Raw genomic sequence first — 45,061 nt, 5'->3', positions numbered from 1 at the left:
GGCGCAAACCTACGGAGAAGGTGCGGCGGCGTGCGCGGTCGTGCTCGGCGAGCTGGCCCGGCTTGCCACGCGCGGGGAGCTGGAGGTGCCGATCGCCCGCACCTACCCGCTGGAGCGGGTGCGAGACGCGTTCCGCGAGCTGGAACGGGGGCACACCCACGGCAAGATCGTGCTCCGTCCGTAGCCCCGGCCGGCCGAGGCGACCATCGAGCTGACACCCCGGAACATCAACGCAGCGTCACCGTTGGCGGCCAGATGACTCCCCGTCAAGTGGCCGCCAGCGGGGAAACACAACGGTTCTGATCCACTTCTTGTGGGGTGATGACGTAGCGTCACAAGCTGCTGGAAGAATGCCTGTTCGTGTGATTGCAGCGTGCTCTCGGTGGCCTTCCCTCATCTGGCGTCGGTGGTGGTGGAACAGGTACTGGTCGACGATGGCGGGGTGGCGCTCACGGCGCGTACGGTGACCCGGGAGGCTGCCTGCCCCGGGTGCGGCGCGCTGTCTGGCCGTGTGCATGGTGGGTATCGGCGACGGCTGGCCGACCTGGCGGTAGCTGGACGGAAAGTCGTGATCGACCTGGCGGTGCGGCGCTTCCTGTGCCAGGTGGCGGCATGCACACGCCGTACGTTCGTCGAGCAGATAGACGGGCTCACCGAGCGGTTCGCGCGCCGCACTCCCGCACTCCGTCGGACGCTGGAGCGGATAGCACTGGCCCTCGCGGGACGTCCCGCGGCCCGGCTGGCCGCGCACCTGTCGGTCCCCGTCAGTGCGAACTCGCTGATCAGGATGCTGCGCAAGCTCCCGGACCAACAGCCGTCAACCGCACCTCGGGTGATGGGTGTGGATGATTTCGCATTCAAGAAGGGCCACGTGTACGGCACGATCATCTTGGACGTGGAGACCGGCGAGCGTGTGGACGTGCTGCCCGACCGCACCTCGGAGACGCTCTCTGCCTGGCTCCGCGACCACCCCGGGGCCGAGATCGTGTGCAGAGACCGAGCCAGCGCCTACGCCGAAGCCGTCCGCACCGTCTGCCCGGACGCCACGCAGGTCGCGGACAGGTACCACCTCTGGAAGAACCTGTGCGAAGCCATCGAGAAGTGCGTCGCCCAGCACCGCACGTGCCTCACCGAGCCCGCCGAGGGCACGAGCACCGACAACCCCACCGCCGTGAAGGCTGGCCCGGCCGCCGCCGACGCACCAGACGAGCCCGTGGAAGGGCCGCGCGCGATCAAGCGTCGCGAGCGTCATGCCGCAGTGCATGCCCTGTACGACAAGGGCGTGCAGATCGAGGTGATCGCCAAGACCCTCGGGCTCGACCGCAAGACCGTGCGCCGCTACGCGCACGCCGCCACTCCCGAAGAGGCATCCCTCGGCACGGGCGCCGGCCGCTACGGCCAGATCCACGCCTATTCGCCGTATCTGTACCGGCGATGGAACGAGGGCTGCACGGACGCGGCACGGCTTCACGCGGAGATCACCGAGCTCGGCTATCACGGCAGTAAGCGAACTGTCCGCCGCCACCTGGAACAAGTGCGGTCCAGCGGGAAGCCCGCACCCGAGAAGCCCACGGAGCTGACCGTCCGGAAAGCTACCTGGCTGATCACCGCGCATCCCGACAAGATCGACGAGAACAACGCGCTCAAGCGCAAGCAACTTCTGCTCCGCTGCCCGGAGTTGGATGCTGCCGCCGACTGCGTGCGCGACTTCGCCCGGATGATGACCGAGCGTCGCGGTAGTGAACTCGACGACTGGCTCACCCGCGCCGAGAACACCGGGTTGAAGCCGCTACGAAGTCTGGCCCGTGGCCTGCGGCAGGACTTCGACGCCGTCACCGCCGGACTCACCCTGGAGTGGAGCTCGGGCAAGGTCGAGGGCAACGTCAACAGGGTCAAGCGGATCAAAAGGGACGGATATGGCCGGGCCGGATTCGACCTCCTCCGACGCCAGATCCTCCTCGCAGACTGAGCACCGTCACCCTCCGCCACCGCCACACAAGAAGTGGATCAGAACCGTTCGGAATCCCCACGTACGGCCAGTTGTGATGTCACTCTTGGTTACGGCCCGGGCTCGACGTCTGACCCGATCGGTCACATGCGGATGAACGCGACCGGTTGTCGGCCCACGTCAGTGCCAGGCACAGGCGATCAGCTGTCCGCGGAGTGGGCGTCGGCAAGGGCCTCGCCGAAGAGCCGTCCGGCGAGTTCCACGCAGCGCATCCGGGCAGGAGAGAAGTCGTAAGGCATCTTGGTGATCGCTGTGGCGGCACTCATCTCTGTGACCTCCTCCCTTTTCAGGTCGGCGTCGTAGATCTCGAAGATCTTCTCCTCGGCCGCGTCGAGACCAGTTGCCTCGATGGCCTGATTCAGGGCCATTTGGTGAGCGCATCGCTGTACGGCGAGCTCTTCGACGCGCGGGTCGTCGGGTTCGACGCCGTCGTCGAGGGCGGCCTCGGCCGCCTCAAGACGGTCCTCCTCGGCCCGCAGGTCGGGGTGGGTGGCCAGCACGATGAACGTGCCGGCCTGGATGGCGGCGCCCAGCGGCCCGAAGATCCGTTCTGTGACTAGCAGGGCGTCCACATCGGAGGGGCGCAACGCGCCCGGGGGCAGGTGGCTGAGCCGGTCCGTGACCAGTTCGGAGAGCAGCCCCAGCGGGCTGCCCACCGCCTGCAGGCGCTGGACAGCCGTGCGCCGACGTTTGATGGCGGCCTCCTGCGCCGCCAAGGTTTCCTCAAGCCTGCTCAGGACCGACTCGATATCCGGGGCTTGGTCCAGGGCTTCGTCTCCAGCTTCGTCCCGGGCTTCGCCGAAGGCGGCCCGCATGTCGTCCAGGCTGATACCGGCATCAGCCATCTTGCGGATCCACAGCAGGCGGGTCATGTCGTCATAGCCGTAGCGGCGGCGGCCGTCCCCGCCGCGCTCGGGCTCCGGCAGCAGACCGATCTCGTGGTAGTGGCGGATGGTGCGTGGGGTGATCCCGGCGAACGCAGCGGCATCACCGATCTTGACCTGCCGGGGAGGCGTGAGGGAGGGGTACATTGCAGACAGAGCCTTTCGTGCTGTGGTGCCCCGACCCCACCACATGCCGCTACGGCATGTGCAACAACCCCATCCAGGTGCTACCGGAGCCAGGCCCTAGCTGCCGCCGGGACCGGTCAAGAACGACGAACCATCCGGGAACGCAGAGTGACCGCCGGCGGCCAGATAGCTCCCCGCCAAGTGGCCGCCGCTGGGGAATTCCCAGGCTCTTCGGCACTTTCCGTGAAGCCGGTGGTCTTTGGGTAGCCCTCCGCAGTGGGGGATCATGCTGTTGAGCTGCTGAAAGTTCTATTCCCGTGTCTGTCGCAGGTGGTGGTCGACAGCGTGGTCCGCATCGGTAAGTCCGTGCGGATCAGGGCCAGATGCCTTGTGCCGGCGGCCCGCTGTTCTGGGTGCGGAACGGTCTCGGCTCGAGTGCACAGCCGTTACGGGCGAAGACTCTCCGACGGGGCGGCTGGTGGGCAGGAGACAGCGATCGATCTCGAAGTCGGGCGCTTCTTCTGCGACAACACCGCGTGCGTGAAGAGGACGTTCGTCGAGCAGGTCGAGCGGCTGACCTTCCGGTACGGACGGCGGACCATCGGCCTGCAACGCCTGCTGGAGCAGGTCGCCTTGGCGCTCGGCGGCCGGGCGGGCGAACGCCTCGCAGCCCACATGGCCGTCCCGGTCAGCGGGTCCACGCTGCTACGGCTGATCCACCGCCTGGACCTCCCGCCGATTCCGGAGGTGGAGGTGCTGGGGGTGGATGAGTTCGCGTTTCGCCGCGGCCGGAGATTTGGCGCCATCTTGCTGGACATGGCCTCCCGCCGGCCCGTGGATGTGCTGCCCGACCGCACTGCAGACACCTTCGCCGCCTGGCTCCGAGACCACCAGCACGTGAAGATGATCTGCCGGGACCGCGGCGGCGCGTTCGCCGACGGCGCCAACCGCGCGCTGAAGCGGCCCGCGTACCAGTGGATGTAGATCTCCGTGATGTCGACCACGCTGAAGGTTCTCCTTGCCATCGTGCGCTTCCCATGGCTGAGCGCCCCCGTTGACCATGGAGTGCACTGCGTGCGCGCTGTGGCGTTTGGTCTCGGTGTCCCGGCCATCTGCTGCGGCTCGTGGGAGCTCAGGGGGCTGCGCCGCGTGCGCTGGACGGAAAGCGATTGTGATCAGGGCCGGTCCCGCGGCCCACGGCTTTGGTCCCTCACTGCCCCGCGGGGGGCCCTGCGTCGGCGCCCGCGGGCGGTGAGGGGACAGATGGGCAGTGTCAGTTGTTGCGGCCGGCGAGGATCAGCCCCTTGCCGTCGATCTTGCGGCCTGTTTCCAGGCCGGTGATCAGTTCGGTGGCGCCTTCCAGGGGGACGGTTTCGCCGACGGACATACGGATGTCCCCGGCGGCGGCCCGGTCGGCGGCGGTGGTGAGGGTCTGGCTGTCGGGCTTGCAGAAGAAGATCTTGTGGCGGCGGATGACGGCGGCGTGCCCGAACTTGGCGGGGGTGGCGTTGATGTCGAGGAAGACGCCCGTCTTGTTCAGCAGACGCATCGCGTTCTTGACCGGCAGAAAGCCTCCAGTGTCAAAGACGACGTCGAACGCGCCGTGCAGGTCTGCACGGTCGGCGGGGTCGACGGTGGTGTAGTCGAGGACCTGGTCAATGCCCAGGGCACGGGCGCGCGGCGTGGAGGCGGGGCCGCTGGTGCCAGTGACGGTGGCGCCGAGGGCGTGGGCGAGCTGGACGACGGCCTCACCGACGCCGCCAGTCGCCCCGTTGACGAAGACCCGCTGCCCCGGCTGCAGGTGGGCGCGGTCGACAAGTCCGGCGAAGGCCATGACCGCGGGGGTGGCGAGCGCCGCGGCCTGCTCGAAGGAGAGACTGGCGGGCTTGAGGGCCAGGTGGGAGGCGGGAACGACGACGGCTTCGCCGAACGCACCGCTCGACTTGAGAGGCGCGATCCCGTACACCTGGTCGCCGGGCTTGAGACCGGTGACGCCGGGGCCGATCGCGGTGACGGTGCCGGAGAAGTCCGAGCCCATCGCGCGGGGGAAGGACCGGCCGGTCATCATCTTCAGCTCGCCCGCGCGGACCTTCCAGTCGATCGGGTTGACCGCGGCCGCGACGACCAAGACCGCGACCTCGCCCTGCTGCGGGGCGGGCAGGGCGAAGTCCTCCAGTCGCATCGTGTCGGGGCCGCCGTAGCGGTGGTACTGGATCCTGCGCATGAGACGTGTTCCTTGGGGTGAGCTGTGCGGTTGAACTGGTGTCGGGGGATGCGGGCGCCGGGCACGTCGGCGGTGGGAAGGGGCGCCCGCCGTCAGGCGAGGAACTGGCTGGTGAGATCGCAGTAGCGCGCGACGCGGACGCCGGACGCGTTCAGGCGGAAGTTGACCTGCCAGATCTCCACGCCGTCGCGAACGGCCTGGGCGACCGTGGAGTGGACCTCGTCGTGGTGGCTGCTGGCCTGGACCCTAAAGCCGGGGTTGTCGTACAGGAAGCAGACCAGCAGCACAGCGCGCTGATGGGACTTCAGGCTGTGGCCCAGCTCGCCGATGTGCTTGACCAGCCGGTCAGTCGAGGCCAGCGGCGGGCGGGGCCGGGTGCGGACGTGCTCGCCCAGGGTGACCTGGAGGTGGTCCAGCGGGGTCTTCACCTCGACGTAGGTGTCGTCGACGAGGAAGTCGAGGCGGGAGGCGCCCAGGGTCTGTTCGCGCAGCACGCTGTGCGCGGCGACGATGTCGGGCAGCAGGTGGTGGACGAGGGCCTGTTCGACGTAGCGGTTGGCGGCGTTCTGGTTGATGCCGATCCAGGCCGGGCGGGCGGTGCCGGGGGCATCGACGCTGACGGCTTCCACGGTGTAAGGGGTCTTGCGGGCCGGGTTGTGGCTGGGTGAGAGCAGGCAGTCCAGTCCGTCCAGAACCAGATTGCCGATGCGCCCGGTGGTCGGGCAGTGACAGGCGACCTCGGCCCCGTCGAGGTCGGCGTCGATGATGAACCGGTTCGGGCGGCGGACGATCCTGGCCCGGATCAGCGGTTTCGGGAAGACGATTGTGTCGCCCCGGGTGGTGAGGGCTGCGGGGGGGTTCATGCTGCCTTCGATCACGTGCGGCGGTGGGCTGCGGGGTGCCGCGCTCGGGGCCGACAACACTGGCTGCCGGCCCCGAGCGCGCCGGTGTTCAGTGCTGGGGGTTGCCGCCGGCCTGGATGAGCGGGGACAGGTCGAAGTGGCTGAGCACCTCGGTGATCTGGCCGTCGGTGACGGTGACGTAGTCCATGCCGGGGAAGTCGCTCTTGAACGGGGCGTCCAGGGTGTAGACGACGGCAGCGTGGGTGTCGTCGCCCAGGACGTCGATGAGGGTGGCGCCGTTGAGCGAGCCGGCGAAGGGACCGATGAACGTCCTAAAGCCGTCCTTGCCCTCGAACATGCCGTTCGGGGCCTTGCAGACCGCGTCGGCTGCGACGTAGGACAGCGCCTTGTCGACGTCGCCCTTCATCCACGCCTCGGTGTACGCCCGGGCGATCTCCTGCGCGGATCCGGTGGCGGCAGTCATGGGGATGCACCTTTCCTTCTCGTTCGCTCCAGTACATCCGGCAGGCCGTCAGCCCGCCTGTCCGGAGCGTCCGGGCCGCCCCGTCGGCGGCCCGATGACTGCATCCTCCCCGCCATATATGACACCCTTAGTCATATACGTGAGGGATTTTTGGAGCCATGAAATCCGACCGACTGCTCTCGATCATGCTGCTGCTGCAGACCCACCAGCAGCTGCCCGCCTCCGACCTGGCCGACCGCCTGGAGGTCTCGGTCCGCACGATCATGCGGGACGTCGAGGCCCTGTCCGCCGCCGGAGTCCCCGTCTACACCGTCCGCGGCCCCCAGGGCGGCATCGCCCTGCTCCCCGGCTTTCGCACCGACGTCACCGGACTGACCGCCGACGAGTCCCGCGCCCTGTTCGTCCTGCTCTCCGGCCCCGCCCACACCGACCTCGGCCTGGGGCCGGCCCTCGGCTCCGCCCTGCGTAAGGTCATGGCCGCCCTGCCCGCGCCCCACCGCCTCGACGCCGATCTCGTCAGCCGCCGCATCCTCATCGACCCCGTCCGCTGGCGCGGCACCCCCGGCCCCGACCAGCCCGCCACCGACCTGGCCGCCTTCCAGCAAGCCGTCATCACCGACCGCCGCCTGCGGCTGCGCTACCGCCACGGCCGCGACAACCAGACGCGCACCTACACCCTCGACCCCTACGGCCTGGTCAGCAAAGCCGGAGTCTGGTACCTCGTCGCCGACCACGACGGCGAACCCCGCCTCTTCCGCACCGACCGCGCCCAGTCCGCCACCGTCCTCGACCAGCCCGCCCTCCGCCGCGATGGCATAGAGCTCGCCGACGTGTGGGACACCCTCCGCCGCCGCATCGACGACATCCCCGCCCTCATCGCTGTCACCGTCAAGGTCCGCGACGAGATCCTCGCCAAGTTCCTGCGCATCCACGAACCCGACCTCGACCCCGCCCGCCCGTCGCAGGCGGAGTACGAGCCGGGCTGGACCAGAGTCGAGCTGCGCTTCCGCGCACTCGTGGCCGCCGAGATGCTCCTCGCTTTCGGGCCCGACGCCGAAGTCCTCACCCCCGACGACCTCCGCCAGGCCCTGGCCCACAAGGCCGCAGAGACGGCCGCGCTCTACACCCCCCGCCCAGCAGCCTGACCACGAACCCTCGGGCCAATCCGCTTGTACGACGACGGACAGTCCGTCATCCCCATGGGCAATTACGTGACCGCGGGGGTGGGGAATTGCGTGACGCAGAGCCCGCTCAACCTGGGAATTTCATGATCGCCCACAGGGCCCACGCGAATCCGACGGGTTCCCCGATTCCCACACGCCCTCCGGCGGGAACCCGCCGCCCTTGCGAATTCGTCCACCCCCAGCACACGCGGGGCGCGGTCCGGCACCGCTGGTGCCGTCAGCAGTCTGAGCAACCGGGTCCGGCCCGCGGCCAGACGCAGCCGACGGCATAACCGCGCGGCCGGCCGACCGCCCAACTCGACGGCGATCGACCTCAGCCAGCCCGTCAGCCCGGTGCTGGAGCGGCGGTGCCGCTCCGACAGGCCCGGCACCTGCTCAGCGAACGTCCGGCGCGAACAGTTCTTCCGGTCGCAGAAGTACCGGCGTACCCGCAGCCGTACCACGACCCGACGGGATCCCAACGGCCGCTCATCCAGGGCTCGTTGGTAAGCGCTGTGCACGCGTCTTGCCCGCTTCCGGCAGTCCGGGCACCGGCCCGGCCGGCCGATGGCCACCGCCGCCACCACAAGGACGTCGGAGGAGGCGCTGACGCGCTCCACTCGCACATCGATCCCGGGAAACAACACAGCCTCGACCGCCTTGCTTGCCATGCCGGGACATAGTCTGCCGAAACGATCCCTCGCTCACCTCCCCGACCTGGGGATTCACGGAACTGCGGACAGCGCCAAATTCAACGAGCCTCATCAAAGGGAACCCCGGATCATCCGCCTCCAGGCCCAGGATGTGCGTGCAGCCATCGAGGTGACAACGTCCCGGGCAGGCGCCGCGAGACGCTGGACTACCGGGCCGTCACGGCGAGGAGGGCCTTGCGTGCTTCCTCCGCACGTGGTGAGCCGAGCTCGGTGTACAAGGACAACGCCTGCCGATAGTGACCGATCGCGTCGTCCCGATTCCCCGTGTGCTGCCAGACGTGGGCCGAACCGATGTGGGCGCGGGCCTGTTCTTCCTTTTCCTCGATTCCGCAGGCCACTTCGAGGGCGGCTGCGTGGGCGTCCAGGGCCTCGGTGTGCCGGCCGGTGCCATGCAGGGCCTCGCCCAGGCCGTTCAGGGCGCCCGCCTCTCCGTAGGCTTCGCCGGTGCGCCGGAAGTGGGCAAGGGCCTGGTGCTGGTGTTCGGCGGCCTCTTCGTATCTGCCCTGGCGGCACATCGCGTCGCCCAGGTTGGAGAGTGCGTGGGCCTCTCCGCCGGTGTGTCCCAGGCGCCGGAAGAGGGCGAGCGCCTGCTCGAAGCGTCCGGCCGCGGCCTGATGGTCGCCCAGTCGTGTCAGGACGATGCCGAGGTTACCGAGGGCGCTGGCCTCGCCGAACGTGTGGCCCGTCTGCCGGTACAGGGCCAATGCCTGTTGGTAGCGCTGGATCGAGGCCTGGTAGTCCTCCAGCAGTTCCTGCACGATGCCGAGGTTGTTCAGCACGTCGGCCTCGCCAGGGGCGTCGCCGACGGCGCGGAACAGTTCGACCGCCTTCTCGTGCTGTTCGGCGGCTTCCCGGTATCGGCCCTGGAGTTCGTGCAGTACGCCCACGTTGGTGAGGTGGCGGGCCTCGCCGGCCTCGTATCCGATCCGGCGGCTCAGCGACAGCGCGTCCATGTGGTGGCGGCGGGCGCTCTCGTAGTCGCCGAGCCGCCGGTGGACAGCGCCGATGCAGGCGAGGACGTCGACCTCGCCGCGGGTGTCCGCCACCGCGCGGGCCGCGCGTAAGGCGTTGGTGTGCACGGTCAGTGCGTCGGCGAAGTGGCCCGAGCGCTCGTAGTGGCGGTGGAGCGTGGTGGCGATCCGTACGATGTGGCGGGCCGGGCCGGGGTCATCGGTCCGGGAACACAGGGCGACGAGGGTGGGCTGTGTGGCGCGCAGCCACGCGCGGCACTCATCGGCCGTACGCAGCGGCGGCAGGCCGGTGGGTGGTGACACGACCGCCGGACGCAGATGTCGTTCGGCGGGGTACAGCACGTCCATGGCGGCCGACGCCGACGCCAGGCAGTGGTCCAGCAGCCGGGTCAGGGCGGCGTCACGGTCCGCCGTCCGGTCGGACCGGTTCGCGAGTTCGGCGGCGTAGACGCGCAGGAGGTCGTGCATGGCGTGGCGGCCCGGGCCGCTGCGGTGGACCAGGTGTGCGCGGGACAGGACGTCGAGGGATCGCCGTGTGCGTTCGACGCTCTCGCCCGCCAGTGCGGCGGCCTCGTAGACGTCCGCGTCGGGTCCCGGGTGCGGGCCCAGCAGTCTGAACAGGCGTGCTTCCTGCTCGGGCAAGCGGTCGTAGGACCACGAGAAAACCGATCGGACGGCGCCTCGGGGATCACCGTCGGCCGAATCCAGGAGGTCCAGACGTCTCTTGTGGTCTCGCAGTTCCTCCGCCAGGCGGGACAGCGGGTCCAGAGGGCGTGACAGCACGAGTTCGGCCGCTATCCGCAGGGCCAGCGGCAGTGCCCCGCACTGCTCGACGAGGGCGGTGGCCGCCGCGTGGTCCGCGTCGACGCGCGGCCCGATCAGGGCGCGCAGCAGAGCGAGCGCCTCGTACGGCGCAAGGACGTCGAGGACCACGCGGTGCGCTCCGTGCACCGATACCAGGGACGCCAGCGCGTCACGGCTCGTGATCAGGACTTTGCAGGTCGGGCTGCCCGGCAGCAGCGGGCGTACCTGCGCTGTGGAGGCGGCGTTGTCGAGGAGGACGAGCAGGCGCCGTCCGTCGACCGCCGTGCGGTAGCGGGCCGCGCGGTCTTCGAGCCGCAGCGGTATCTCCTGGCCGGGCACGCCCAGGGCGGTGAGAAAGCCGGCGAGGGCCTGGGCCGCGGAGACCGGTTCGTCCGGGTCGTAGCCTCGCAGGTCGACGTAGAGCTGCCCGTCGGGGAACGCTTCCCTCACCTGGTGTGCCCAGCGCACGGCAAGTGCGGTCTTGCCGACGCCCGCCGTGCCGGAGACGGCCGAGACGACCATGGCCGACCCGCTCTCGCCCGTCCGAGGGCCGTCCACTGGATCCAGCCACCGTGTGAGCTCGGCCAGTTGTTCTACCCGACCACTGAAGTTGCTGACCTTCATAGGGAGTTGGGCGGGAATCACGGCGGGGGCCGGGGTGGACGCACGAGCTGTGACGGGGCCGGAGCCCGCTGTCGGCGACGCGTCCGGTCCGGTGTCGCGCAGCATCTTCTCGTAGACCGACCGCAGTTCACGGCCCGGCGACACGCCCAGCTCGGAGTGGAGCCGCCGACGGATGCTCGTGTAGGTGTCCACCGCTTCGGCCGTTCTTCCGGCGGCGGCCAGGCTCCGGATCGTCTCTGCGGCGAGCGGCTCGGAGAGCGGCTGTTCCGCCAGCAAGGGCTGCAGGACGGCGGGCGCCTGCCCGGGCTCGCCCTGCCGCAGCAGGGCTCGCGACCAGGCCAGGGCCGCCTCCACACGCTCCTGCGTCCACGCGGTCCGGGTGCGGTCCGCCCACTCCCCCGGCAGCCCGTCCAGCGGCGTGCCGCGCCACAACCGCAGGGCCTCGTCCAGGACGTGTGCGCGGCGGGCGTCGGACAGGTCGGGCTCGCCCGCCTGTTTGACGAGTGCGCGGAAACGGAGCAGGTCCACGGCGTCCTCGTCGGCCTCCAGGACGTATCCTCCGGAGCTTCGGCGGATGCCGAGCGACGGGGCGGGTGCGTCCGAGCCGCCGTCGTCCAGCGTGGGTGTCGCGCCGTCGAGGAGTCGCCGGAGGCGGCTGATGTGCGCGTACAGGACCGATCGGGCTCCCTCAGGCGCGGTGGTATCCCAGACACGTTCCATCAACGTGCTCACGGGGACGGGCCGACCGGTGTCGGCAGCCAGTGCTGCCAGGACCGCTCGGCGACGGGGCTGCCCGACGTCGACCACGCGCCCCGCGACGCGCAGTTCCAGGGGTCCGAGTAGGTAAAGGTTCATCGTGCCTCACGTGGGACGGGCGGCGGGCGGAAGCGGCAGCCGGTGGCGGGGACTGCGTCCGCCGTGCAGCGGCCGGGACTCCAAGCGGCCCTCCGTGATTCGCTCCGGAGCCGCCACAGGACAGCCGTCGCAAGATTTTCGCAAGATTCACAGTAGATCCTCAGCTCACCTGCCGTCAGGCGGACCGCGGCGGACGCCGCGTGCCGTGGGGGCACACCCGAGCCGACTCAGGTGGGCCCCCGACGCGACACGATGAAGAGAATGGATCTGTGTATGGGCACGATGATGTCCTGGGTGAAGAACCGGACGGTCCTGGCCGCCGTCACCACCGCATTCATGGCGTCCGGAGTGGTCGTCGCCGGGGCCACGACCGCCTCCGCGGACGGGTGCGTGGGCCCCTTGTGCGGCGCGGTCAAGAACCGGACCGGCGAGACGATGCACTACACGACGAGCCTCGGCGCGGGCCCGCACTACTGCGACGTGTGGAACTGGGGCGGGGGCACGGGGAGCGAGTTCAAGCACGCCAAGTGCCAGCAGCTGACGTTCGGCAATGGAACGCGGGGCGGCAACGGGACCGGCGTCGACGTCGACGCCTTCACCTTCGCCACGCACGGCTACCACGAACGGTTCTCGCGGGTCGGCACGTGGCACTGGCGGGCGAAGGGCGTCTGGACGAAGATCCGCAGCGGTGAGATCGCCGACTGCGGCATCGGCGACAACAACGAGGTCTGGTGCACCGTCCTCGTCCAGGCCTGAGGCACCTGCTCCTTCGATCCGGAGCCTGAAGCGGGTGGGGCTCGGGTGTCGCGTCACGCGGGCTCGGCTTAGCCGGTACGGCGGTGGGCCATCACGGCGATCACGGCTGGGGGGCTTCTCGGATCCGCGAGAGCGACGGCGGTGCGTGAGCGCGCCGGAGATGGGCTCGGCGTACGCGTTCCTGCTGGTGCGGTGGGCTCGTGGATGGGCGGCTGTCGCGGGCCGGCGCTGTTCCATCGCCCGGCCGTCCGGGGTGAGGCAGTCGCGCTTCGAGCGGCACATCTCCTCGCGTCGGCGGCCGGTGTCCATCGACTGCATGACGGCGGGCCGCAGTCCGAGGCAGGGCATGTCCTCGTAGAGGTCGAGGCGGGCGCAGAGATGGCGCATCGCCTCGGAGGGCATGTCCTGCCCCTCCTCCGGAGGCTCTGGTGCCTTGGAGGCATCGTGGCGGGTGATGGTGGAGTCGTCCAGCAGCCCGGGAGCGCACGCCTGCTGGACTTCTCCCGCACGGCCGTCGGGCCCGCGCGGCCTCACATCCGGGATCAGCACGTCGACCTCGCAGCCCGGGGCAAAGGGGGCGAAACGCTGCTCGGTCAGCCGACCGCCCATCAGCAGGCTTCGCAACGGCCACCATGCGCGGATCACGTCAAGGCCGGTGTCGGTGCCATAGCAGGCGATGACGTCGTCGAGATGCTCCTCGTGTCCGGGTGTGAACGTGGCATGGTCGGCCAGGGCGTCGCCCTGGCCCGCCTCGGACCAGTCGATGATGCCGGTGACCTCGTCGCCGCCGACGAAGACGTGCGTGGTCTGCAGATCGCCGTGGGTGAACGCCACGGTCCACGGCCCCGGCGCGGCCCCGGCGAACCGGCCCGCGCGGATGAATCCAGACAGGGCACCGCGTCGGCAATCTGCCCGTGGCAACGGCTCTGCGGCTGGTCGCCGCGGATCTCCGGACAGCCGGGGACCCGCATGGCATCGCGTACGACCGCCGACTCCGCATCGCTCGTGGCGGACGGATACCTCGGATGCCTGTACAGCCGGTCACCGGCGTTCCCCAACCGGTGGGCGAGGCAATCACCCCTCGGGAAAGCCGGATTGGACGACATCGGCAACAGCGCGGGGGGGCTGCGGTGCCACGGGCTCCTGTCGCCCAGCCGGATTCAACACCAACGCCCGCGCCGGAGGCCCCGCTCTCATCCCCGATCACCCAGACGGCCACCCGACCGCGTCGACGACCTTTTACGCTCTACATCTTCGGCGCGACGCACGACCCCCTGGCCCGCCCGCTGATCAAGCCCTTCCTCAACCACCCCGACACGGACGTGCGAGAGGAAGCCGGGCGCGCGGCAGCCGAGATCACCGTACCCATCGCTGAAGGCCGCGACCACAACTCTTGACTATTGCTCCAAAACAGCGGATGGCCACCGTCTGGTGCAGACTCCACCGCTGCTCGACTGTGGCCATCAGCTCCCAGCCCAGCCGCTCGTACAGGGCCGCCGCCGCGCTATCGGATGCGACGACGTCGAGCACCGGATGCAGGCCACGACGCCGCGCTTCCTCCACCGCCCGGCCGATCAGCAGTGCACCGATCCGATGCCCCCTCGCCTGCCGGGCCACGAACAGTCTGCTGACCACGGCGGTCATACCCCGTGCCGCCCCATTCCGCTCGCTCCACAACATCGGGGCCAGATCGCCCTCGCCGTCCTGCGACAACTGACTGCCCGACCAGGCCGCCCTCGAGTTCGGCAACCCAGGAGCCCAGCAGGGGACCACGTGACAGCCACTCGCCGGGCTGATCCGGCCAGTTCACCGGATAGCCGTCGCGCGCATGGACCTCCGCGAGAACCCACACGCGCTCCTCGACATCGCCATCAGCCCTCCGCCGGACCCAGCGGCTCGGCCTCCCGTCCGGCACCCCGAAGCTCTCGATGTTCACTCCGGCATAGAAACACAGGCCACAGAGTCACAACCATCACCATCGTCGCGCTTATCGCAACCCCCGGAGCCGCCCGCCCTTCCGTCCCCACCGCCAGCGGTGTCAAGCCGATCCTGTGGACCTGCACCCTCAGCGAGGACCAGCGGTGGAGCTGATCCGGTCTCGGGCCGCAGCCTTGGTCTTCAACTCCAGCCACAGCTCTATTCGTACGTTCGGAGCGTCCAGGAAGCGGCCCGGGATCTCCTCGACGCGGCGCGTGCGGTAGCGCAGGGTGTAGCGATGGACGCCGAGGTCGGCCGCTTGCCGGAGACGAACGCGCGCCGTCCGCCGCGGCCGTCCGAAGACCGGCGTACCGGGATCTCGATGGTATCCAGCTGCAGCTCGACGCCTTCGGTTCGGGCGTCGGCCAGGGTCCGAAGTCGCAGCCCGGGACGGTCGGGGGCCGCGCACCCCGTCAGCCAGGAGCGTGCGTGTCTCTCCGATCGCGCGGGTGACGGTGGAGCGGTCGACACCCGAAAGCAGCCCGAACACTGGGTGCGGCAGGTCATGCCGCAGATGGATCAGTATGACCACCAGCCGGTCGACGAAGACCGGCTGGTGGCGGGCACCAGCACCTTCAGCCCGCTTCCTGACCCCGCCCCGCGCAGCATGGCGGCGGCCACGGCTTCGGCCTGCCACGGCACCGCCAACTCCTTGACCAGGCAGGTGAGATGACGCCGAGAGAACCCCCGGCGCACAACCGGCTGCACAAGGCGAGAGCAGCACAAGCGGCGCTACTGACGTGAGTCGGAGGTTCTCTGGCAGTAGGCGGCGACTTTGTTGAGGATCTCGTCGGCGGTCTTGGTCCAGACGAAGGGTCTGGGTTGTTCGTTCCAGTCGGTGAGCCAGGTTCGGATGTCGCGCTCGAGGGCCTGGACGGAACGCTGGACACCGCGGCGGAGCTTCTTCGGAGGTCAGCTCACCGAACCATCGCTCCATCAGGTTGAGCCATGATGAGCCGGTGGGCGTGAAGTGCAGGTGGAAGCGGGGATGCGCCAGTAGCCACTGAACCGCTCCGGGTCTGATGAAGGCTGCGGCCTGCGGCAACGACCTGGCCGTTGTCTTTCTCGCCGACCGTACGACCATGCAGGCCGAGAGCCACCCGCTGCCGGCGGTCACCACGCTGGCTCGGGGGGGGCGTGGACGAAGAGGATTACGAACAACTGACGGAGTTCGGTCGCGATTTCCGTACCATCCCCGCAGGGCTCCACGACGTCCACACGAACCCGAGCATCGACAACCTGGGCTTCGAGGAGTACGCGGCATGGGCTCACGATGATGCCCGAGGAAATCTACCGATCCTTCTGAACGGGCTCACGAAACGAAACTGCGGCCAGAGCGAGGGCAGGTCTCGTCCAACGGTCACCACGTCGCGACGTCGTGGGCGGTGCCGTCCGTGATGGCCTGGAGTTTGTCGGGGTTGGCAACGTTGTGGATGGCAGTGATGCGACCGTCGGCGTCGAAGTCGAAGGTGATGGTGGCGATCACCCGGTCCGGGGCGCTGAACACCACGCCCGGGCCGCCGTTGATCTCGACGAGTTCGGCACGCATGTCGGCGGGCTGGACGCCCTGGTAGGCGACCGTGCCGATGGCCGCGAACCACGAGGCCACCGTTTGCGCTCCTACGACCGGCTTGAGCGCCTGACGGACCTTGCCACCGCCGTCGGTCCACAGGATGACGTCCGGGGACAACAGCTCCATGAGGGCGTTGATGTCACCACCGGTCGCGGCGGCGAAGAACCGCTCCGTGACCTCGCGCTGCCGAGAGCGGTCGGCGGTAAACCGGGGCCTGCGGGCGCGTACGTGCTCACGCGCACGGTGCGCGGCCTGTCGTACCGCCGCCTCGGTCCGTTCCACCGCCTCCGCGATCTCGGCGTGGCTGAAGCCGAAGACCTCCCTCAGCACGAAGACGGCGCGCTCCAGCGGGCTCAGCGTCTCCAGCACCACCAGCATCGCCATCGACACCGACTCGGCGTCCGTGACGGCATCGGCGGTGTCACCGCTGGTGAGAATGGGCTCGGGCAGCCACGGACCGACATAGGTCTCGCGCTTGTGCCGGTTGGAACGCAGACGTTCCAGCGCCAGGTTGGACACGATCCGCGTCAAGTACGCCTTGGGATCGGCGACTTGGGAACGGTCGGCGGACGACCATCTTATCCAGGCGTCCTGCACCGCGTCCTCGGCATCGGCCGCGGAGCCGAGGACACGGTAGGCCACGGAGAACAGCAACTTACGGTACTCGTGAAAGACCTGCTCGCCGGCGCTCACTCGGTACCTTCAGCGACGCGGGTGAAGCGACCGCCATGCGGCCAGAACGCGCCCGAGGCGGGCATCTTCTTCATACGGCCGAAGGTCGGCCAGGGCGAGGAAGTCACCGTCTCCTTATACCGGGCCGCCATCCGGCCGGTCAGATGAATTCGTCGCGGGCTGTCGTCGGGCCGGGTGAACTGCACGACCGCGTCGTGCCGGCCCAGGCTCACCGGCGTGTGGTAGTAGCCGAAGCGGAACGGCTTGGGCCGCTTGCCCTTCAGCGCGCGGACGATCGACACCGCGGCGTGCACACCGGTCGGCATCCCGCCCTGGCAGGTGCCGTGCATGACGCCGTAGCCCTGGCGGATTGCCGCGGCGTCACCGATGGCGTACACCTCCGGGTGCGACACCGAACGCAGCGCGGCGTCGGTGACGATGCGGCCGCGCTCGTCGACGGCCAGTCCGGCGGCGGCTGCCAGCGGCGACACCCGCGTACCGCTCGTCCACAGGACGACATCGGCGGCGAAGCTCTCACCGCCCGCCAGTTCGACCGACCCGGGCAGCGCCTTCACCACCTCGACGCCGCTGCGCACCCGGACGCCGAGGCGGTCGAGCGCCGACTGCAGATACGTCCTGGCCTTCGGGTTCATCGCCGCACCGGGTTCGTCCCGGCCCAGCAGCACGACGTTCAGCTCCGGGTGCCGCTCGGCGATCTCCGCGGCCGACTCGACGCCGGTCAGCCCGCTGCCGGTGACCACCACCGTGCCGCCGCCGAGCCGCGCCAGCCGGTCGGCCAGCACCTCGGCGTCCTGGGGGCTGTTGAGGCTGTACGTGTGGTCGTCGACGCCCGGCACCGCAGTCGTGTCGGCCACGCTGCCCAATCCGTACACCAGCGTGTCGTAGTGCAGGACCTGGTCGTCGTCGATCCGCACCGTCTTCGTGTCCGCGTCCACCGCCGTCACCCAGCCACGCACGAACTGTGCGCCCGTCCCCTCCAGCAGCTCCGGAATGCTCAGCTCAGCGAGCTGCTGCCCGGTCGCCGTCATATGCAACCGCAGCCGCTCGGTGAACCGCTCCTGCGCATTCACGAGGGTCACCTGCACGTCCTCGCGCCGCTTGACCCGCGCCGCGAGCTGGATGACCGCGGACATGCCCGCGTAACCCGCCCCCACGATCAGAACCCGGTGGGTGGTCGCCCTGCCGACTTCGTGCTGTGCACTCATCGCTTTGCCTTCCTCCACTCGCTGTTGACGACCAGTGGATGGAAGCTGCGAGCCAGTCCGTGACACGAAGCCGATGTGATGCGCGCCATAGTGGGCTTGGCAAGGGTGCCGCCTCCTGGTTGAGCCTGCAATCAACTGGGGCGAAGAGAGGGTGTCGAGACAGTCCGCGGTACGGGCCCGCAGCAGGCGATCAGGCGATAATGATCGCTAGCTGCCTGTGCGTATTACTTGGGGGTCTTGTGAGTCTGAGTCCGCGCGAGGTGTTTCTCCGGCTTGTTCACGGGGTCGCCGACGGGAACTTCGACGAGCTGCCCGACCTGTACGGCGAGGTCACCGATGTCCGCCATCCGATGGCGACGCCGCAGTCCGAGCCGCTGACGAGTCGCAGTGCGCTCCAGGAGCACTTCACGGTGCCGCCGGAAGCCCGGGAGGCCGTGCCGAAGAGGCGGGTCGTCGATGTCGTCGTGCACGAGACCGCCGATCCCGAGGTGATCGTCGCCGAGTTCGCCTATGAGTTCACGTCGTCGGACGACTCCCCGGCCAAGGTGCCCTGTGTGTTCGTCATGCGGATCCGGGACGGTCGGATCATCGAGTCACGCGACTACATCGACCCGATCCGCACATACACGGCACGCGGAGACCTCGACCGCCTCCTCGCGTCGTTAGGCGAGGGCGTTTCCTCACCCCGCGCCTTCCGAGGTTCACTGTCCAAGAGTTGACCAGAAACATGGGAAGTGCTCTTGACCTGCAACGATAAAACTTGCTTAGGATCCTGTTGGCTACGAGGGAAACAGTACTTTCCAGGTGCGAGAGCCTGGCGCATCCTACCCACGTGTCCGTGTCCAGGGTGACGGCCGGCAGGCGGTCTCGCAGGCCGGTGCGGTCCTGTTGGTGGAGACGGTCCGCAAGACCGGTCTTGACCAGCCGATTCCTCGGCACTGGCACCCTGGCGGAAGCCACGGGCCGTCCACGATCCCGGGAAGATCCTCCTGAACCTTGCGTCGGCGGTCGCGTTGGGCGGGGATTGCCTGGCCGATGTCGCCATGCTGCGGGCCGGGTCGGCCGTCTTCGGCCCCGTGGCATCCGACCCCGACCGTCTCCCGCATGGCCGACGCTCTCGCCGCCTGCGGCGACATGGTGCTGAGAGCGATCCGCACCGCTCGGTCCGAAGTTTGCGAACATGTCTGGCGGTTGGCCGGTGAGAGAGCCCCTGATGCCGGCGGAAAGGTGACCGTCGACCTGGACGGAGTGCTGGTGATTGCCCATTCCGACAAGGAGGACGCCGCCCCGACCTGGAAGCGGACCTACAGCCACCACCCGCTGATGGGGTTCGTCGACCACGGCCCGAGCGGCACCGGGGAACCCATCGCGGCCCTGCTCAGACCGGGCAACGCAGGCTCGAACACCTCGCCGGCCACATCACCGCGGCCCGGCAGGCCCTGGCCCAGTTGCCGAAGAAATACCGGCGCGGGCGGCAGACTCTGATCCGCACCGAATCCGGCGGCGGCACCCATGACTTCGTCGCCTGGCTACTGAACTTGAATGCGTGATGTCGGTCTGCCGTCTATGAGAGCTGCCGTCCACCAGGGCGATGGACCCCGACGCGCAGCGTCCATCAGTAGACGATGGACACGATCTGGCAGGCGGCTTCGGCGATCTGACGCTCCCCGCTGATGCGGACTCGGGCGAGGGCAGTGCCAGGATCAATACCGCGGGTGCAGAGTCGCCAGGCGGTCTCTGGGTCCAGCCGCAGTGATGCGGTCGGCTGACCACTGGGTGTTTCGGCCAGTGACCAGCGGTCCGCGGTGGCGGTCACGGTCCAGGTACCGACGGCTGGCTCATCGATGACCACCTGGAGTTGTGTCCCGGCGGGCGCAGGCGTGTGACGCAGTGTGTGGGGCAAGGCCCTCATGAAGGTGTCCAGGACCGCGGACAGAGCGTCGGGCTCCGGATCGGCGTCCCGGCCGGTGGCATGGCGGATCTGCTGGCGGTGGGTCCAGTACTCGGTGAACTCCCGCGCGACGTCCAGCCACTTGGGCGCCGGGTCGGCCCCTGCCCAGGACACTCCCAGGCCCGTTGCGTCGAGGTCGGTGCCCTCGAATTGACGGGCGACCTGGGTCCCGGCCAGTTCCAGGGCCTCGATGATCTCGACAGGGCTGTGATCGACGTGGAGGTCGATCCATTCCTGGTTGACGCGGTGGATGAACGCTTCCAGCGTCTCTCCGGCCGCCATGGCGCGCTGGTGGCTGTCCGTGCTCCAGCCGAGGCGGCCGTGGTAGTCGCCGAGGATGTGGGCGGCAACATCGTGCACGGTCCAACCCGGGACCGCGGCCCTGTTCCACTCATTGCGCCGCAGACCGCGTAGCAGGTCGAGGAGCGACGCCAGTTCTGGCCCGAACAGCGGGCGAGCGTCGATCGGCTTGCCCAGCCAGGAAGGGTCGGATACGTCGTTGGGCTGGAGACTCATGGCCAAAGCCTGTCAGCCGGGAGACGGGGTCTGCCATCGAATACCCTCTCACCTCACGGGGGGCATGTCGGTCAGCCGCCCATCATCAGGCCAGTAACGGCCAGACAGCCGTCAACCAGGTCGGGCCGGTACTGGATCTGCTCGAGTCTGCGCTTCACAGCCCGAGTGATCTGGGCGAGTTCACCTGCGGCGAGGTTGCCGAGGTCGCAGTGGGAGGCGTTGCGCCGCAACGCCCAGAGCGGCAGGGCTGCGCAAGGTGAGGCGTCGGCACCGGGAATTCGCAAGGCTCGGGTTGGCGCACGGGACGGATCGGTCCGCAGCACGCCTTTGCGGCTCGGGCTGGTGCCCGAAACGGGCAGCGGCTTCATCGAACGCGAGGAGGGTGACCGCTTGGCGCGGGCGCTGGAGGCAGACCGGCGTGCCGCCGCTTGAGGCGGCAGCCAGCGCGTGCAGGGGCGGGTGGTCACGGGCACCGGGGGCGTCGGCAAGTCCTCGCTGGCCGCCCACTACTGCCACGCCGTCGCTGCCCAAGAGGTGGAGCTGCTGATGTGGGTGGCGGCCGGCACGACCCAGGCCGTAGCCGGCTCCTACGCTCAAGCGGCCCGCACGCTCGGCCTCGCCGCCGACGGCGAAGACACCCTGCTCGCGGCGCAGCAGTTCGTGAACTGGCTGCGTACCACCACGTGCGACTGGCTGATCGTGCTGGACGACGTCCCGTCCCCCGGAGCTCTGGAAGGGCTGTGGCCGCCCAGACAGACCCAAGGCAGGGGCAGGGTGGTCATCACCACGCGAAGCCGCGAGAGTGATCTCGCCGTCCTCAGCGGTCACTCCTTCCTGCCGATCGGACTCTTCAGTCCCCAGGAAGCTTTGCATTACCTCCGCGGCACGCTGCGCCGGTCGGTCCTGACTGACTCCGACGACGATTTGGCAGAACTCGCCGGCGACCTCGGTCACTTGCCTCTGGCGCTGTCACGGGCGGCCGCCTACCTCGACTACAACCCTTCCTGCACCGTCACCCGCTACCGGCAGTTGCTCGCCGACCGGCGGCTGACCCTGGACCGGCTCACACCGGCCGTGCGCGGCAGCTTCACCGATCGCTCGCTTGCCGCCCTGTGGGACATCTCCATCGAGCAGGCCGACGAGCACACCCATGGCATGGCCCGCCCGATGATGGAACTCGCCGCCGTCCTCGACGGCACGACCGGCATCCCCGACGCCCTGTTCACCACCGAATCCGCCCGCGCCTACCTCACAGATGGCAGCGGTGCCGGCCGGGACACCGATGAACTCGACGCCGAACACACATTGGCCACGCTGGACCGTCTCCATCTTCTCGACCACACGTCCGCCGGCACCGGACGTACGGACTGGCTGGTACATGTGCACCAGCTCATCCAGCGTGCCGTGCGCGAGTACCAGCCGCCCTCCGAAACCCACGACGCATGTGATGCGCGCAGGGCGGCCGTCCTCCCGGCTTGCGCCGATGCTCTGCTGGACATCTGGCCGGAGGTCGAGCAGGACCAGGAGCACGCGCAACGGCTTCGAGCCAACGGGCATGTGCTGACCGGGCATGACCTCGACGAGCCGAGTCCTCTGTGGCAGAACGAGACCGTGCACAGTCTCTTCCACCGTCACGGCGTCAGCATCGGTGAATCCGGCGGCATCCTCTCGGCAGTCAGCCTCTTCGCGGCTCTCGCTCAACTCGCGCACGAGCGGCTCGGCCGCGATCACCGGTCCACCGTGGTCGTCCGTATGGAGCACGCCCGCTGGACGAGCGCGGCCGGGAGCCATCGCGACGCGGTGGCAATCCTGGAGGAGTTGGAGGACCGCCACACGAAGCTGCACGGCCCCGACGACCCTGTCACGCTGGTGATCCGCCACAATCTGGCCGTCATCCGTGGCGAGGCAGGAGACGTTCTCGGGGCGGTCCGCGCACTCGAGGAGGTGCTCGCGGACCGGAGGCGAACGCAGGCAACGCGATCAGCGATCCTCGCGACTCTCCACAACCTCGCCTACTGGAAGGGCGCGTGCGAGGACGCGACGGGAGCGATCGGCATCTGCCAGGAGCTGATCCCGCACATGGAGGAGGAGTACGGCGCCGACAACGAGCACACGCTCACCGCCCGTCACAACCTCGCGCGGTGGCAGGGCGAGTCGGGTGACGCCGGCGCCGCCATCACCTCGCTTCGGTCCCTCCTGCAGGATCAACGACGCGCGCTCGGCCAGCGGCATCCGCGCGTGCTGTTCACCCGGCAAAGCCTGCACCGCTGGCAGGGAGAGGCGGGAGAATTCGACAACGCCTTCGACGGCTACCAGAAGCTGATCCCGGACATGCGGGAGGTACTCGGCCCCGACCACCCCGAGGTGATCACCGCTCGCCACAATTTCGCCCACCTGCGAGGCAATGCCGGACACCATGCGGAGGCGGTCTCAGCGCTCGAGGAAGTGGTGGCCGACCGTGCGAGGATCTTCGGACCGCACCACCCGGACACCTTCGGCTCCCGCTGCAGCCTGGCGTTACAGCGGGGCCAGGCTGGATTCCCCGGGAAAGCGGTGCAGGACCTGGAACAACTCCTGCGTGACCAGCAACAGCATCTGCCCGTCGGGCATCCGAACAACCTCAGTGTCCGTCACCAGCTCGCGGTCATGCGTCACCGGGCCGGAGACACTGCAGCAGCCACGTCCGTTCTCGCCAAAGTCCTCGCCGAACAGATACGCGTGCTCGGCCCCGGCCACCCCCACGCACGCGCCGCCTTCAACACGCTCGATCAATGGCAGAACACGAGCGCAGATGCCTCATCTGCTGTCGACGCCTACCGGCAGTTGCTGACCCACATCCGGCGTCACCCCGACCACGACAACCCGCTCGTCCTTGCCGTGCAGGACAGGCTCGCGATGTGGCAGGGGCGCGCCGGCGACCCAGTCGGTGCAGTCCAGATCCTCACCACCATGCTCCGCGACGCGGGCCGGCTCCTCAGCCCCGACGACCCCCTCATCCCGGTCATCGCAAACAACATCTTCGGGTGGCTGCAAGCCGCCGGACTCCCCGCCGATCAAGCCGCCGCACATGTACACCGACTGCACACTCAGCACTCCAGCCCCACTCCCGACTCACAGCTCTGAACGTCGCCACCTGCCCGCACGCGGACCCGGTCAGCGCCGAGGGGGGCAAAAGCGGGCAGTGCTCTGTCCTCTCGGGAGCCGTCCGCTGCAGTGACGGGGACAGAGCAGTAACGCTCACAGCCGCGACCTGGCACTCCACGGCCCTCATCTTGTTCGGCCAGCGCCTCATCCTGTGCCAGCCACGGGATTTCAGGTTCCAGAGGTCAGAACCCGTCTTTGAACCCCCGATCGCACTGTCGGGCGAGTGACTTTGGGGTGCGGCTGCTCGCTCCGAAGCCCTATCCGCCCGTCAACCCTCGTGGCCGAGAAAGGCATTGGCACTCCCTGGCCACAGCAATCCCTTGAGTCGCTCTGCGCGCGGCACTCACTCTGAGTACTGGCTTCCGCTCCACGAGGGCGGAGGCGTTTCAGCGTTCAGGGGAGGACCTCCACACATGCGAAGACTCCACGCCCTTTGGGCCGTGGCAGGAGCGGCCGGGCTGCTCGCCGGGGCGGTCACGCCCGCGGTGGCCGATCCCGCGTCCCCGCTCACCCAGCCGGACACCACGCGGGCACCACGCGCCGACACCCAGACCGTCACCCTCATCACGGGCGACACGGTTTCGGTCACCACCGGGCCCGACGGCAAGTCCGCCGTCGACATCGAGCGCGGCAAGGGCCGTGAGGCCGCCACCTTCCTGTCCACCGAGCGCGACGGCGAGGTCAGCGTCCTGCCGGCGGACGCGATCCCGCTGGTGCAGGCGGGCCGTCTCGACCCGGCCCTGTTCAACGTCACCCAGCTGGTGAAGCAGGGGTACGCGGACTCGAAGACCGGCACCACGCCGGTGATCGCGACGTACAAGAGCGGCAGCGTGACCCCCGAGGGCGCACGCCGGACGCTCGCGCTGCCCGCGATCGACGGGGCCGCGCTGAGCGCGAAGAAGTCGACCTCGTTCTGGGCCGACATCGCTCCCGCACTAGGCACCGCACCCACCACGAAGGCCGCGAAGCAGCTCGGCGAGGGCATCGACAAGCTCTGGCTCGACGGCAAGGTGCAGGCGTCCCTCGACGTCAGCGTGCCGCAGATCGGCGCACCCGAGGTGTGGCAGGCGGGCTACGACGGCACGGGCGTCGACGTCGCGGTCCTGGACACCGGCGTGGACACCGGGCACCCGGATCTGGCGGGGAAGCTCGCCGAGACGCAGAGCTTCGTGCCGGGCGAGTCGGCGCAGGACGGTCACGGCCACGGCACCCATGTGGCGTCCACGATCGTCGGCTCCGGCGCGGCCTCGGACGGCAAGCGCAAGGGCGTCGCGCCGGGTGCTGATCTGTTCGTCGGCAAGGTGCTCGACAACACCGGCCACGGCCAGGACTCGTGGATCATCGCGGGCATGGACTGGGCGGCCCACTCCGGGGCGAAGATCGTCTCCATGTCGTTGGGCGGTACGGCGACCGGCCCCTCCGACATCCTGAGCGAGACCGTCGACGAGCTGTCCGCCTCCACCGGCACCCTCTTCGTGATCGCGGCGGGCAACTCCGGTCCGGCCGAGCAGACGGTCGGCACCCCGGGCATCGCCGACTCGGCGCTGACGGTCGGCGCCGTCGACAAGTCCGACAAGCTGGCCTCCTTCTCCAGCCGCGGTCCGCGCCTCGGCGACTCCGCGGTCAAGCCGGAGATCACTGCGCCGGGTGTGGCCATCACCGCGGCCCGCGCCGCCGGCACCACCATGGCCGGCAGTACGCCGGTCGACGACTACTACTCGACGGCGAGCGGTACGTCGATGGCCACCCCGCATGTCGCGGGCGCCGCGGCGCTGGTCGCCCAGGCCCACCCCGACTGGACGGGCCAGCAGATCAAGCAGGCGCTGGCGACCACGGCGAAGACCATGCCGGACGCCGACGTCTTCCAGCAGGGCGACGGCCGCGTCGACGCCGTACGGGCCGTGAGTCAGGGCGTCTTCGCGACCCCGGCACTGAGCTTCGGCAAGTACGAGGAGGCCGACACCGAGGTCGCCACCAAGGACATCACGTACACCAACACCACGGACAAAGCGGTGGAGTTGAAGGTGTCCTCGTCACTTCGCGACGCCGCACTGAACGCGGACGCGGTCACCGTCCCGGCGAAGGGCACCGCCACCGTCGCGGTCACGGTCGACCCGGCCAAGGAGGCGACGGGCCGGTACACGGGCCACATCACCGCGAGCGCCGACGGTGTTCTCGTCACCACCGCCGTCGGCTTCGAGAAGCTGCCGAAGACCTACGACCTGAAGGTGTCGCTGCTGGGCCGCGACGGCGAGCCGTCCACGTCCGCGTCGCTCTTCATGCTTCAGGAGCTGAACGGCGCGTACGCGGACACCTACGGGTTCATCGGCAAGGGCTACACCTTCAAGGTGCCGGCCGGTACGTATTCCATGGCGTCCTGGATCTCCAAGCGGGACGCGGCCGGACTGGAGGTCGACACCTCGATCGTCGGTGATCCGGAGATCGAGGTCGACAAGGACACCGAGGTCGTCCTCGACGCCCGCAAGGCGGTCGAGATCAAGCCGAAGACCAAGGAGGACTCCGAGTTCCGGGGCTTCACCACCACCTGGCACAGGGAAGGCCCGGGCACTGGCCTGGGGGTGACCTACAGCCAGGGCTGGTGGACCGACCACGTCTATGTGGCGCCCACCGAGAAGGTCACCCAGGGCGTGTTCGAGTTCTCCTCGAAGTTCCGTCTGTACGCCAAGGAGCTGACGGCGAGCGTCACCGGCCCGGAGAAGTACGCGCTGCCCCTCGACTACGCGCAGACGTACAGCGGCCTCCCCGTGAAGGTCAGCGGTGATCACACGGTGCGGGCGGTGGACGCGGGCGCCGGAACCGCGGCCGACTTCGAGGGACTCGATGTCAAGGGCAAGGTGGCGGTCGTCCACGTGGGCGCCGGCAAGAGGGCGGACGAGGCACTGACCAACGCGACCGCGGCCGGGGCCGGTTACGTCCTCGCCTACCAGGAGACGCCCGGGTACTGGCTCGGTTCCGTGCAGAGCATGACCATCCCGCTGATGCTCGCCACCGGCGAGGACGGCGCGAAGCTCGGCGCCCTGCTGAAGAGCGGGAAGAAGGTCAAGCTGAAGCTGGCCGGCACTCCGGTCAGTCCGTACGTGTACAGCGTGATGTTCCCGCAGGTGGGGGGCGTCTCGGCCAACCAGACGTACAACCTGAACAGCTCCAACACGGTGAAGCAGACGGTTCGTTACCGCGGGGCCCGGGCCGGTGATGTCGGCAAGGACGCCGTGTACCGGTACCGCCCCTGGCAGTCGGCCGACATCGCGACCACCAACAACGTGCAGCTCGCCACGGAGCGCACCGAGTACTACAACGTCTCCGACACCCGGATCTGGCACGCCGTCTATCCCAACTGGAAGGCGACCCAGCCTCAGTGGGGTCTCGTGCGGACCTTCGACAAGGCGGGCAAACAGCCCGCCGAGGACTGGCTGGGCCAGGTCGTCCGCCCGGCGACCGCCCAGCGGTATGGCCTCTCCCAGCGCACCGGTGACAAACTCTCCTTCCGCATCCCGGAGTTGAGCGATGCGACACCGGGCCACTACGGATCCGTGGACAACGTCCTGGACACCGCGAAGGGCAAGCTGTACGCGGACGGGCAGTTGGTCGGCGACACCGCGCTCGGCGGCTACGGCACCTTCACCGTCCCGGCGGCGAAGTCCTCGTACCGCCTCGTGGTCGACACACAGCGCACGGCCGACTGGGCGGCTTACTCCACCGGCACGCACACCGAATGGTCCTTCGCCTCGGCGCACACGGACCAGCAGACGGCACTCGGGGTGCTCTCGGTCGACTACGACGTGGCCGGGCTCAACCTCCTCAACCGTGCTGAGGCCGGGCACACGTCGAAACTCGGCCTCTCCCTCCGGAACCAGTCGGGCGGCGTCACCGCCGGTTCCCTGAAGGCCTGGGTCTCGTACGACGACGGCACCTCCTGGAAGGAAGTGAAGGTCAAGAACGGCAAGGCGGAGCTCAAGCACCCGAAGAAGGGCGCCGGGTTCGTGTCGCTGCGCGTACGGGCCTCCGACCGGGACGGCAACACGGTCAACCAGACGGTCGTACGGGCGTTCGGCCTGAAGTAGACGACCGCCGCCAAACATTGCGAAAATTCTCAACAAAGATCGTCTACCGTGCCGGGCCATGGTGAACACGGCATACGACACGGCAAGGGAGACCCCTGCCGCGAGCCCCTGGGCCGCGGTGGGGGTCTCCGCGTTCGACGAGCTGTTGTACCAGGCCATCCCTCAACCAGCCCGACGCCGGCGCGTCCGGCTGGGCGCTGCTGACCGGTGCCTCCCCGGCCCGGGTCCTCGAGTCCTGCAACCGACTGCTCACACTCGGGCTCCTGCAACCACCGGACTCCATGGGCGGATTACGGGCGGTCGACCCCCGGGTGGCGATCCGCGCGCTGATCCGGCGACGCGAGACGGAGTCCGAACTGCTGGCCGCCACCGCCGAGGAGATGGCGACCGCGTACGAGGCGGGGCTGCTGCGCGAGGAGCCGTCTAGGCTGATCCAGGTGGCCTCCGGCGAGGGCGCCATCGCGGCACGCCTGGAGGAGATGCACGGGCGCGCGGAGCATGAGGTGTGCTTTTTCGACACACCGCTGTATCTCGCCCCGCCCGCACGGGCCTCAGCGAGGCCATCGCACGGGGGTACGTTGCCGGTTCGCAGTTGGGAGCAGATGGGTGGTCAACTGCCATGCTGGGGGCTGAAGATGACTGCTCGCCGTCCATGTCCGACTGCGCCGGGGGCGTTGGAGGAGTACGCGGTCCGGTTCGACCAAGTGCGTGCTCAAGGTGTGATCTGCACTGATCGACTACCGCAGCGGTTGCGCCAGCCGACGATCTCGGCGATTGCGAGAGTGGTGTTGCGCAAACCGGCCATGGCGCGGAATCAGAATCAGAAGAGCGTCACCACGCGCCACACCTGATCGATTATGAGTCCAGCAGTGCACACAAGAAGGACCGTCGTCTTCAATCTATTGAGCGACATGATGTGCCAGTTGTGCAAGTCTTCGCTGGCCATCCGCCACACCGCGGTCAACACTCCTGTCGTTGGCAGCGCCACCAACACGGTCAGCGGAACGAGTACCCAAGGCGTAAGACCGGTGGTCAACTGCGTTAGCCGGACGACAAGCGAGACGACCAGCACTGTGGCGATGTGCCCATGCACGCTTCGCTCGACAGCATGCTGCATCGCGGGATGATCGTGAGGGTGGTGGGGAACCCTGGCGGCTTGCCGCTGCACCCGCATCGCCCACAACGACAGGACGATGACGTAGCCGTAAACAGCCGCAGTCGCGATCCAGAACATCGCCCCACATCCTCGACCCCAGGTTTCAACGATATACAAATAGAAGCGCGAAACACCCTACGACGTCGCGGCAAGGTGCCTCCAGAGCACGAAATGGCCAAGGCCCGCCTCCGCCCCCGGCATCTCGCCTGCGCCCGGCCCGGTGCGCACCTTGGCGAGGACGCGCCAGTTCTTGAGGTGGGCGAAGCACTGCTCGACAGTGCCCGGACGGCCGCCAGTGCCGTGTGGACGGCTTCTGGCCTCGCGTCAGGGGCCGGTGCCGGGCGGCCTTGTAGCCGGTGATCACCGCCGGGGCCACCGTTGTCGAGGCCGACGAAGCCCCGGCGTCGGCCCGGGCGTGTTCGCCACGAGCCTCAACACCCGCTCCGTGATCGTCAGTTCACCCCGCTCGGCCTGGACCCCCCTGTAGTTTCTTGGCCAACTCCTCGGCAAGGGCATCCAGTTCGCTCCGGCGGGCCGTGATCCAATGCCGCTTCCGCATCCCCCTTGCCCTCGCGCGTTCTCACGCGTGCCGACCTGCTGACGGATCCTAGGCGGGGGCCGGTCGCAGGCGCAGCCGAATCCGGCATCCCGGCGGAACGGCCCCGCCCGATGATCTACGCCATGGTCATCGGCCTCCCACCGGCACAAGTACTCAACTCGTCATTCACACCAGACCCGTGAGCTGCGACTTCACGATGCACATCGCTCACTGGGCGTTTTGAGGGGGTGGCATGGATCCGGGGGCGATGACGCAGTACCGGTACCGCGCGGTGTGCGAGGTTCTGGGCGGTTCACCGGTGGGCGAGGTGGCCGAGCGGTACGCAACGAGTCGGCAGTCGCTGCATACGTGGCGGAAGCGGTTCGAGCAGGAGGGCCTGCCGGGTCTGGTCGACCGGTCGTGTAGGCCGCGGAACTCGCCGTCGCGGTTGTCGGCCGCCGTGGAAGCGGAGGTCTGTGAGCTGCGACGCCAGCATCCCCTCCGCCCGGCACGGCGGCACTGCCGCGGATGCGCGCGGCCGCCGCCGGACAAGCCGTTGAGACCGACCGACTCGTCCACCGCGACGGCAACGTGACGGTCGGCGGCAACCTGTTCCGCGTCGACGCCAGGCTGGTCGGCCAGACGGTCACCCTGCGGCTGGACGGGCACCTCATGCACACGGTCGCCGACGGAATCCTCGTGGGTACCTGGCCCTGCCCAGTGAGCAGTGACCGGCTCCCTGCGCTCCGCGGAGTGCGGGCGACGGCTGGCCCGCTACCACCAGCGATGGTGCCCAGCGGGGCCATGCGGGTCCAGCGGCGCGTCAACGGCGACGGCCGGATCATGGTTGCCTCCCAACACCTCAAACTGGGCAAGAGGAACGTCGGCAAGCAGGTCGTCGTCGTGATCGAGGACACCCACTTCCGCATCCTCCACGAGGGCGAAGCGATCGCCGTGAAGGAACGAAGAAAGCCAGGGCCGCTCGACCGTGTCCGCATCGTCTCGAAACGCGAGGACAGCCAGAAGTAGTCGAGTATCCACTGAGGCCGCCCCGAGGCAGAATGATCGCCATGACGACTTGAAGAGCGCCGGCAGGACGCACGGCCTGGCGCAAGAGGGGGATCGGCTGGTCCGTCTTCGACGATGAACGCTGGATCTGCATTGTGTGCCGGGAACCCGTCAGTTCTTACCAGTACCGCTTCCATCCGCCCGAGTCCTCCAGTTTCGAGCGCTGCGTCGGGCTGGCATGGTGCTCCGGGTGCCGGATCTACTCGGGCAACATGGTTCACGTTCCTCGCGAGCGGGTCCTGGTCGACGCCCTTGCGTCGCTTCCTCCCGGCGATCGCGACCGGCTGCTCCGCAAGGAGGCCGCGTTGATCGACTATCTCGACCGCCGAGGCCTCAGGCAGCAATGAGCTGAGCACCACACTGAGCCAGCCCCGGGGAACCGGAGTGGCCGAGCGAAATACCGTCAAAGATCTCCTGAATCGCCTATCAGTACGACAAGCAGGTCCTGGTGACAAGACGTCAAGAGTGTCCTGAGACCTCACACCGACAGCCGGCCGCGCCGACCTCAGATCTCTTCTCGGCCAGAGACGTCGCTAGCGGACAGACCAACAGCGCATAACCGAAGTTATGGACAGGGTTTTGCCCTGTCCATTGTCCGGTGCGCAGCAAGCGGTCGTCCGTAAGGGGGCGCCGTTGACGAAGGGTGAACCTGGCGACAAGTAGCCCGCTAATGACCCTTAGATCGAAGGGTGAGACAGCGGAGAACCCCGGCGGTCCCGCCGAGGTCCTTCGTGGTGATGGGCCTGCTTCCGGTCAGACCTGCGGCGCGAACCGACAGGCCTCCATCAGTCCGCCGCCTCCTGCGGGGTCAGCCGGACTTCGTCGATGTCGAGGCGGGCCTGGACCTGTCGCAGGACGCTGTCGTCGATGTGGTTGTCGTCGCGGAGGCGGACGACGGTGGCGCGTTTGTGGGTGAGGAGGGCAAGGCGTAGGGCGGTGTCCTGCTCCGCGTGGCGCAGCGTCTGCCCGTCGTCGCTCTCGCTTTCTCCGGCGCTGGTGGCCTGGAGGTGGGTCTCGTACTCGCGGCGGATCCGCTCGGTGATCTCGGGGTCGGTGCCGAGCCCGGCGGCGATCCGCGGGAGGGCCTCGTACGCCTCCTCGGTGGCGGTGCTCTCGGCGAGGAGACGTTCTTCGTCCACCGCGGTGTCCCGGGGCAGCCCGGCCCAGAGGACCACGGCGGGCAGCAGCAGGCCCTGTACCAGGAGGGTGATGACGATGACGCCGGAGGTGACGAAGACGATCGTGTCGCGGTGGGGGAAGGCCTCGCCGGAATCGAGCATGTCGGGCACCGACAGGGCCAGTGCGAGTGAGACCGCGCCGCGGAAGCCTGCCAGCGACATGACGGCCCGGGGGCGGTTGCCCATGCGGCGCAGCCGTTGCTGGGGGCGGCGGTCGAGCAGGCGGATCAGGTACGGGAAGCTGTGGAGGAAGGCGAAGCGGGCCGCGATCAGTGTCGCGGAGACGGTGGCGACAGCGACGAGGGCGTCGGTGAGGTCGGAGCCGCTCAGAGTGCGGGCGGCCGACTGGGCCTGGAGTCCGACGAGGACGAACAGGGCGCCGTTGAGGCCGAAGGTCGCCAGGGACCAGAACGCCTCGGCCTGCCGTCGCATCGCGGCGACTCCGGCGAAGCGCGGGCCGGCCTGGCTCATGACGAGCCCGGCGACCACCACCGCCAGGACGCCGGAGGCTTCGATCTCCTCGGCGAGCAGGTAGGCGGTGAAGGGGATCACGATCAGGGCGACGTTGCCCAGCAGCGGGTCGGTGAACAGGCAGCGCAGCCGCAGGCCGAGCCAGGCGGTGACCGCGCCGGCCGCCGCTCCGCCGGCGTAGGAGATCAGGAACAGCCAGGTCACGTGGGGCACGCTGAAGGCCTCCTCCCCGACCGTGATACCGACCGCTAGCCCGTAGATCACCAGGGCGGTGCCGTCGTTGATCAGGCTCTCGGCGCGCAGCAGGGTGACGTTGCGGCGGGGAAGCACCCGGGCCAGCACGCCGACCGCGGTCGCGTCGGTGGGGGCGAGGGCCGCTCCGAGTACCCAGGCCGGTCCCCAGGGCAGGCCGAGGGCGTGGGCGACGGCGGCCACGGCCCATGCGGTGGCGATGACGAGCAGGGTACTCATCAACACGATGCCGCGCAGGTCCCGGCGGATCTCTCGCAGGGAGGTGGTCAGGCTCTCCCAGAACAGCAGGGCGGGGAGGAACAGCAGCAGCACCGCCTCGGGGGGCATCTGCACCTCGCGCAGGGCGGGGATGAAGCCGAGGACGGCTCCGGTGAGCAGCAGGAGGATGGGCGGGGCGATGCGCAGGTGAGGTCCGGCGGCGTTGCACAGCAGCACGGCCAGGCCGAGGACCACGACGAGTTCGAGAGCGAGCACGGCAGTCCTCCGTGGTCGTGTGCGGGCAAGGGCTGTCGGGAGGGAGCGTCAGGGGCTGTCGGGGCCAAAGTCAGGGCACCGTCAGAACGGTCTTTCCACGGGCCTGGTGGGTGCGTATGCGCTGGGCCGCTTCCTGCGCTTGGTGGAAGCCGTGGACGCTGTCGATGACGGGGCGGATCCGGCCGTCGGCGACGGCGGGCAGGACCTGGTGGGTCAGGGCGGTGATGACGCGGCCGAGGTTGGCCGGGCGGATGAAGCCGTAGGAGACGCCGTGCACGGTCAGATTGCGGTAGGAGAGGGCGTCGAGGTCGACGGTGGAGGCGGACCCGTCCAGGCGACCGATGTTGACGACATGGCCACCGGTGCGGGTGGCGGGCAGGCAGGCGGCGAAGGCGGGGCCGCCGACATGGTCGAGGACGATGTCCGCGCCGTCGCCGCCGGTCGCCTTCAGGACAGCCTGGGTGAGGTCCTGGCGGGTGGTGACGATGACCGTGTCGGCCCCGGCCGCGGTGAGCAGAGCAGCCCTGCTGGGCGACCGGGTGGTGGCCAGCACGCCAGATGCGCCGAGGGTTTTGGCGATCCGGATGCCGAGCAGGCCGATGGCGGAGGTGGCCCCGGTGATGAGAACCCGGTGGCCTGGGCGGAAGCCGGACACCGAGAGGGCGCCGTGTTCGGTGAGCAGGCCGGTGGGCAGGGCTGCTGCCTCCTCGTAGCCGATGCCTTCGGGAATGCCGATCACGTGCCGGTGGTCGGCCGGCACGTACTGGGCGAAGGCACGCGGGGCGGTGCCCATGACGGGTCGGCCCACTGCCAGGGTGTCGACGCCGTCGCCGAGCGCGACGACCTCTCCCGCGAACTCGTAGCCCGCCTGGTACGCCTCGCCCTGACCTGTGGACGGGTCGTAGGACTGCCGGAGCAGCGGCACGTCGGCGTGGTTGAGGGAGACCGCCCGCGCCCGCACCAGCACCTGGCCGGGGCCCGGCTCGGGCACAGGCACCTCGCGGGCCTGCCAGTCGGGGCCGAGGCCGCCGAAGAGAGCGGTCATGGTCGTCGGGCGCCTCGTGGTCATGAATCTCCCGGTGTCCGTGCGCCGTGCGGCAACGCGGTGCCGTGTGAGGACGGGGCGGCCGGGGAGGGGACTGGCCCGTGGACGTGATGCCGACTGCCTCGACCGCTGTCTGCTTGATGGGGTCAGGCAGGTGTCTGTGAGGTGGGGGTGAGGGTGGCGCGGGCCAGGGTGTGGCCGTACAGCTGGAAGCCCAGCCAGGCCGGGGTGGCGCTGTCGTCGATGTCGAGGTGCGGGGTGTCGAGTGCGTGGACGACGAAGTAGTAGCGGTGCGGGCCGTGGCCGGGCGGTGGCGCGGCGCCCAGGAACCGCCGCTGTCCGGCGTCGTTGGCCAGCGTCCTCGCGCCGTCGGGCAGGCCGGCTCCACTCCCGTCGCCGGCGCCGGAAGCCAGCTCGGTGACGGTGGCGGGGATGTCGAGGACCGCCCAGTGCCAGAACCCGCTCGCGGTCGGGGCGTCCGCGTCGTAGCAGGTCACTGCGAGACTCTGCGTCGCTGAGGGCTGTCCCTCCCAGGCCAGGTGCGGCGAGCGGTCCTGACCCAGGCCGCCGAAGATCCCGCTGCGCTGCGCGACACCGAGGGCCTGGCCGTCGGCGATGTCGTCACTGCGCAGTCGGAAGGTCGGCACCGGGGGCAGGAAGCTGTAGGGGTCGGGTGTCTGGGGCATTGCTCGTTCTCCAGATGGAGGGGGTGGGGTGCATCTCCGCGCCCCCGTCTGGGCGGTCACCGGCCGGGGTCCGTGGTGGTTCGGCCCTGGGACGCCTGGCAGCGGGGGTGCGAGGGGGTGGCCGGCGCCGGTGTCCCGGCGCCGGCCAGGGGGGTCAGCGGACCGGCCGGTGGAGCCGACTGGTCAGAGGTGCTTGTTGTAGAAGGGGATCAGGGTGGCCAGGGCCTGCTCGGTGGCCTCGGGCTTCCAGTACATGTCGTAGTGGGACTGGCCGGGCACGACGAGGATGTCCTTCTCCTGCGAGCGCGCCCGGTTGAGGAGGTCGAACCCGTCGCGGTAGGCGCCGAACTCGCCCGGGATGCCGCCGACCACGATCTGGAGCGGCTGTGTGAGGAGCTTCTCGGCCAGGTGGTAGGCGTCCCAGCCGAGGGTGGCTCCCATGTGGGAGAACAGGGATTTGTTCACGCCGTTGGGCTGCTGCCCGCGGTCGGTGCGGTAGTACTTGGTGGCCTCCAGTACGTCGAGCGCGGTGATGCCGAGCTCGGCCGCCTTCTCCGGCGATTCGGGCAGGGCGACGTCGACGCGCGGCTCGGCGCCCCGGGCTTCGGCGGTGCGCTGCTTGGCGACGGCGTCCAGGGCCGTGATCGCCTTGTCGGAGCCGGTGTCGGCGCTGAGGGCGCCCTCGCGCATCAGGCGGCCGAAGTTGACGGCGGTGACGGTGCCGACAGCCTTGAAGCGGCGTTCGGTCATCGCCGCATTCACGGCGTAGCCGCCACCGCCGCAGATGCCCAGGACGCCGATGCGGTCCTCGTCGATGTAGTCGAGGGTGACCAGGTAGTCCACGGCGCAGCGGAAGTCCTCCACCCGCAGGCCGGGGTCCTCGATCCAGCGGGGCTCGCCGCCGCTGGCGCCCTGGTGGGTGGCATCGAAGGCGAGGACGACGTAGCCGGCTTCGGCGAGCTTGGCGCCATAGATGTTGCCGGAGGTCTGCTCCTTGCAGCTGCCGATCGGGTGGGCGCTGACGATCGCCGGGTACGTCCGGTCCGGGTCGAAGCCGGGCGGGAAGTAGAGGTCGGCGGCGACGTCCAGGTTCTTGTTCTTGAAGGTCACGGATTCCACGGGGGAAACACCTCGTTCGTTGTCGGTTGGATGATGTGAATCGGTTCGCGCCGGGCGTGCCGGGAGGCGGGGCGCGGCGCCATGCCCTGCCAGCTGCCGGAGGCAGTCCGGTGGGCCTGTGCAGGGGTCAGGGTGTGAGGACGACGCGTCCTCGGAGCCCGGGCGCGGATGCGTGGGCATAGGCGGTCGCGGCCTGGTCGAACGTCTGCTGTTCGGCCGTTCTGACGCGTAGCTCGCCCCGGTCGACGTGCGCGGCCAGAGCGGTCAGCTGGCTCGCGTCGGGATGGGCGTTGAGGAACCCGCTCTCGACTTCGGGGAGCGACTGCCCGACCGTGCTCAGGAAACGGCCGCCAGGACGGATCACGTGACGCCATGCGTCGTCGATGCGCGCGGTGGCGAGCATCTTGTCCACCCCCAAGGGGCAGGCGGCCCGCACTTCGGCGACGGCGGTGTGACCGCGAGCGACGAAGCGGGCTCCGAGCCCGGCCACGAAATCGGCGTCCGCCGGTGACGCGACGCCCCACACCTCGGCCCCCTGGGCGACGGCGAGGTCGATCGCGAACCCTCCGATCGAACCGGCGGCACCGACAACCAGCAACGATTCACCGGCCGTGATGCCCAGCCCGGCCAGCGCCTGCCACGCCGTCGAGCCATTGAGCGGCAGCGTCGCGGCGTGTGCGGCGTCGATGGTGCGAGGCGCCTCGGCTGTCGCCGACGCGTCGAGGACCACGTATTCCGCCTGGGTCCCACGGCCGCTGGACAGCCAGTAGGTCCACCCGATGACGGCGTCTCCCGGACGGAACCCGCGGACACCCTGGCCGACGGCGTCCACGACGCCCGCCGCCTCCCAGCCCAGGGTTCGGTTCCGCGGACCGGACCGGGATGTGTCCACGTCGATGGGGTTGATCCCGGCTGCGGCGACCCGCACCAGAACCTGCCCTGCCGACGGCTGCGGCTGGGGGACGTCGACCACCGACACCACTGTGCTCGGGGATGACGTCACTGCCTTCATGACTCCTCCTTGGCAAGACGAGCCCCCACGTTCGTCTTCATTTCCTTCGGCTCTCCTTTCGCAGGAGAGATGAGCGGCACCATCAGCCGGATCCGTGCGCCCCGGCATTCCGCAGCGCCTTCGGATTCCCGGACCTCACCTACGTCAACGCCGTCACCGGCGTCCGAGGCCTCGACCGACGGGGCGCCGCCGGGTCAGAGGTACTTCGTGAAGAACGGCGTCAGGTGGGCCGTCACCTGGTCGACGTACTCGGGAGCGTCGTAGAGGGAGACGTGCCCGGCACCCTCGACGACGGCCAGCTCCGTGGGGCGTTGGCCCGGGGCAGGAGCTGCTCGGCCTGCCACAGGGAGCCCGCCCTGCTGCCGGCGACCATGAGGAGCGGCTGGGTGAGCAGCGTCTCGACCTGGTGGAACGCGTCGAAGGCGTAGATGTTCGCGATGCTGGTGAAGAGCATGCGGTTGTCGGCGTTCGGGTGCTGGGCGCGGGGTGTGCGGTAGTAGTCGTGGGCCTCGGCCATGTCGGGGACGGTGGTCTCGTCCACGGTCTCGGGCACGTACGGCACGACGGCGGCGTCGGCGCCCCGGGCCTCGGCGGTCCGCTGGGCCGCGACCGCGTCGAGGGTGGCGAGCTGGGTGGCGACGGGCTCGGCGCCGTCCCAGCCCAGGCGGTAGGCGGCTCCGATGTCGATCGGGCTGATGGTGCCGACGGCCTCGATACGGCGATCGGTCATCGTGGCGTTGACGGCGTACCCGGCGCCGGCGCAGATGCCCAGCACGCCGATGCGGTCGGCGTCGACGAAGCCGAGCGTGGACAGGTGGTCCACGGCCGCCCGCACGTCCTCGACGCGGGAGGCGGGGTCTTCGAGGTGGCGGGGCGTTCCGCCGCTCTCCCCCTGGTGGGAGGCGTCGAAGGCGAGGGTGACGAAGCCCTCGCGGGCGAGCTGGGCGGCGTAGAGGCCGGCCGTCTGCTCCTTGACGCCGCCACCGGGGTGCACGGACACGACCGCCGGATACGACCGGTCCTCGGAGAAGCCGTCCGGGAGGTGGAGGTTCCCGGCCATGGTGACGCCGGCGTTGTCGAAGGTGACGTGCTGCACGGTGATGTCCTTCGCTGATCTGTCCGGGAAAAGGCCGGGAGACCGCCGTTCCCCCGATCGGGGTGAAACCAAGCCCGCGGAGCCGGTCCGAAACCATGCGATCCGCGAGCCGACGACCATGCAACCGCCGCATCGCCGAACGAGGGAGTCACCGCTGAAAGGTGTCATGGCGGGGCACCCCACCCGGCCCTGCGGCTGCCTAGCCTGGAAGGCATGGACCACCGCAGCGAGATCCGCGAGTTCCTGACCTCCCGCCGGGCCAGGATCACCCCCGACCAGGCCGGACTGCCCAGCTACGGCACCCGCCGGGTCCCCGGGCTGCGCCGCGCGGAGGCCGCGCAGCTCGCCGGGGTCAGCGTCGAGTACTACGCCCGCCTGGAGCGCGGCAACCTCACCGGGGTGTCCGACACGGTCCTGGACGCGCTGGCCCGCGCCCTGCGCCTGGACGACGCCGAACGGGCCCACCTCCACGACCTGGCCCGCGCCGCCGGAACGAGTCCGCGCCGACGCAGACCGACCAGGGCCCCGCAGAGCGTGCGCCCCAACGTCCAGCGCCTCCTCGACACGATGACCGACACCCCGGCAGCCGTCATCAACGGCCGCACCGACGTCCTGGCGACCAACGCACTCGGCCGCGCCCTGTTCGCACCGCTCCACGACACCACGACGCACCCGCCCAACCACGCCAGGTTCATCTACCTCGACGCCCGCTCCCGCGACTTCTGGGACAACTGGGACCACGCCGCGGACGACGCCGTGGCCCTGCTGCACGCACACGCCGGCCGCAACCCCTTCGACCCGGACCTGACCGCCCTGATCGGCGAACTGTCCACCCGCAGCACGGACTTCCGCGCCCGCTGGGCCCGCCACGACGTACGCCGACACACCACCGGCTTCAAACACCTCCGCCACCCCGCCGTCGGCACCCTCCACCTCACCTTCGAGGCCATGGCACTCGTCACCGACGACGACCTGACCCTCCTCGCCTTCGGCGCCGAGCCAGGCACCGCATCCGAGGACGGCCTGCGCCTGCTGGCGACCTGGGCGGCCACCCACGATCAGCAGCCCTCGGTCCCTACCGTCGACGAGACCTGAGCGATCGGCCTGGACCCTCCCAGCACCCCGCGAACGCCTCAGCTCTCGTCGCTGCCGCCTCTTGGCTCTGGATCGCCGGGTCCGGCCGGGCGCGAGCGGGCAGTGCCAGAACGGTGGCACCTTGGCGCAGGGCGGTGCTTTCGAGGGTGAACTGCCGAATGGCCTCCTCGTACAGGGCCAGGGTGCGGCGCAGGTCCGTGTTCTCCTGCCGGAGCCGGTGCAGGTTCGCCTCCCTGCGCTCGCTGGTCTTCTCGTTGGGCGCCGCGGGTGGGGCGGGGGTGGGGACGCGGGGCCGGAAGTGGGTGTCGATCAGGTCGTTGTAGTGGCGGTGGAAGGTGGCGTGCGGGATGCCGAGGTGGCGTTCGACGGTGGGGCGGCGTCCGGTGGCGGCGGCCTGGTCGAGGATGTGGTCGATGGCGGCCTTGACGGCGTCGGTGTCGGGCAGGGCGCGTTTCACGGCGGGGGCTCCGGGGCGTGTCGGGTCAGGAAGGCGGCGGTCTCGCGGCGTTGTTCTTCGAGGCGGTGACGGAGCCCTGACCATCGTCGCCCTTGCCCAGGAAGCCGGCGTCCCCCGCAACGCACTCACCCAACGCCATCCGGATCTGAAGAACGCTTTCTACGCCATGGTCCGCCAGAAGGCCCAACCTGCCGAAGCCTGTTTGTAAGCACTTCTTTGAGCCTCCGCCAACTTGAAGACGCAGGTCAAAGGGATGGTGTGACCGGTTCTCGGGTTGCTCACGCTGGTCACTGACGGCAGTTTGAGCAGTAGATCGTCCGTCAGGCTGTGTTGTATTGCTGGCGCCAACGGCCCGCAGCGCCAATCTTCATGCCTACTGCGGCAGGTTGGACTCGTCCGCCTTGCGGAAGATGTCTCCGCACGTAGGGGAGGACACCGCCTCGCGGGCTGCAACGACGGTCAGCGTATGGCGCACTTCCGTGCTCAGCCGAACGAGCTGGAGACTGGTCTGGCCGCCCTTATAGGCGTGCAGGCGGAAGACTTTGACCGCGATTTCGTCGCGGTCGTCGGCGAAGGTGTCTGGGAGCCCGGCGAGTAGTTCGAAGTCTTGCTTGCCGGTCGCCGCGTCGGCCACGGCGCTGAGGGTCAGGGTCTCGACCTCTGATGCGGACAAGGAAGTGTCCACCGCGACAGCGTGGGCGGCTAAGGCCGCGAAGACCTCAATGAGTCGTTCTCCCACCGCCACGTCAATGCCCCAGGAGTGCAGCCGCTCTCGGCGGCGATCCTGGCGCCATGGCTCCTGGTCCAGCAGTGGCAGCAGGACGCGACCCAGGTACGCGCAGCGACGCCACAGCGTGTCGTGGTCCGAGGTCATGATCGGTCCTCTCTGCAGCAGTTGGAGGGCCTGCCGCCTGAGCGGCGCAGGCCCTCCAACTTCCCACTACACCCAGGCTAGGTACAGGACGAGGCTGGATGTCGTCTCAGCGGTTGACTTCGAGACTTGTCAGGACGAGCAGGGCCCGCAGGAGGCGCGTGGCGCGAGCGGGATCGGTACGGAGCTTGGTGAGGATCCGCCAGTTCTTGAGGTGGGCGAAGCCGTGTTCGACCGGTGCCCGTCCGACGGCGAGGACTCGGTTGGCGGTCCTCTGGCCGGGAGTGAGCTTGTGAGTGCGGCTGGCGTGGAAGCCGGTGACGATCACGGGGTCCAGTACGTCGTTGTCCAAGCCGCGGAAGCCGAGGTCCGCCAGCGCCCCGAGGCCGGCGGCACGTAGGTGGGCCAGGATGTGGTCGTGGCGGGCGGCGGTGTTGTCATGGGTGCGGCCGGGCCGTGCGGCAGATATCCAGATCAAGCGACCCCTCTCGTCGGTCAGGGCGAGAAAGTGCAGGCCGTGATGGTGGTGTTTACCGGAGTAGTTCCGCCGGTTGGCCTTTCCGGTGCGGCGCTGTGTGGGGATGAGGGTGCCGTCGATCAGGACCACCTCCCCACCCTGCTTGGCGACCTTCTTCAGGGCGCGGTCCAGGCGCGGCGCCTGGGCGGCGAGCAGGGTGATCAGCTCGTCGCGCCAGCGGCGGACGGTGGACTCGGACACGTTGTTGCCGCTGGCCATGTCGGCCAAGCGCTGGTCGTGACGCAGGACAGCCAGGACGATCACCGCGATCTTCCCGGGTGGCAGGATCCGCCAACTGGACCGTATTGCCTTCAGGTGGCGCCGCAGCAGATCGGCGAGGTGGTTGACGGTGCGCGGGGACAGCGGCAGACGGCACTGGTAGACAAGCGGGCAGGTGTCCTCGGCGCGCTCTTTGGTATTCGTCACACAATTCCAACGGCAGCCGGGGGCACCCAGGTTACGCCCGTGCCAAGCCGCTCCGAGTGGCGGTGCTCTGGTCACGGACGAGTGGTGAACCGGCCGTCGGGCAGTTTCCGCAGCCAGCCGCGATCAGCGAGTCTGACCAGCTTGCTGCGTAGCGGTTCCAGCTTGGCCCGAACGCTGACGTCCACCCCCACCACCTCGCCGACCTCGCGGGCCATGACCGGTCCAGCAGCCTGCCGCACGGCGGCGATGATGCGCTGGTAGTCCCCCGGGAGCGAGTCTTCCTCCACGCCCGGTTCGCGGTGCGGGATCAGCATCACTGCTCGTCCAGCCACCTGCCCGGGCACTGGCCCGGCCATGGCGCGTTCCTCGGCGAGCTGCCCAGTCATCCGTTCAAGGACACGTTCGGCGACGGCGAGTTCGTCCCGCTCGGCCCGCACTTCCGCAAGCTGTTTGGCCAGCTGTTCTTCGAGTTCGTCCAGCTCCGCGCGACGCGCGGTGATCCGTTCCAGCAGTTCGGGATCCAGCATGGACCGGATCGTAGAAGGCCGCCCGTTCACGGTGAGGGGAACCGACAAGTTGGCCCCTGGAGAGGGAGATGGCAGTCCTCGACCTGACAAGGATGCACACAGCGTCGCTTGACTCAAAGCAGGCGCTGGTAGCGGAGCTCCGTGAGCGTGATCCCGTCGTAGACGTCGTCCTGAGCCGCACCGTCAGCCTGGTAGCCGGCTCGTTCGTAGAAGCGCTGGGCTCGTTGGTTGTCACGCAGAACCCACAAAGCTGACGCCTCGAAGCCCTGGCTCTTCATCTGAGCATGAGCCTCACCGAGGAGGATCCGGCCGATGCCCTGGCCGATCAGATCAGGCGAGAGGTACAGGGCGTAGACCTCACCGACCCGTCCCAGACCGGGCATCTCACTTCGACACGGCCCAAAGCAGATCCACCCCACCGGGCCACCGTCACCGAGCGCCACAAGGTCTCGTGACTTTCGTCCGGGTTGAGAAAACCACTGCCGCCGTTGACCGGCATCACCTTCCACCGTCATGGCATCCAAATACGTCTGGGGAACGACGCCGGCGTACGCCGCCTGCCATCCTCGGACTCGGATCGCCGAAACGGCCTCGATGTCGGCCGCATCCATCTCCCGCACGTGCACCATCGCGCCACCGTAGTGGCACAGGTACCTCAGGACGAACCGCTTTACCCCGCTGTTGGTGTCTCCCCTAACGAGAGCGGCTCCTGACGAACGATCTTCTCCGCGGACTCCCGGCCACCACCAGCGTGAGCACTCCGAGAACCGGTCACACCAGCCCTTTGATCTGCGACTTCAAGTTGGCGGAGGCTCGCCGGGGCGCACCGGTGCGGCGGCCGGGAGTGAACGTCATCGCCGGTGCGCGCACCGGTACGCAGGATGAAGTTCATCGTGGTGCGCCTCGGTGCGCGCGATGCGTTTCATCGGCGGGCACGGTGCGCGCGTCGTTCGGTTCATCCCCGGCGGTGTCTGCGGCGGTGCACGGGCTGCCACGGCGGGTTCGGCTTGCCGCTGGGGTGCTGCCGGATGCGGCGACGGCGCGGCGGCAACCTCGGGGCCGGGTACAGCGCCACCCGCAGCCGGGACGTGTCGGCGAGCTCTTTCAGTCGCTCCAGACGCTCCGGGGAGAGCAGCGGGATCGGATCAACCATCGGGGCCTCCAGGCTTCGGCTGGTCTCTCCCCGTACCCTCGCCGCCGCCCGCCAGATGCCGGGGCCCGCCCGCCGGTCGCGTCCCGGCATCTGGCCCGGCGACTTCGTCCCCCGTCCCGCAGGGCGGGTAGGGATGGCGTCGTTGGACGGACAAGGCTCACAGAGTTCAGGGACTGCCCGACTGCGTGACACCCCGCGCGAGTTGGCCGACGACGTCGAAGACGGTCTGGCCGAACGCGGTGGGGGCGATCAGCACGCCGAAGACCAACACGATGACGACGGTCAGCTGCTCGTCGTTCCGGCTTCGGGCCTGCGTACGCCGCCGCAGCCGCATGACGATGATGACCGCCAGCAGCACCGCCACATTGATCGTCAGAACCATCCGGCCAGCCCTCCCCGTCAGACCCGAACGTCCCAGCCCACAAGTAACCCCGAACCACTCCGTGCGGTGGGTCGATTACTGATCGTTGGCGGCAAAACGCTTTTCCCCGACCGGATTTCGGGCCTTGACCAGCACGTCGGCAAGGCACCACCTCCATCTACGGGCCGTTCTGTCCCCCTTCAGCGCTCGAGGCCGCCCCCTCTCCCCTGGGAGTTGCGTGGTGCTGCTGCTGGTCTGCGGGACCGACCGCGTCCGTGGCCAGCTCCGGCTGCTCGGAGTGCTTGAGCTGATGTTCGGCGACGGCGCGTCCACGGGCGTCGGTCTCGAGCTTGAGGGCGGCGAGCCGGGCGAGGTTCTCCGGGGTGTGCATCCACGTCTCCGGGTCGGTCGTGCGGCCCTCCAGCAGCTCGGGCATCGCGGCCTGCTGGTGGGCCTGGATGGCCGCGGCCCGCTGCGCCGGGGTGAGGGCGGCGTCCCGGTCCGGGTGGTCGACGGCGTGCGGCTCGGTCGCCGCCTGGTCGTGGTTGTAGTCGTTGGCGTGTGCGGCGGCCGACGTGGGCGCGGCCCGTGCTTCGTCCCGCGCGGTGGGTGCGGTGCGGGCGTCGCGGATCGCGTTCCGCAGGGCGAGGCTGGCGACCCGGGCGCGCTCGTCCCTGCTCGACTCCCGGGGTGGCTTGCCGTCGGTGCTGGCGATCCACCACCGATGGGGCCAGGCGAAGTCGGCGGTGTAGGTGAGCTGGTCCGGTGCCGGGGTCGGGCGGCCTGGTCGGGGAACGGTGAGCCGGCGGGAGTGGCGGGCGAGGGCCGCGTCGGCGATGTCGTCGTCCAGGCCGGGCTCGAAGGCGCGACCACGCAGTGTCTCCAGAAGGTGCCGGCGCGCTTCGGCCAGGACGTGACGGCGGGCGAAGGTGCGGCGCACGGTGAAGACAATGGCGGCGACGTCCACGGCGGCGAGCGCGGTATCCACCCGCGGGCCCACCCGGGCCCGGATCGCCGCGCCGGCCGCCCGGCACCGCTCCAGCAGCCCGTCGACCATCTGCCTGCCGAAGCGCAGGATCGCGGACGCACGCCACCACGCGCGCAGTTGCTCCAGCGGCTTCGGGGTCTTCTTCGCCCGGCGCGTGTCCTGCGCCGCCCACCACCCGAGTCCATGGCGGGCGCGCTCGCCGGGCAGTCGCCCGTGCCTGGCGACGCACGTGTCGGTGATGCCTTCCAGGGCCGCGTCGATCTGCTGGCGGCGGGTGGCCGACCAGTCGATGAGCTCCTGCTCCACCCCGGCGATCTCCATGACCGGACGCAGACCGGGCGTCACCTCCCGGGGCACGGTCGCCAGCCGGAGCTCCTCACACACCTCTGTCGTCATCGTGAGGGTGTAGAGCGTCCCGGCCGCCACGACGTTCTGGTAAAGACGCCGGGTGTCGAGCGCACCCCAGATGCCGTCCGGGCGCTGCACGCGATTCAGGATCAGAAGATGGTCATGGAGTAGAGGGAAGCCGTCCCTGTTGTCGAAGTGCCTCCACCGCGAGACCACCAGAGCCGGTGCCTTCGCACGCTTTCGGCCCGAGGACCACCGGGTCTCCGCGACCTCGTCCTCCAGCCAGCGCAGCATGGTGGCGATGGCCCGCTCATGGGCCCGTGTCAGTGGCCAGTTGTGTTTCCCCGCTGGCGGCCACTTGACGGGGAGTCATCTGGCCGCCAACGGTGACACTGCGTTGATGTTCCGGGGTGCCAGCTCGATGGTCGCCTCGGCCAGCCGGGGCTACGGACGGAGCACGATCTTGCCGTGGGTGTGCCCCCGTTCCAGCTCGCGGAACGCGTCTCGCACCCGCTCCAGCGGGTAGGTGCGGCCGATCGGCACCTCCAGCTCCCCGCGCGTGGCAAGCCGGGCCAGCTCGCCGAGCACGACCGCGCACGCCGCCGCACCTTCTCCGTAGGTTTGCGCC

Annotated in this window: 38 protein-coding genes and 8 pseudogenes; 15 read left to right on the top strand and 31 right to left on the bottom strand. The window is 69.3% G+C overall.

What is annotated here, in order from left to right; translation table 11 throughout:
* Both ABZ725_RS50960 and ABZ725_RS50955 read left to right on the top strand, forming a co-directional pair.
* On the top strand, positions 1 to 184 hold a 184-nt coding region (locus ABZ725_RS50960; protein ID WP_358809197.1), incomplete at its 5' end, for a zinc-binding dehydrogenase.
* Between the two features lie 189 nt (positions 185 to 373).
* On the top strand, positions 374 to 1,969 hold the full coding sequence (locus ABZ725_RS50955) for an ISL3 family transposase (RefSeq protein ID WP_358809196.1): 1,596 nt from the start codon (positions 374 to 376) through the stop codon (positions 1,967 to 1,969).
* A 179-nt stretch (positions 1,970 to 2,148) separates the two neighbouring features.
* Here the strand turns inward: ABZ725_RS50955 and ABZ725_RS50950 are convergent, their stop codons facing one another.
* Positions 2,149 to 3,039, bottom strand: a complete 891-nt coding sequence (locus ABZ725_RS50950) for a MerR family transcriptional regulator (RefSeq protein WP_358809195.1) — start codon at positions 3,037 to 3,039, stop codon at positions 2,149 to 2,151.
* A gap of 255 nt (positions 3,040 to 3,294) precedes the next feature.
* Between ABZ725_RS50950 and ABZ725_RS50945 the strand changes: the two are divergent.
* Both ABZ725_RS50945 and ABZ725_RS50940 read left to right on the top strand, forming a co-directional pair.
* Positions 3,295 to 3,537 (top strand): annotated as a pseudogene (locus ABZ725_RS50945) (ISL3 family transposase); the annotation flags it as partial.
* 21 nt (positions 3,538 to 3,558) lie between these two features.
* A complete protein-coding gene (locus ABZ725_RS50940; protein ID WP_358809198.1) occupies positions 3,559 to 4,002 on the top strand; it encodes a transposase in 444 nt (147 codons plus the stop codon).
* Positions 4,003 to 4,291: 289 nt separating this feature from the next.
* On the opposite strand, the gene ABZ725_RS50935 is transcribed toward ABZ725_RS50940, so the two are convergent.
* The 3 genes from ABZ725_RS50935 to ABZ725_RS50925 form a co-directional block, all read right to left on the bottom strand.
* The gene (locus tag ABZ725_RS50935) at positions 4,292 to 5,242 is read right to left on the bottom strand and encodes an NAD(P)-dependent alcohol dehydrogenase (RefSeq protein ID WP_351916533.1); all 951 of its coding nucleotides are present in this window, start codon (positions 5,240 to 5,242) and stop codon (positions 4,292 to 4,294) included.
* A gap of 92 nt (positions 5,243 to 5,334) precedes the next feature.
* A complete protein-coding gene (locus ABZ725_RS50930) occupies positions 5,335 to 6,105 on the bottom strand; it encodes a DNA/RNA nuclease SfsA (RefSeq protein WP_358809194.1) in 771 nt (256 codons plus the stop codon).
* An 88-nt stretch (positions 6,106 to 6,193) separates the two neighbouring features.
* Positions 6,194 to 6,568: a nuclear transport factor 2 family protein gene (locus ABZ725_RS50925; protein ID WP_351916536.1), complete on the bottom strand. Its 375-nt coding sequence runs from the start codon at positions 6,566 to 6,568 to the stop codon at positions 6,194 to 6,196.
* Between the two features lie 158 nt (positions 6,569 to 6,726).
* Here ABZ725_RS50925 and ABZ725_RS50920 point away from each other — a divergent pair, with 158 nt between their 5' ends.
* On the top strand, positions 6,727 to 7,713 hold the full coding sequence (locus ABZ725_RS50920) for a YafY family protein (protein ID WP_358809193.1): 987 nt from the start codon (positions 6,727 to 6,729) through the stop codon (positions 7,711 to 7,713).
* 62 nt (positions 7,714 to 7,775) lie between these two features.
* Here ABZ725_RS50920 and ABZ725_RS50915 read toward each other — a convergent pair whose 3' ends face one another.
* Positions 7,776 to 8,402 carry a transposase family protein gene (locus ABZ725_RS50915; protein WP_358809192.1) on the bottom strand — a complete coding sequence of 209 codons (627 nt, stop codon included), beginning with the start codon at positions 8,400 to 8,402 and terminating at the stop codon, positions 7,776 to 7,778.
* A 188-nt stretch (positions 8,403 to 8,590) separates the two neighbouring features.
* Positions 8,591 to 11,698 carry a tetratricopeptide repeat protein gene (locus tag ABZ725_RS50910; RefSeq protein ID WP_358809191.1) on the bottom strand — a complete coding sequence of 1,036 codons (3,108 nt, stop codon included), beginning with the start codon at positions 11,696 to 11,698 and terminating at the stop codon, positions 8,591 to 8,593.
* Positions 11,699 to 11,971: 273 nt separating this feature from the next.
* Between ABZ725_RS50910 and ABZ725_RS50905 the strand changes: the two genes are divergently transcribed.
* A complete protein-coding gene (locus ABZ725_RS50905; RefSeq protein WP_358809199.1) occupies positions 11,972 to 12,454 on the top strand; it encodes a hypothetical protein in 483 nt (160 codons plus the stop codon).
* 531 nt (positions 12,455 to 12,985) lie between these two features.
* On the opposite strand, the pseudogene ABZ725_RS50900 reads toward ABZ725_RS50905, so the two are convergent.
* The 7 genes and pseudogenes from ABZ725_RS50900 to ABZ725_RS50870 all read right to left on the bottom strand — a co-directional run.
* A pseudogene (locus ABZ725_RS50900) lies at positions 12,986 to 13,321 on the bottom strand (phosphotransferase); the annotation flags it as partial.
* 489 nt (positions 13,322 to 13,810) lie between these two features.
* Positions 13,811 to 14,306: pseudogene (locus tag ABZ725_RS50895) on the bottom strand (GNAT family N-acetyltransferase).
* Between the two features lie 213 nt (positions 14,307 to 14,519).
* Positions 14,520 to 14,690 (bottom strand): annotated as a pseudogene (locus ABZ725_RS50890) (helix-turn-helix domain-containing protein); the annotation flags it as partial.
* Positions 14,687 to 15,157, bottom strand: a pseudogene (locus tag ABZ725_RS50885) (transposase family protein); the annotation flags it as partial. The pseudogenes ABZ725_RS50885 and ABZ725_RS50890, both read right to left, overlap by 4 nt.
* 6 nt (positions 15,158 to 15,163) lie before the next feature.
* A pseudogene (locus ABZ725_RS50880) lies at positions 15,164 to 15,434 on the bottom strand (IS630 family transposase); the annotation flags it as partial.
* Between the two features lie 357 nt (positions 15,435 to 15,791).
* On the bottom strand, positions 15,792 to 16,697 hold the full coding sequence (locus ABZ725_RS50875; protein ID WP_358809190.1) for an RNA polymerase sigma-70 factor: 906 nt from the start codon (positions 16,695 to 16,697) through the stop codon (positions 15,792 to 15,794).
* Positions 16,694 to 17,902, bottom strand: a complete 1,209-nt coding sequence (locus tag ABZ725_RS50870; RefSeq protein WP_358809189.1) for an FAD-dependent oxidoreductase — start codon at positions 17,900 to 17,902, stop codon at positions 16,694 to 16,696. Before ABZ725_RS50870 ends, ABZ725_RS50875 begins: the two co-directional genes overlap by 4 nt.
* A gap of 239 nt (positions 17,903 to 18,141) precedes the next feature.
* Here ABZ725_RS50870 and ABZ725_RS50865 point away from each other — a divergent pair, with 239 nt between their 5' ends.
* The gene (locus ABZ725_RS50865) at positions 18,142 to 18,621 is read left to right on the top strand and encodes a nuclear transport factor 2 family protein (RefSeq protein ID WP_358809188.1); all 480 of its coding nucleotides are present in this window, start codon (positions 18,142 to 18,144) and stop codon (positions 18,619 to 18,621) included.
* A gap of 85 nt (positions 18,622 to 18,706) precedes the next feature.
* Positions 18,707 to 19,434, top strand: a pseudogene (locus ABZ725_RS50860) (transposase); the annotation flags it as partial.
* Between the two features lie 83 nt (positions 19,435 to 19,517).
* Here the strand turns inward: ABZ725_RS50860 and ABZ725_RS50855 are convergent.
* Positions 19,518 to 20,369 carry a maleylpyruvate isomerase family mycothiol-dependent enzyme gene (locus ABZ725_RS50855; RefSeq protein ID WP_358809187.1) on the bottom strand — a complete coding sequence of 284 codons (852 nt, stop codon included), beginning with the start codon at positions 20,367 to 20,369 and terminating at the stop codon, positions 19,518 to 19,520.
* Positions 20,370 to 20,440: 71 nt separating this feature from the next.
* Entirely contained in the window at positions 20,441 to 20,737 is a 297-nt protein-coding gene (locus tag ABZ725_RS50850; protein ID WP_358809186.1) for a hypothetical protein, read from the bottom strand.
* 79 nt (positions 20,738 to 20,816) lie between these two features.
* Between ABZ725_RS50850 and ABZ725_RS50845 the strand changes: the two genes are divergently transcribed.
* The 3 genes from ABZ725_RS50845 (at position 20,817) to ABZ725_RS50835 (ending at position 28,446) form a co-directional block, all read left to right on the top strand.
* Entirely contained in the window at positions 20,817 to 23,492 is a 2,676-nt protein-coding gene (locus tag ABZ725_RS50845) for a tetratricopeptide repeat protein (protein ID WP_358809185.1), read from the top strand.
* 434 nt (positions 23,493 to 23,926) lie between these two features.
* Complete coding sequence (locus ABZ725_RS50840) at positions 23,927 to 27,595, top strand: S8 family serine peptidase (RefSeq protein WP_358809184.1); 3,669 nt, start codon at positions 23,927 to 23,929, stop codon at positions 27,593 to 27,595.
* A gap of 311 nt (positions 27,596 to 27,906) precedes the next feature.
* Entirely contained in the window at positions 27,907 to 28,446 is a 540-nt protein-coding gene (locus ABZ725_RS50835) for a hypothetical protein (RefSeq protein ID WP_358809183.1), read from the top strand.
* On the opposite strand, the gene ABZ725_RS50830 is transcribed toward ABZ725_RS50835, so the two are convergent.
* Positions 28,416 to 28,829 (bottom strand): hypothetical protein, encoded by a 414-nt coding sequence (locus ABZ725_RS50830; RefSeq protein WP_358809182.1) that lies wholly within the window; start codon positions 28,827 to 28,829, stop codon positions 28,416 to 28,418. The two genes, ABZ725_RS50835 and ABZ725_RS50830, sit on opposite strands and share 31 nt — an antisense overlap.
* Positions 28,830 to 29,542: 713 nt before the next feature.
* Here ABZ725_RS50830 and ABZ725_RS50825 point away from each other — a divergent pair.
* From ABZ725_RS50825 to ABZ725_RS50815, 3 genes are all read left to right on the top strand, one after another.
* Positions 29,543 to 29,884: a leucine zipper domain-containing protein gene (locus ABZ725_RS50825; protein ID WP_358809181.1), complete on the top strand. Its 342-nt coding sequence runs from the start codon at positions 29,543 to 29,545 to the stop codon at positions 29,882 to 29,884.
* On the top strand, positions 29,818 to 30,318 hold the full coding sequence (locus ABZ725_RS50820) for a hypothetical protein (protein WP_358809180.1): 501 nt from the start codon (positions 29,818 to 29,820) through the stop codon (positions 30,316 to 30,318). Before ABZ725_RS50825 ends, ABZ725_RS50820 begins: the two co-directional genes overlap by 67 nt.
* 251 nt (positions 30,319 to 30,569) lie before the next feature.
* Positions 30,570 to 30,704, top strand: coding sequence for a hypothetical protein (locus tag ABZ725_RS50815; RefSeq protein WP_266695963.1), 135 nt, complete (start codon positions 30,570 to 30,572; stop codon positions 30,702 to 30,704).
* Positions 30,705 to 31,142: 438 nt separating this feature from the next.
* Here ABZ725_RS50815 and ABZ725_RS50810 read toward each other — a convergent pair whose 3' ends face one another.
* From ABZ725_RS50810 to ABZ725_RS50785, 6 genes are all read right to left on the bottom strand, one after another.
* Positions 31,143 to 32,732, bottom strand: coding sequence for a Na+/H+ antiporter (locus ABZ725_RS50810; protein ID WP_358809179.1), 1,590 nt, complete (start codon positions 32,730 to 32,732; stop codon positions 31,143 to 31,145).
* A gap of 70 nt (positions 32,733 to 32,802) precedes the next feature.
* Positions 32,803 to 33,801 carry a zinc-binding dehydrogenase gene (locus ABZ725_RS50805; RefSeq protein WP_358809178.1) on the bottom strand — a complete coding sequence of 333 codons (999 nt, stop codon included), beginning with the start codon at positions 33,799 to 33,801 and terminating at the stop codon, positions 32,803 to 32,805.
* A 122-nt stretch (positions 33,802 to 33,923) separates the two neighbouring features.
* Positions 33,924 to 34,463 (bottom strand): YbhB/YbcL family Raf kinase inhibitor-like protein, encoded by a 540-nt coding sequence (locus ABZ725_RS50800; RefSeq protein WP_358809177.1) that lies wholly within the window; start codon positions 34,461 to 34,463, stop codon positions 33,924 to 33,926.
* Positions 34,464 to 34,646: 183 nt separating this feature from the next.
* On the bottom strand, positions 34,647 to 35,582 hold the full coding sequence (locus ABZ725_RS50795) for an alpha/beta hydrolase (protein ID WP_358809176.1): 936 nt from the start codon (positions 35,580 to 35,582) through the stop codon (positions 34,647 to 34,649).
* 127 nt (positions 35,583 to 35,709) lie between these two features.
* Positions 35,710 to 36,594: an NADP-dependent oxidoreductase gene (locus tag ABZ725_RS50790; protein WP_358809175.1), complete on the bottom strand. Its 885-nt coding sequence runs from the start codon at positions 36,592 to 36,594 to the stop codon at positions 35,710 to 35,712.
* Between the two features lie 232 nt (positions 36,595 to 36,826).
* The gene (locus ABZ725_RS50785) at positions 36,827 to 37,690 is read right to left on the bottom strand and encodes an alpha/beta hydrolase (RefSeq protein ID WP_358809174.1); all 864 of its coding nucleotides are present in this window, start codon (positions 37,688 to 37,690) and stop codon (positions 36,827 to 36,829) included.
* A gap of 213 nt (positions 37,691 to 37,903) precedes the next feature.
* Here ABZ725_RS50785 and ABZ725_RS50780 point away from each other — a divergent pair, with 213 nt between their 5' ends.
* Positions 37,904 to 38,785: a helix-turn-helix transcriptional regulator gene (locus ABZ725_RS50780; protein WP_358809173.1), complete on the top strand. Its 882-nt coding sequence runs from the start codon at positions 37,904 to 37,906 to the stop codon at positions 38,783 to 38,785.
* On the opposite strand, the gene ABZ725_RS50775 is transcribed toward ABZ725_RS50780, so the two are convergent.
* The 9 genes and pseudogenes from ABZ725_RS50775 to ABZ725_RS50735 form a co-directional block, all read right to left on the bottom strand.
* Complete coding sequence (locus ABZ725_RS50775) at positions 38,766 to 39,242, bottom strand: hypothetical protein (protein ID WP_358809172.1); 477 nt, start codon at positions 39,240 to 39,242, stop codon at positions 38,766 to 38,768. The two genes, ABZ725_RS50780 and ABZ725_RS50775, sit on opposite strands and share 20 nt — an antisense overlap.
* A gap of 373 nt (positions 39,243 to 39,615) precedes the next feature.
* The gene (locus ABZ725_RS50770; protein WP_358809171.1) at positions 39,616 to 40,116 is read right to left on the bottom strand and encodes a hypothetical protein; all 501 of its coding nucleotides are present in this window, start codon (positions 40,114 to 40,116) and stop codon (positions 39,616 to 39,618) included.
* A gap of 106 nt (positions 40,117 to 40,222) precedes the next feature.
* On the bottom strand, positions 40,223 to 41,056 hold the full coding sequence (locus ABZ725_RS50765; RefSeq protein WP_358809170.1) for a transposase family protein: 834 nt from the start codon (positions 41,054 to 41,056) through the stop codon (positions 40,223 to 40,225).
* 71 nt (positions 41,057 to 41,127) lie between these two features.
* Complete coding sequence (locus tag ABZ725_RS50760; RefSeq protein ID WP_358809169.1) at positions 41,128 to 41,583, bottom strand: hypothetical protein; 456 nt, start codon at positions 41,581 to 41,583, stop codon at positions 41,128 to 41,130.
* Positions 41,584 to 41,696: 113 nt separating this feature from the next.
* Positions 41,697 to 42,212: a GNAT family N-acetyltransferase gene (locus ABZ725_RS50755; RefSeq protein WP_358809168.1), complete on the bottom strand. Its 516-nt coding sequence runs from the start codon at positions 42,210 to 42,212 to the stop codon at positions 41,697 to 41,699.
* A gap of 326 nt (positions 42,213 to 42,538) precedes the next feature.
* Positions 42,539 to 42,736: a hypothetical protein gene (locus ABZ725_RS50750; RefSeq protein WP_358809167.1), complete on the bottom strand. Its 198-nt coding sequence runs from the start codon at positions 42,734 to 42,736 to the stop codon at positions 42,539 to 42,541.
* Positions 42,737 to 42,902: 166 nt separating this feature from the next.
* Positions 42,903 to 43,118, bottom strand: a complete 216-nt coding sequence (locus tag ABZ725_RS50745; RefSeq protein ID WP_055535516.1) for a hypothetical protein — start codon at positions 43,116 to 43,118, stop codon at positions 42,903 to 42,905.
* A 157-nt stretch (positions 43,119 to 43,275) separates the two neighbouring features.
* A pseudogene (gene mobF, locus ABZ725_RS50740) lies at positions 43,276 to 44,769 on the bottom strand (MobF family relaxase); the annotation flags it as partial.
* A 108-nt stretch (positions 44,770 to 44,877) separates the two neighbouring features.
* A partial coding sequence (locus tag ABZ725_RS50735) for a zinc-binding dehydrogenase (RefSeq protein ID WP_358809166.1) occupies positions 44,878 to 45,061 on the bottom strand: 184 nt, incomplete at its 5' end.

Source organism: Streptomyces sp. NPDC006872 (assembly GCF_040635845.1).
GTDB lineage: Bacteria > Actinomycetota > Actinomycetes > Streptomycetales > Streptomycetaceae > Streptomyces.
Note: the sequence above shows the minus strand (reverse complement) of the source record. Positions and strands in the feature narration are given on the sequence as shown.

Coding starts and splice junctions, on each gene's coding strand:
- ABZ725_RS50760 (WP_358809169.1), bottom strand. CDS start 41,583: ATGCTGGATCCCGAACTGCTGGAACGGATCACCGCGCGTCGCGCGGAG.
- ABZ725_RS50905 (WP_358809199.1), top strand. CDS start 11,972: ATGGGCACGATGATGTCCTGGGTGAAGAACCGGACGGTCCTGGCCGCC.
- ABZ725_RS50910 (WP_358809191.1), bottom strand. CDS start 11,698: ATGAACCTTTACCTACTCGGACCCCTGGAACTGCGCGTCGCGGGGCGC.
- ABZ725_RS50950 (WP_358809195.1), bottom strand. CDS start 3,039: ATGTACCCCTCCCTCACGCCTCCCCGGCAGGTCAAGATCGGTGATGCC.
- ABZ725_RS50920 (WP_358809193.1), top strand. CDS start 6,727: ATGAAATCCGACCGACTGCTCTCGATCATGCTGCTGCTGCAGACCCAC.
- ABZ725_RS50825 (WP_358809181.1), top strand. CDS start 29,543: ATGGATCCGGGGGCGATGACGCAGTACCGGTACCGCGCGGTGTGCGAG.
- ABZ725_RS50915 (WP_358809192.1), bottom strand. CDS start 8,402: ATGGCAAGCAAGGCGGTCGAGGCTGTGTTGTTTCCCGGGATCGATGTG.
- ABZ725_RS50770 (WP_358809171.1), bottom strand. CDS start 40,116: ATGACCTCGGACCACGACACGCTGTGGCGTCGCTGCGCGTACCTGGGT.
- ABZ725_RS50820 (WP_358809180.1), top strand. CDS start 29,818: ATGCGCGCGGCCGCCGCCGGACAAGCCGTTGAGACCGACCGACTCGTC.
- ABZ725_RS50850 (WP_358809186.1), bottom strand. CDS start 20,737: ATGAAGCCGCTGCCCGTTTCGGGCACCAGCCCGAGCCGCAAAGGCGTG.
- ABZ725_RS50830 (WP_358809182.1), bottom strand. CDS start 28,829: ATGTTCTGGATCGCGACTGCGGCTGTTTACGGCTACGTCATCGTCCTG.
- ABZ725_RS50935 (WP_351916533.1), bottom strand. CDS start 5,242: ATGCGCAGGATCCAGTACCACCGCTACGGCGGCCCCGACACGATGCGA.
- ABZ725_RS50750 (WP_358809167.1), bottom strand. CDS start 42,736: ATGGTTGATCCGATCCCGCTGCTCTCCCCGGAGCGTCTGGAGCGACTG.
- ABZ725_RS50870 (WP_358809189.1), bottom strand. CDS start 17,902: ATGAGTGCACAGCACGAAGTCGGCAGGGCGACCACCCACCGGGTTCTG.
- ABZ725_RS50800 (WP_358809177.1), bottom strand. CDS start 34,463: ATGCCCCAGACACCCGACCCCTACAGCTTCCTGCCCCCGGTGCCGACC.
- ABZ725_RS50925 (WP_351916536.1), bottom strand. CDS start 6,568: ATGACTGCCGCCACCGGATCCGCGCAGGAGATCGCCCGGGCGTACACC.
- ABZ725_RS50855 (WP_358809187.1), bottom strand. CDS start 20,369: ATGAGTCTCCAGCCCAACGACGTATCCGACCCTTCCTGGCTGGGCAAG.
- ABZ725_RS50840 (WP_358809184.1), top strand. CDS start 23,927: ATGCGAAGACTCCACGCCCTTTGGGCCGTGGCAGGAGCGGCCGGGCTG.
- ABZ725_RS50930 (WP_358809194.1), bottom strand. CDS start 6,105: ATGAACCCCCCCGCAGCCCTCACCACCCGGGGCGACACAATCGTCTTC.
- ABZ725_RS50780 (WP_358809173.1), top strand. CDS start 37,904: ATGGACCACCGCAGCGAGATCCGCGAGTTCCTGACCTCCCGCCGGGCC.
- ABZ725_RS50755 (WP_358809168.1), bottom strand. CDS start 42,212: ATGGTGCACGTGCGGGAGATGGATGCGGCCGACATCGAGGCCGTTTCG.
- ABZ725_RS50745 (WP_055535516.1), bottom strand. CDS start 43,118: ATGGTTCTGACGATCAATGTGGCGGTGCTGCTGGCGGTCATCATCGTC.
- ABZ725_RS50790 (WP_358809175.1), bottom strand. CDS start 36,594: ATGAAGGCAGTGACGTCATCCCCGAGCACAGTGGTGTCGGTGGTCGAC.
- ABZ725_RS50815 (WP_266695963.1), top strand. CDS start 30,570: ATGGTTCACGTTCCTCGCGAGCGGGTCCTGGTCGACGCCCTTGCGTCG.
- ABZ725_RS50805 (WP_358809178.1), bottom strand. CDS start 33,801: ATGACCACGAGGCGCCCGACGACCATGACCGCTCTCTTCGGCGGCCTC.